Origin of the sequence: Catenovulum maritimum (assembly GCF_001050375.1) — a bacterium.
GTDB lineage: Bacteria > Pseudomonadota > Gammaproteobacteria > Enterobacterales > Alteromonadaceae > Catenovulum > Catenovulum maritimum.
Genome location: NZ_KQ130485.1, coordinates 57,672 through 115,342, shown reverse-complemented (window position 1 = coordinate 115,342; position 57,671 = coordinate 57,672). Strand labels below are relative to the sequence as shown.

Here is a 57,671-nt window from a genome sequence, read left to right as displayed (position 1 = left end):
AATAATCGTATTCAATGGCATAGCCAGGACGAATAATATGAGCATTTTCCAAACCAGCAATTGAATGGACTAAATTCATTTGCACATCAAAAGGTAAACTCGTTGAGATCCCGTTAGGATATACTTCATGAGTGGTTAAACCTTCTGGTTCAATAAATATTTGGTGTGAATCTTTATCTGCAAAACGCATGATTTTGTCTTCGATAGAAGGGCAGTATCTAGGACCTATACCTTCAATCACACCTGAATACATAGGCGATCTATCTAAACCACCACGAATAACATCATGTGTTTTGGTATTAGTGTGCGTTATATAACATGAAATTTGTTTTGGTTGATCTGAATGTTTACCCATAAACGAGAATAACGGAGTAGGGTTGTCACCTGGTTGTTCTTGCATTTTGCTAAAATCAATTGTTCTAGCATCAATACGAGGAGGTGTACCCGTTTTTAATCGATCAACTCTAAACGGTAATTCTCTTAAACGTTTTGCTAAAGCGATAGATGGTGGATCACCAGCTCGTCCGCCACTGTAATTTTCCAGACCTATATGAATTAATCCACCTAAGAAAGTACCTGTTGTTAATACGACAGACTTAGCATAAAACTTAAGTCCCATTTGAGTAACAACACCTGTAACTTTGTCATTTTCAACGATTAAATCATCACAAGCTTGCTGAAATATTTTTAAATTATCTTGGTTTTCAAGAACATAACGAACAGCTGCTTTATATAAAACTCTATCTGCTTGAACACGAGTAGCTCTAACAGCTGGTCCTTTGCTTGAATTTAAAGTTCTAAATTGAATACCGCCTTTATCTGCAGCATGTGCCATTACACCACCTAAAGCGTCAATTTCTTTAACTAGATGACCTTTACCTATACCGCCTATGGCTGGATTACATGACATTTGACCTAAGGTTTCTACATTATGAGTTAACAATAACGTATTCATACCCATACGAGCAGCTGCTAATGCTGCTTCTGTACCAGCATGACCACCACCTACGACAATAACATCAAAACTTTGTTCAAATGACTGCATAAAAATTGTCTCTATTTTTGGTATCTAGAAAAAGGGTCGGCTATTTTATAGCCTAATCCTTCTTATTGGAAATTAAATAACGTGATTTTAAATTAAAACGTTTTTTTGTTTTCTTCTTTTTTTGAGTTTTTAATTAGTAATTAATTATATATATATATAAAAGATCTTATTATTACTGTTATTAGTGATCGATATTTCTGTGTATAAGCCAAAAAAAACTAATAAATTCAAATTATTGGACAAAGAATAAGAAGTGATCAATAACTGATCAATCTTTGATCAACTTGGTTATAACTAGCCTAGTTATACACATTCAATTTAATCCCCAAAACTATCCAATGAAAAAAGCGGACTTATACGGCCATTATCCCAAAGATATCAACAAGGGTGATTTTTATATACAAACAATGTGGATAACTTGTGATGATCTAGTGATCAACCTTTGATCAAATAGTGATCAGCTAGATAAACACTGGCTTTACGTAATTCGTTCAATAAACAAACAATTGATAGTTTACGCTAAAATTGTACAAATAATAACCAGAATAAGAAAATGTATTTTCTTCGCTTTATTTGATCTATTTGCGATGTAAATATCTATTAATTAGGCATAATAAGCAGTTATAAATTGATTTAATCTCAGGTTTAAGCTCACTTTATCTAATTAATTGAGATAATGGTGGCAACTCAAGCTGACATTTTTATAGAGTTTTTGTATATGAAGTATCAAGGCACAGCTAATTTTGAGCACAACTCAAAAGCTAAAATTGGAGTTTTAATTACAAATTTAGGTACTCCAGAAGCACCTACTAAGTCAGGATTAAGAAAATACTTAAAACAATTTTTATCAGATCCCAGAGTGGTAGAAGTGCCTAGATTGCTTTGGTGGTTTATTTTAAATGGCGTTATTTTAAATATTAGACCATCTCGTTCAGCTAAAGCTTATCAAGGTGTTTGGACCGAGCAAGGTTCTCCCTTAATGGTCCATACTCAAAACCAGCATGCAGCTTTAAAAAAGCAGTTAACTAAAGAATTTGGTGAACAAATCTTAGTTGAATTTGCAATGCGTTATGGGCAGCCAGCTATTTCTGATGTGATTGAAAGCATGCAGCAACAAGGCGTGACTAAACTAGTTGTGTTACCTTTATATCCCCAATACTCAGCTGCGACAAGTGCTTCTACATTTGATGCTATCTCTGATGATTTTAAGCAAAGGCGCTGGTTACCTGATTTTAGGTTTATTAGCCATTACCATGATGATCTTAACTATATAAAGGCATTAGCTAATAAAATAAAACAGCATTGGCAAATTAATGGCCAAGCGGAGAAGTTAGTGTTTTCATATCATGGTGTCCCGCAAAAATATTTAGATAAGGGTGACCCTTATCATTGTGAATGTTATAAAACATCAAGATTGGTTGCAGAACAGCTGGGTTTAAATAAAGATCAATATATCACTGCTTTTCAAAGTCGATTTGGTCGAGAAGAATGGATTAAGCCATATACAGATGCTAGTTTAAAATCATTTGCCCAACAGGGAATTAAATTTGTTCAAGTTGTTTGTCCAGGCTTTAGTGCTGATTGTTTAGAAACAATAGAAGAAATAGGTGAGGAGAATAGGGATTACTTCTTAGAAGCTGGCGGGGAAAAATTTGAGTATATTCCAGCATTAAATAGTGATGCAGAACATATTGATGCATTAGCTGAAATAATAAAATCTAACATTCAAGGTTGGCAAGTAACCCAAGACTTAGCATTAACTTTAGAGCAAGCAAAATCATATGGTGCAACAGAATAAATGGATAATGATTTTCCAATAAAAATAAATATGCAGGCATTGCTTGCAGATAATAGTCAAAGAAATATGGCACTTGAGTTACTAGAGGCTTGGTTTAATTTTCAAGCTCTGAAGCAAGGTTGGTATGCCAGTGAGGACTTTGTTTTAAGCTTTGATATACATTTAGTAACCGAAGTCGATTTTTCTGAAAAATCACAACAACTAAATAAATCTAATTGGTTGTTTGATGATGAAAATATGAGTTTGGTTAATTTTAATCCAAGTGATTTATTAACCACTGGGTTTATTGGATTAACTCAAAATGATTTAGCTTTAGCTAAACAATCAGACAGTCAATTTGAAGCTTGTTTAAAACGTAAAATACTGACTGTCATCAATACAATTGCAGCGCAAAATGGCTTAGCAATTATTTAGCGATAGGCATATTTAGAAACTATAACTGGCACCTATTAAAATAGTTTGTTGACCATAGTCATAATTATTTATATTCGAGCTGTTATTTACTTTATTGATTTCTGCTAATAATGATAAATTTGGAGTAATTAAATACTCAACATCTGCTGAAAAATTGAGTCTATTATCATTACGTTTCAAACTAGTACCATCAATATATGTATTTGCATCTTTGTATTGGCTGGTTCTATAGTCAACTCCTAACGAAATATGCCATTGTTCGATTTGCCAATACCTGTCTAATAAAACATTAGAGCGGCTAGCAGAGTAACTGGTAAATGTATTTCCTTCATCAGACAATACCTGTCTATCATTTTTGTTATCTATATCGTATCTAAAACCGAGTTTCCAATTTCCATTGTTCACTTTGTAAGTGTAATTAGCGATAAATTTTTGTGAATTTCCGGCAAGATAATAATAAGCAGAATTGTCTTCAGATATGTTTTTTAATTGTAGTTCTATATCTAAATCGCTTTTATCTGAAATTTCAAATTCTGCACCTAAAGCTAATTTTTGGTTCGATAAATAAGGATTTCCGGATAACTTTAATTGGTCGTAACTAGCTGAAACATGGTAACGAACTGAATCTTGAGCCGCTAGAGTGAAATATTTTTTAGCGGTTAGGCTCAGCAAAGATACGTCGTAATCCTCAGCTTCTGAATACTGACTGCTAAAATAAGTTAAATCAATAAACCAAAGATTTTTTGAATTGGAGACTAAACTAATATTTGCCAACGTTTCAATATAGTTATCACTGGCATCTGTATAAGTTTCTTCTGTCGGAATCAGGACATTATTATCTGTTCCATAACCTATGTTTAGCGAGCCTTGCCAGCTCAAATTTGAACTAGGCATAGCTGTTTTTCTGTCAGGTTTGAGCAATTTAATTTGTTGATAAGCCAGTTGGCTTAATTTTTCTTGTTCGCTAGTTAAGTAAACATCTTCAAAATGAACAAGTGCTAAATCTATATTACCTAATTTTTTATAGCTAACAGCTATATTGTATTTTATTAAGTCCGTTTCGGTTAATTGATTAAAGAGCGCTAATGCTTGTTGCCAATTTTTTAATTTAAACTGGCAAACCGCCATATTGTACAAGGTACTTTCTAAAGGCTTCATTTGGTTTGATTGTTCATAAAGGGTATAGGCGGATTGATAATTTTTAGTATTAAATGCTTGATGGGCTTGAGAGAGTATTTCTTTATACCCTGATGTTTCTGCTTTTATTGAGCTAGTGACGATAAAACAAAATGCGATAACAACAGACTTAATCAGTAATTTCATAATTTTGCCTTGTCCTCTGTATGGAGGATTTATTATTTTTTTGAGGTGTTTAACTCAGGTTTATAGGAAATTATCTGAGTTATAAATTTGAGATTAAAAAAGCGTGGATAAAACAGCAAGCCATTCTACCCACGCTTACACCTCAAACTTTGTCATTTTACTATGACTAGTATTAATTTTATGAGCCAGTTGGCTATAGATTAATCTTGAATTTTTTCTCTATTTTGTTTTTTTCTATCTCTTATTTTGTCTTTGATTTGATCTTTTAACTTGTCTTTTGCTTCTTTTTTAATCTCGACTAATGAGTTTTTAAGATCTTCGTTTTCATCAACATAGCTTTTCATCGCTTCTCTATCTTCGCGTTTTTTAGCTCTTAATTCTTCTCGTTTTGCTTTTAAAGCTTCTGGATCACCAGCATCTCTTAATGCTTTAAGTTCTGTTCTTTCAGCTTCTCTTTCAACTTTTTGAGCATCAATTTCAGCTTGAGTAATATCACCTTTTTCTAGCATATAGTCTAAGATGGTATCGCGAAGTGGAAGTCCAAGCTTGTGGCCACGTTTTACTTCTTCTTTAGCTATTTCCATTGTTACATCATCTAGATCAACGGCTTGTACTTGGGTTGATAAGCTTGCAACAAAAGCTGAAATTAAGGTCATTTTTAAGATATTTGTTTTCATAATTAATACTCTTTTTAAAATTAATATTTGTGAAAGTAAATTAAGCTATTTTTACTCTATTTACGTTTGGTTATGAGGTGTGACCAAATTCACTTTAAGTTCAAAATCCTTTTGTTTATTGTTGTAATTAATATTTGCCATAAAGCTCAAAGCTTGATGTAAATTAGTTCCGGCTGCGACTTCAATCGGTAAAGAAAGATTGTTTGCTCCTTGTTTTAAATCTACAGGCCAACTAAAACTGGATAAGGTACTTAATCCTGCTAGTTGTACATTGTTAGGTAAGGTTATTTTTAAATCAGCGTTTGGCATATCTTCCGGTACATATATCACTAAGGTTACTTCTGTTGAGAACACCTCTGTTTTTACCAGCTCAGGTGTGATAGTTTCCGGCTTATTTACAAATTGCCAAGATGAAAAAATAGCGAGAAATAATACTGAGGCTGCAATAAAACCTTTATAAAAACTCGCATTTTGACTTGATTTACCTGGCTGATTTTTTGCTTGATGTAGCATTCTTGCGGCTAAACCAGGTTCTAGTTCAGGCGATTTAAACTTAACCATTGAGTTTAAATAGTCTTGATGCTGAGCTATTTTTTTACTACATGTATCGCAATTTGATATATGTTCGCTAACTTGGCTTTGCAGATTATCTGCTAGTAAGTTGTCGCAAAAATCGTTTATGTAATGTTCTACTTGGTCACAGTTCATTTGATTATCCAGCTTTTAATCGCTTCTATAAATACTGACGTAAATCTAAATCTGAAGGTTGCAGCTTTAAAAAATTTTTTAATTTAGCGCGTGCTCTATGTAAATCTGACTTTAATGTACCGAGGGGTTTATCTAATATTTCAGCTAATTCAGTTAATGAATGTCCTTGAATATCGTGCAAACTAACAACCGCTCTTTGGTTCGGTGATAGAGTTTGTAAACCCACTACAATTTGCTGATTCATTATGGTTTGAGCATAATCATTTTTGTGTGCTGCAAGGTTTTCTAAACAAGTATCATCTAGCTCGGTTACTTGATTGTGATTTTTGTTTCGACGGCAGTTGTCTATAAATTTGTGATAGAGACAACGCATTAACCAAGGCTTGAGCTTTTCTACTTTTTGAAGTTTTTGTTGATTCTCATAAAGGTAGATCAGTAAATCTTGAGTTAGGTCTTCTGCGTCTGATTTTGTCCCTGTGTATTGATAGGCTACTTTAAATAGCAAATCGATATATGGAGCTAACTTAGCTTCAAAGCTTTGCTCTTTATTTGCTTGTTTAAAAAAAGACAATACTTGGTTCATAAAGAGATCAAAATATTCCTGTTGTTATTAATAGTAACTATCATTTATTTATGACCTATTTGGGCCTTTTAAATGTACAATCTCGCTTTCCTGTTTACCAAGACGAAAGTTGTTTTAAATAGGTTGCATTTTATTTAATAAATTTAACTTTTTATTTTTTTGTAGCCAGTATAGGTTTCATATGAAAGCAAATCATAGTCAAAAACAATCCATTTTTTCATTAACCTGGCCCTTATTCATTGATTTTGCATTGCATTTTTTAACGGGTGCTATTAATACCTTTATGATTAGTCATGTGTCTTATCAAGGTGTAGCTGCATTAGCTGTAGGTAATCAAGTTTTCCATCTCGCTATTACTTTATTTAGCTTTGTCACTATAGGTGCGAGTGTTGTTATTACCCAATATTTAGGGGCAAAAAATAAAGAAGCTGCTCAATCTGTTGTTTATTCTTCAATTGGCTTTAATGTTTGCTTAGGCGCTGTTGCCGCTTTTGGCATTATTGCCGGTGCGGGGACTATTTTAACTTTAATGAATCTACCGTCGGAGCTATTAGCGGATGGCAAAATGTATCTGCAAATAATAGGGCTCTGTTTATTACCTGAAGCTGTCGCTATGTGTTTAGCTGCCGCTATGAGGGCACATGGTTTCACCTTGCAAGCTATGTGGGTTACCTTAGTGATGAATTTGATAACCTTTGTTGGTAACTTATTTTTACTATATGGCTGGTTTGGTATTCCGCAAATGGGTGTTGCTGGTGTCGCAATTAGCACTGCCGTAGGGCGAGTAATAGGTATGGCTATAATGGCTGCTTTATTCGTTAAATACACAGGCATTCACTTGTATTGGTCTGCAATTGTAAAGCCGCAAAAATATTATTTACAAAAAGTTTTTAAGATAGGTTTACCTGCTGCTGGTGAAAATGTGTCTTGGATGCTGCAATTTATGGTTGTAACTGCATTTGTAGGCTTGATGGGAGATAAAGCGCTAGCAGCCCAGTCGTTATATTTTCAGACTTGTATGTTTATTTTACTCTTTGGTTTATCTATTGGCATTGCTAATGAAATTATAGTGGGTCACTTAGTCGGTGCTAAAGACTATCAAGCGGCTGAGTCTCAGATGTATCGCTCGTTAAAAATTGGCTTTATTGTGACGAGTATAGTGGCTGCATTTGCGGCTATATTTGGTACAGATTTAGTTGTATTATTTACTCAAGATGCTGAAATTATAGTTATGGTTAGTCAGTTATTCATGATTACTTTGTTTATGGAACCTGGACGAACGTTTAACTTGGTTGTGATTAATGCTTTGCGTGCGAGTGGTGATGCCCATTATCCATTTTATGTTGGTTTGTGCTCTATGTGGTGTATTGCTGTACCTTGTGCTTATTTATTTGGCATAGTTTTAGACTATGGTTTAGTTGGTGTGTGGCTTGCGTTAGCTATAGATGAGTGGACAAGAGGACTGGCTATGCTTTGGCGCTGGCGGACTGGCAGATGGAAAACTAAGTCTTTAGTTGTGTAAAATTTAGATTAATAAATAGTTTTATTTTGGTATATTGCGCAACGGAAATAAAAATATTAAAAGGGTTAAAATGAAACTATTTAAGCAAGTCTTTTGTTTACTATTTATCACCTTGTTAGTTGCTAGCTGCGCTAATACTTCAAGAACAAAAGGTAAAGTTTATAAAATAAATAAGCAAGTTACGGTACCAAATGAAACTGTGGTTGCTATTTACTTACCTAAACAAATATCTGAAATGGAGTTTTGGGTCAATGCTGCAAACAGCTGGCACAAACCGGGCAGTGCAATTAAAGATGCAGTTAGCACAGCCTTTGGTCAATACTTTAAGCAGGTTGTTTTCTTTGATAAAAAATCAGATATTAAACCAGGTTTATTTATAGATTTAGATCCAGATTGGGATTTTAAATCAGGCAATATACTAATGGACATTGAATATAAAATATTTGATGGCTCAGGTAAGGAAATCACGAAAGGCAAGGTTGAAGGTAAGTCTGGTATGAATTTTACTAATTCAGATGCAGCTTATTACAACTCAGCATATCAGGGATTACAGCTTTTAGCGGTTAGGATTTTAAATAATAACCTGCCGTCGCCTGAAAAATTTCCAGCTAATTTAAGTATGAATCAATTCGACTTGAATCATTTAGTTAACATAGAAAAGCCTATTAGTAGCGGTACAGGGTTTTTCTTAAATCAATCAGGCGAAGTTATTACGGCGAATCACGTAGTAGATGATTGTTTTATCATTAAAGTTAAACAAGATGGCTTTTTAGAGCCAGCTACTATCTCTCATTCGAGTAATCTTCTTGATATAGCAACGCTTAAAACCAATGCTAAAACCGATAATTACCTTAAATTAAGAGATACAGACGAATTAGAACTAGGCGAAAAAATTACGACTGTTAGTTATCCATTAAAAGGTTTGTTAGAGTCTTCGCCAAATATGACTTTTGGTAATCTAACTTCTAAAAAAGCACTAACTGGCTCGCTTGGCCTTTATCAATTTAGTGCACCTATCCAACCAGGATCGAGTGGTGGCGCTATTGTCTCGGATAATTCAGAATTAATTGGTGTCGTGACCAGTACGCTTAATATTACTAATTTAGCTAAAAAGGGCATTATTCCGCAAAATGTTAACTTTGCACTGGATGTTAAATATCTAAGAAAATTTTTAGATAAAAATGAAGTAGGCTACCAAACTGCGACTGAGTTTGAGGCTGGAAAATCAAGCCAAACTGCATTATCGACAGCAGTACAAATTGCTTGCTACCAATAAAGGAATTTAATTATGAAGATGATTGTTAATTTACTTATCCTTTTAGGTTTATCCATTCCGGCATATGCTGAAGCAGATAAGCCTTTCCCTGAAATTCGTTATATTAGTAACTTGGATGATGAAGCGAGTTTCGATGTTTTAAAAGAGCACAAAGCCTTTGATAATTTATCTAAAGATTTACCCGGCTGTCCAATTAGCCTAGTGGTCTCGTTTGAAACTATGTCGACAGCTGGCGGTGCTGCAGCTTCATTTACATCTATCATGCTTTCTGCGGGTACTTTAGGTGTAGTGCCTGTAGTGAGTAATAATGATGTTGTGATCAAGTATAAATTAAGAGTTCATGGCAACTTAATTACTGAATATTCTTATGTAAATAATTTCACTGATGCTCAATTTTTGTATGCGATCGAACATGGATTAAGTAAAGAAGCTAAAGTATGGGCAGGTTCGACTGTTGAGAACTTTTTAGCAGATTTTTCTAAAGATGAAAAAGTTAAGACTTTACTTGAAGAGTATGATTATTACTTTGCCGAAGCGGCGGATAAATCTTAAATAACCTTAACCTAGGTAAGAAACAATTGTGGTAAGCAAGAGAATAATAGTCTTTTGCTCACCACGTATTTTCTGAAATAAGTTCGCTCAAATCTTTACGTTTGTCCCAACCTTCTTGTTCTAATAAAGCTTGTTCGTAAAACGCTTCAACTGGACCTAAACATAAAATAGCAATTGCTTCTGCTGTAGCAGGTAGATTGAGTAATTCAGCTAAGTCTTTAGGCTCGAAGATAGAGACCCAACCCATGCCTAAGTTTTCAGCTCTAGCGGCTAACCACATATTTTGAATTGCACAAGATGCGGAAGCTAAATCCATTTGGGGGAGAGTGCGTCTTCCAAAAATATACTCGTCTCTGTTTTCGGTTAAACACACAACTATAACTTCTGCACTGTCTTGAATGCCTTCAATTTTGTATTTCAAAAATTCAGTTTTTCGTTGGTCGAGTGCGTCTGCTGTTTTTTGTCTTTCTTGTTCGACAATGTTTTGTAACTTATTTCGAGTTTCAGTCGAGGTTATACGAATAAAGCGCCAAGGCTGCATAAAACCTACGCTTGGTGCAGCATGTGCAGCACTTAATATGCGATTTAAGCAATCTGTTTCAACACTCGATTTAGGTTTGAAATGGCGCATATCTCGGCGGTTATAAATTGCTTTATAAACCGCTTTGGTTTCAGCTGGGGTAAATTTGTTGTTTGATTTGGTTTGCACTTTAGCTTATTTACCGATACAAAAACTGCTAAAAATTCTGCCGAGCAAATCATCACTGCTGAACTCACCTGTAATTTCATTTAAGAAATTCTGCGCTAGTCTGAGTTCTTCTGCGAGTAACTCTCCGGCTCTCATTTCTTCCAGTTGGTACAAACCATTGTTTAGGTGTTCTAATGCTCTATTTATCGCATCTATGTGTCTTCTACGAGCTAAAAATTGACCTTCAGTTGAAGTTTGGTAACCCATGATTTGTTTTAGGTGTTCTGTAAGAATGCTAATTCCATCGCCTGATTTAGCGGATAAATGGATAGTCGGGTAAGCATGGCTCTCATCGAAACAAACTTTTTCTCCACTTTGATCCGCTTTATTGCGGATAACTGTAATTCCAACTTTATTTTCACCTAATTTTTCAAAAAACTCAGGCCAGTCTTGTTTTATTGGATGGGTGTTCTCTGTGCTATCCACCATTAGTAATATTCTGTCGGCTTGCTCAATTTCTTTCCAAGCTCTTTCTATACCTATTTGTTCAACTTCATCAGGACTATCTCTTAAGCCTGCAGTGTCAATAATATGAAGTGGCATACCATCAATATGTATGTGTTCACTTAAGACATCTCGGGTTGTGCCTGCAATATTGGTTACTATTGCTGTCTCTTTGCCAGATAAAGCATTTAGTAAGCTAGATTTACCAGCATTGGGTTTTCCCGCTATCACGACTCGCATACCGTCTTTTATTAATGCGCCTTGTTGTGCTTTGCTTAGAACACTATTTGTGTCTAATAAAATCTGTTGCAACCCGCCTAAAATTTTACCATCAGATAAAAAATCGACTTCTTCTTCAGGGAAGTCAATTGCTGCTTCTACATATATTCTTAGATGGATAATCGCTTCGGTTAGTGCATGTACTTGTTTAGAGAATTCACCTTGTAGTGTTTGTAATGCACAACGAGCCGCTTGTTCTGATGAAGATTCGATTAAATCAGCAATTGCTTCTGCTTGCGCTAAATCTAGCTTGTCATTAAGAAACGCTCGCTCAGAAAATTCACCAGGATTTGCCATGCGCACATTGTCTTTTAGTAATACTTGCTGCAATAAAATATCTAAAATAACAGGACCACCATGGCCTTGTAATTCTAAAATATCTTCGCCAGTAAAAGAGTTAGGTCCTTTAAAAAATAATGCGATCCCTTGATCTATCACTTGATCGTTTTGATCGTAAAATTTTAAATATTCTGCTTTTCGGGGAGATAATTGTTTTTTCAAAACCTGTTCTGCAACCTGGGTTGCGAGTGAGCCTGAAACTCGAATTATACCAACACCACCTCGACCTGGTGCGGTCGCGATTGCTGCAATTGTGTCTTGATTTAACATAGAAAAACCTAAAGCGAATAAATGAGGTTAATTATAACAGAAGGCGAATAACAGAAACAAAAAAGGCGACACTGGTTATAGCGTCGCCTTTTAATATCTATTAACTAGACTTTATTTTAAGCCTTGTTTCTCAATCGACTTATTGATGTACAGCATTTGTATAATTGAAATTATATTACTGACTAACCAATATAATACTAGACCTGCTGGGAACCATAAGAAGAAGAAAGTAAACATGACAGGCATGTACTGGAATATCTTCTGTTGTACCGGATCTTGCATAGGTGTTGGTTGTAATTTCTGCATTACAAACATACTGACACCCATTAAGATAGGTAAAACATAGTAGGGATCTAATTGAGATAAATCGTGGATCCATAATGCAAATTCAGCATGACGTAATTCAACACTTTCTACAAACACCCAATATAGCGCAAGGAAAATAGGCATCTGAATTAACAATGGTAAACAGCCACCCATAGGGTTTACTTTTTCTTTGCGGTATAGCTCCATCATAGCCTGAGAAAACTTTTGTTTGTCATCGCCACAACGGTTTTTAAGTTCAGTTAACTTAGGCTGTAATTTACGTAATTTAGCCATTGAAGTGTATTGCTTCTTAGTTAACGGATACATAGCACCTTTCACAATAATAGTGATCAAGATAATAGCGACACCCCAGTTTGTTACTATGCCTTGCAAAAAGATTAGTAGAGCAAATAAAGGCTGAGAGATAAACCATAAGAAACCGTAATCAACTGTTAAGTCTAAATGCTCTGCTAATTTAGCAAGTGCATCTTGATCTTTAGGGCCAGCGTATAGTCTAGTCGTTAAAACTTGTGAACTATTAGGCGCAATATTTACCGCTTCATTTTTATATGTAATTAAAGCTTGTCTGCCTGATAAAGCTCGAGTTGAAATTTCGATTTGATCTGTCGCAGCTGGAATGAAAGCAGCAACAAAATAATGTTCAATCATGGCTATCCAGCCACCATTACTATTTTCTTTTAAGTTGCCATCAAAAATGTCGTCAAAATCAATTTTTTCGTAAGTTTCGTTATGAGTTGAGTACGCTGCACCATGGTAGGTTGGCATCATCATACTACCTTGGGTCTCAAAGACAGTTTGCTTAAACTGAGAGAATAACTGAACATTTTTTACAGAGTCAGATTGGTTTTGAACGTTAAAATCAATCTTTACATCATATTGACCTTGGCTAAAAGTAAAGGTTTTAGTAATAACCAAGCCGTCTTCGGTTACAAAAGATAAAGGAACGACTAAAGAGTCGCCTGCTAAAATATAGCTGTCGGCTTTTGCGGTATATAAAGGACGACCTTTAGGATTTGCATCTGGGCCATTTACACCAACTAAACCTGATTGAGCATGAAATAAATCTTTACCTGATTCAGATAAAACTTCAAATGCTTCTTCGCCATCTTTCTCTTTAGGGTAATTTAAAAGCTTAACTGTTGTTACATCTCCACCAAGTAAATTAATTTGTGCTTCAATAACGTCTGTTTTTACCCAAATACTTGAAGTACTGACAACTTCTTCTGTTGTAGCAATAGCATTTGACGAAACTGGCATTTCACCTGAACTAACAGCATTGGCAGAAGCGACTGCTTTCACTTTAGCTGCCTGTTGAACTTGTTCAGTTACTGGTGCTGGAGGTGGCATTTGATCTAGTTGCCATTGTTCCCACAAAAGGTAACTTACAAAGGCGAGTCCAATTAATAGAAAACTTTTTTGCGATTCCATAAATCTTTATTTCTCTTTGGTTTTTGAATCTGGGACTGGATCGTAGCCGCCAGCTGATAATGGGTGACATTTTATAACGCGTTTGATAGTTAACCAACCACCAATTCGCAATCCATGTCGATTAATTGCAATTAATGCATAATTTGAGCATGTTGGTTGAAAGCGACAACGTGGTCCAAGCAATGGACTAATTAGATATTGATATAATTTAATCAATATAATGAATGGCAAACTAATTATTTTGCCAAAAATCGCTTTAATTTTTTCCACGTGTAACTTAATTCATGTCGTAACATTTGATTGTCTGCATTGGTTATACCCATTTTTGGAATAAAAACCATATCAAAATTAGGTAGTTCATGCTGTTGTAATCTAAATTCTTCTCTAACGACACGCTTAAGAGCATTTCTATCTACAGCTCTTTTTGCTTTCTTTTTAGAAACAGTAAAGCCTAAACGCGGTTGTTCAAAGTTATTTTTACAAGCAAGAATGGTATATAAACGACAGGAAAATTTTTTCGGATTGGAATTGAAAACGTTTTGGAAGTCGGCGGGAGTTAGTAATCTAAGCTCCCGCTTATAAGTGTAGCTACTCACTTACTTATTGCGATTAAGCACTTAATTCTTTACGTCCTTTAGCACGACGACGTGCTAAAATTTGACGACCAGATTTAGTTGCCATGCGCGCACGGAAACCGTGATTACGCTTACGCTTTAAGTTGCTAGGTTGAAAAGTACGTTTCATTGCAATATTTCCAATTAAGTTTGTGCCACTGGCACTAACACCTTTAAAGGGGCGCGCAATATACCAAATACATTATTAAACTACAAGTTTTATTGTTAAATATGTATAACTAATATTTTTTATCTTGTTTATCCACATCTGATTTTCAATTCATAATTTTTATGGATCTTTTTACTGCTTATTAGACGAAAAAGATATTAAAAATATAGCTTTTAAATTTCAATGGTTTACCCCTTTGTTTTGGTTTATTTATGTTTTAGATAAAAGTCTAACTTGCACTTGTGGATAAAGTTTGAAAAAATCCTTCTCCGCTTTATAAAATGGAGAGCTCAAGTTGTCTGAGAGCTTATGGCAAAATTGTCTGGAAACACTGCAGAGCGAGTTGCCATCACAACAATATAATATGTGGGTGAGACCACTTCAGGTTCAAGCCATTAATAATGATTTAGTATTATTTGCGCCTAATAAATTTGTTTTAGATTGGGTTCGCGATAAATATGCCGATCGTATAAATGAATTACTGACTGAGCTTGCCGGTACTAATAAACCAAACTTAAAAATGGAAGTTGGGTCACGCGCCGCTGCTCCTGTAGCAAACCCAACTCTACAAGTTGGCAATAATTTTGCGCCTTCTAATGGTCAAAACTCGAGTCCAAGTGGAACAAATTTTAATAACACTAATAATGTTACTCAAATAGGGCAAACGCCACCGCAAACTTTAACTTCTAACCTTAAAGAAAGTTATGTGTTTGATAATTTTGTTGAAGGTAAATCTAATCAACTAGCACGAGCTGCTGCAAGCCAGGTCGCAGATAATCCGGGCACTGCTTTTAATCCACTATTTTTATATGGTTCGACAGGCTTAGGTAAAACCCATTTGATGCATGCTGTCGGAAATGAAATTAGACAAAGAAATCCAGATGCAAAAGTAGTTTACATGCATTCTGAACGTTTTGTTCAAGATATGGTTAAAGCGATTCAAACTAATTCTATCGAAGAATGGAAGCGACATTATCGTTCTGTTGATGCTTTATTAATAGATGATATTCAATTTTTTGCTGGTAAAGAAAGGTCACAAGAAGAATTTTTTCACACTTTTAATGCGTTATTAGAAAGTAATCATCAAATCATATTAACCAGTGATAGATACCCGAAAGAAATCGATGGGGTTGAAGAAAGATTAAAATCTCGCTTTGGCTGGGGTTTAACCATTATTATTGAGCCGCCAGAGCTAGAAACCCGTGTTGCCATATTAATGAAAAAAGCACACGAAAGTAATTTTGATTTACCACATGAGGTGGCTTTTTTCATCGCGAAAAGATTACGCTCAAATGTCAGAGATTTGGAAGGGGCTTTAAATCGAGTTATTGCCAATGCTAATTTCACTGGAAAAGCGGTAACTATTGATTTTACTAAAGAAGCTTTGCGAGACATGCTCGCATTACAAGAAAAACTCGTTACAATAGACAACATCCAAAAAACGGTAGCTGAATACTATAAAATCAAGGTTGCTGATATGTCATCGAAAAGTCGAAGCCGAAGTGTTGCTAGGCCGAGACAAATTGCAATGGCATTATCTAAAGAGCTGACTAATCATAGCTTGCCTGAAATAGGTGCTGCATTTGGTGGACGAGACCATACAACCGTATTGCATGCTTGTCGTAAAGTAACAGAATTACGCGAAACAACTCATGATATAAAAGAAGATTTTTCTAATTTAGTTAGAACGCTTTCTTCTTAAAGCAAATGGATAATAATAATATGAAATTTTCAGTTAGCCGAGAAGACATACTAAAACCTTTGCAACTTGCTACAGGCACAGTTGAACGTAGACATACATTACCTATCTTATCTAATGTTTTATTAGAAATTTCGGATGGGGTTTTATCTATTACAGGTACAGACTTAGAAGTAGAGTTAATCGCTTCTGTTGAATTAGTCCAAGCATCTGATGATGGTAAAATTACAGTACCCGCTAAAAAATTGTTTGATATATGTCGTGGTTTAAGTGATTCATCTTTAATTGAATTTACCTTCGAAGATGAAAAATTAAAAATTCGTTCTGGCCGAAGTAAATACTCACTATCAACGTTATCAGCTTCAGAGTTCCCTAACTTAGAAGAATGGCAAAGTGAGATTAATTTTGCAATCAAGCAAAGTGAATTAAAGCATATGATAGAGAAGACTGCTTTCTCTATGGCTAATCAAGACGTACGTTATTATTTAAATGGTCTTTCTCTTGAAACTTCTGGTTCAGAACTAAGATGTGTTACTACAGACGGACACAGATTAGCTTTAACTAGAACTGTGCTTGAAAATGAAACATTAGAAGAAAGCCAAGTTATTATCCCACGTAAAGGTGTTACTGAGATTAGCCGTTTAATCGAAGACACAGATGATAATGTTTATATCTCAGTTGGATCTAACCACATAAGACTAAATAGCACTAACTTTACTTTTACTAGTAAATTAGTCGATGGTCGTTTCCCTGATTATCGCCGCGTTTTGCCTAAAGGTGGTGATAAAGAGATTGTTGCTGATAAGTCTTATATCAAGCAAGCTTTTACTCGTGCTGCCATTTTATCAAATGAAAAATTCCGAGGTGTTAGATTAAATTTAGCAGACTCTGAATTAACTATTACAGCAACTAACCCGGAGCAGGAAGTTGCGGAAGAGATTGTAGAAGTTAATTATCAAGGTGCTGAATTAGAGATTGGTTTTAACGTCGCATACATAATTGATGTGTTAAATGCATTAGAGTCTGACGAAGTTAAGATTACTTTAGGCGACGCAAACAGTAGTGCATTAATTGAAGACAACTTAGACGATAGTTCTGTTTATGTTGTTATGCCAATGAGATTATAAAATTTTATAAATGTTCATTGAAAAATTGATGATTGAGCGGGTTAGAAATATTTCTAAATTAGAAATTCGCCCGCATCAAAGATGTAATATTATTGTCGGTGATAATGGTAGTGGTAAATCATCAATTTTAGAAGCTATACATTTTTTAGGTTTTGGTCGTACTTTTAGAAAATCTAAAATTAGTGAAGTAATTCAATTTGAACAAAAAGACCTAGTTGTTTTTTCTTCTTCTCAAAATGCTGGTGCAGATAAAGTTCAGAAGAATTTTGGCATTAAAAAATCTAAGTCGGGTGACAATGAAATTAGAATTGGTGGAGTTAAAGCCAAACGTCTTAGCCAACTCTCAAGTCAATTTCCTATTATTAGTTTCACGCCTGATTCTATCGATTTAATTGAAGCTGGTCCGAGTATCAGAAGAAAGTTTATAGATTGGCTAGTGTTTCACGTGAAACAATCTGAGTTAGTCGCTCAAACATATAGAGATTTTGATAAAGTTTTAGAGCAAAGAAACCATGCTTTAAGGCTAGGTGATAGAAAGCAGATACATGCATGGACATCGCAATTTATAGAGTTAAATTTACAGATTCAGTCTTACCGTGCTGAAATTATTGGTTTATTAAATCATGAATTTCAGAATAGTTATATCCAGGTTGAATCTAGTAAATTTAATTTTAATCCTGAGCTAATTTACAAGTTAGGTTGGAATTCAGAACTAGAATTAAAAGATATATTAGCTAGAAATCTTGAAACAGAAATAAAACGAAAAACAACTTGTTTCGGTGTACACCGAGATGATTTGATATTAGAACTCAATTCTGTTTCTGTGAAAAATATATTGTCTCGCGGCGAATGCAAACGCTATGTTCTAGCTATGCTACTTGCTGCAGAAAATGTTATTTCTAAAAATACGGATAAGAACTGTATTTGGTTACTGGATGATATTGCTGCTGAATTAGATTTTGAGTCAATCAAAAATGCTTTTTCAATTTGTAATAATGTCGGTAATCAAATGTTTTTCACCTGTATTGAAAAAGATTTAGAGCTAATTAAACAAGTTACTAACTTTGGGTATTCAGTGTTTCACGTGAAACATGGTGAACTACTAAATTGAGAAAGGCTTAATAAATGACAGAGAATACATACGACTCGTCGTCGATAAAAGTATTAAAAGGACTAGATGCTGTTCGTAAGCGTCCAGGCATGTACATTGGTGATACTGATGATGGTTCTGGTCTACACCATATGGTATTTGAGGTAGTCGATAACAGTATAGATGAAGCGTTAGCGGGTCACTGTAAAGATATTATAGTGACAATTCATACTGATGGTTCTGTATCTGTCCGTGATGATGGCCGTGGTATTCCAGTTGATATCCATGAAGAAGAAGGTGTTTCAGCTGCTGAAGTTATTATGACAGTACTTCATGCCGGTGGTAAATTCGATGATAACTCTTATAAAGTATCGGGCGGTTTACACGGTGTTGGTGTATCAGTTGTTAATGCATTATCTGATTTACTACAGTTAACGATTAGACGTTCAGGTCATATTCACCAACAAAAATATAATTTAGGTGTGCCTGAAACGAAAATGCAAGTCATTGGTGATTCAGAAACGACAGGAACTGAAATACGTTTTTGGCCTTCGCCAACAATCTTTAGTGATACTAAATTCCATTATGATATTTTAGCAAAGCGTTTAAGAGAGCTTAGTTTCTTGAACTCAGGCGTATCGATTAAATTAATTGATAAGCGTGAAGAAGGTAAAGAAGATCACTTTATGTATGAAGGTGGTATTAAAGCTTTTGTTGAATATCTAAATCAAAATAAAACGCCTGTACATAAATCTGTATTCCACTTTGAACATGAAAGAGAAGATGGAATGACAGTTGAAGTAGCTATGCAATGGAATGATAATTTCCAAGAAAACATTTTCTGTTTTACAAATAACATTCCTCAAAGGGATGGTGGTACGCATTTAGCAGGCTTTAGAGCAGCACTAACCCGTAATCTAAATAGCTTTATAGAGAAAGAAGGTTACGGTAAAAAAGCGAAAGTTGCAGCGACAGGTGATGATGCTAGAGAAGGGTTAACCGCTGTTATCTCGGTTAAAGTACCAGATCCTAAGTTCTCTTCTCAAACTAAAGACAAGCTTGTATCTTCAGAAGTAAAAGGTGCTGTAGAAAACTCTATGGCAGAAAAATTAAATGACTTTTTGCTTGAGAATCCAACTGAAGTTAAACTTATTATTGGCAAGATAATGGACGCTGCCAGAGCGCGTGAAGCAGCTCGTAAAGCACGTGAAATGACACGTCGTAAAGGTGCGTTAGATATAGCTGGTTTACCAGGTAAACTGGCAGATTGCCAAGAGAAAGATCCTGCACTGTCTGAACTATACATAGTGGAAGGGGACTCTGCTGGCGGTTCAGCTAAGCAGGGTCGTGATCGTGTAAATCAAGCTATCTTGCCTTTAAAAGGTAAAATCCTAAATGTAGAAAAAGCGCGCTTCGATAAGATGCTTTCTTCACAAGAGGTAGGTACTCTAATTACAGCTCTTGGTTGTGGTATAGGCCGAGAAGAATATAACCCGGATAAGCTTAGATATCATTCAATCATTTTAATGACTGATGCTGATGTCGATGGCTCTCACATTCGTACTTTATTACTGACTTTCTTCTATCGTCAAATGCCAGAAATTGTAGAAAGAGGTCACATCTTTATTGCTCAGCCTCCTTTATATAAAGTGAAGAAAGGTAAGCAAGAACAGTACTTAAAAGATGATGAAGCTTATACAGAATATTTGACTAATATTGCTTTAGAAAATGCTGAGTTACATATAAATGAATCTGCTCCTGCAATTAGCGGCGCTGGTTTAGAAAAGTTAGTAACCAACTTCTATCAATCTGAAAAGATAATTGAAAGGTTATCTAAAGTATTTAATGAGCAATTACTAAATAAAATAAAGTATGCAGAACAATTAACAGAAGATAAGTTAAAAGATAAAGCTTTTGTTGATGAATGGGCTCGTGCTATATGTGACTCATTAACAGATACAGATGATGGTAGCTCAATCTTTAATTTAGAAGTCATTGAAGATAATGAATTTAAATTATTCATTCCTAGATTCCACGTTAGAACGCATGGTGTAGATCACTACTTCGATTTAAATCACGAATTTGTAGAATCTAGCGATTACAAAATAATTGCTAAAACTGGTTCTGAAATCGGTGGGATAATTGAAGAGGGTGGTTACATTAAGCGTGGTGAAAAAACCTTTAACGTTAAATCTTTTGAAGAAGCGCTAGCGTGGCTAATACGTGAATCTAAAAAAGGTTTAAGTGTGCAGCGATATAAAGGTCTAGGTGAGATGAATCCAGATCAGCTTTGGGAAACAACTATGGACCCGAACACTCGCCGTATGCTACAAGTAACGATTGAAGATGCTATCGGTGCTGATATGTTATTCTCTACTTTAATGGGTGATCAAGTTGAGCCAAGAAGAGACTTTATCGAGAAGAATGCGCTGAAAGTAACAAACTTAGATGTGTAGTTAATTGAAGTCTGAATAACAATAATAGATATAAGGCGACTAACTAGTCGCCTTTTTTATGCAATAAAACCTGCTGTATATCAAATTTATAATTGTGTATTGGAACACTGATTCTAGGTAAATGTGCATAGCCATAAGTTTACCAATATTTGTATAACTCAGCTTGGTAAATGGCATCTATGTTATCAGGCGTTGCTAAGCTAAGGTCTATGGTTAGAATCTCATTTCAAGTGTGAGGGAAAAATCTAAACAATTATGAAAATTTACATCCTTAATAAGCCCCTTAAACCATCCATATAATGCCCACCAAAACTTAGTAATACCTTTCCTTCCTTGATCCGTTTTAACTCATCTAAGCTCTAATCAAAGCTATTTAAATGCAATTTTGCTGAGTATCTATAGATGGATAATGGCTGAACATATAGTCAGAAAAAGGTATCTGATGCGGTTAAACAAGATTAAAATTCTGATTAGTATTAGGGGGTTAATTAGATTATTAGCAGCATTTGGCTTACTCAACCAACAAAGTGTTTAGCTAATAAATTCAAAACAGCTTATAACTTTCTATAATTGTTTACTCGTATTATGGTATTTAGTCATCAAATGGAGCTGAAATAGAAGTATAAATAAAGATTAGAAAATAAATGATACATAAATTAGTTAGGATTAAGGGGTATTTAATGATCGATATCAATGAGTGACTTATAGCAATAAGTATACTAATGAAATCAATATGTGGGGTTATATTAGATGCTAAATTTACAAAATTTATATCCGCTTATCAAAAAGCATAATTTGAATGGTCCAAGATATACGTCTTATCCAACTGCACTAGAACTAAAATTAGATGTAAATAAACCTGCAATTCTAGAAAACATTAAAACAGGGCAGGGCGAACTGTCTATTTATATGCATATTCCGTTTTGTAAAAAGCTGTGCTATTACTGCGGCTGCCATAAACAAATTGCGAGAAATACAGATAAAAGCGATCCATATGTTGAACAGCTTAAACAAGAAATAAAAATATGGGCTGAAGAATTTAAAGCATATAGTGTAAAACAAATCCATTTTGGTGGCGGCACTCCAACATTTTTGGCAAACCATCAGCTAATAGCTTTAGTTAATGAAGTTAAAAATAACTTTGAAATGGTTGGTGATATAGAGTTAAACATAGAAGTTGATCCAAGAACTGTTAACGGCGAGAGATTAGAAGATCTAATTAAATTGGGATTTAATAGATTTAGTTTTGGCATTCAAGATTTTAGTCAGGAAACTCAGATCGCAATTAACAGAGTACAGTCTCTAGAACAAATAGAAGAGATAGTGGCTGTGATGAATAAATATCAAGAGGTAACATATAACCTTGATCTAATTTATGGCTTACCATACCAAACGGAATTTAGTTTTAAACAGACGTTGGATAAAGTCATTACGTTAGCCCCAGATAGAATTTCACTATTTAATTACGCTCATTTGCCAGCACGATTTCCAGAACAAAATAAAATTAAAAATGTAACCTTACCTAACAGCGAAGTTAAACTCGCTATTCAACTAATGGCAATTGAAACATTGAGTGATGCGGGTTATGTATATATTGGGATAGATCATTTTGCTAAACCAGAAGATAAACTTGCTAAGGCTTTAGCTGAAGGTAAGTTACATCGTAATTTTCAAGGTTATACGACTCATGGTAATCAAGCATTGTTAGGCTTAGGTGTTTCATCAATATCTCAAATTGGCGATGTTATGTTCCAAAATACAAAATCTTTGACAGAGTATGCCAGCCAAATTGATGAGGGAAAAGCACCGATAATTTCGAACATGTTTAAAAACCAAGATGATAAAATTAGAGCAGAAGTGATCAAAGATTTATTGTGTAACCTTGAAGTTAATCTTAAAGAAATTGAACGAAAATATAACATTGAAGATAGAAAATATTTTGAAAGTGAAATTGAAGCATTAGCAAAGTTTACACAGGATAATTTAGTAGAAGTAAATGAAGATAAGCTGGTTAGGATAAAACGAGAAGGACGCTTTTTTGCAAGAAGCATAGCGAGTGTGTTTGATATTTATTTGAATAAATCTAATCAAGCCAAATTCTCAAAAGTTATATAAACTAATTTTTATAGATTAAAAGAGAATAAGCCAGCGAGAACAGCTGGCTTAAGTATTGATTAATTGTAGAGTAGATTAATACTAAATTGATTCAGGTTTAGACAAGGCAATGACCTGTGCATCGCAAGAATCTGTCCCCTGATCTATATAATAAGAAAGTGGCGTACCTATGTCTGAGAAACTAGGTGATTCATATGGCTCAGCTGAATTTAATCCAGCTTTTATTGGAGATAATCTTAGCTTTAAATTAAGACTAGCAATTATTTCATCTATAGTTTGATAAGCTGAGAGGTCAGATAATTGTGTTTGAGTATCGAGATCATAAACCTGGCTAACACTACCTTGGCTTACACTTATCTCAACTCTAGGTAAAGGTGCAAAACTAGGGCAGTCAGCAAAACTATGATGGTATGTAAACTTGTAATCTTGCAGGCTCTCTGTTTGCCATTTTTGTGTTTGACTAGCTAGCTGTTCTAATAGAGCATATTTTCTATAGTCAGAAATAACATTGTACTCGCAGAGTGTATCATACTGAGGTGAATCGAGCTCAGAAAGGGCTGTAAAGCCAAGCGTTTCGGCCTCTGCTAAATCCCCTTGATGGATAGTGTAAATATTAATAGAACCTGTCTCAGAGCCGCAACTCTCGGTATAAGCAAGACCGTCATGACCCTTTTGACTACAATGTACTTCAATATTATTCTCTACTAGCAACTTGCCATGGGTATTTAAATCGATTCCAACTTGGTCTCCGCATGCAGTTGCCTGATCATCTTGATAAACTAATCTGTGCCGTAAATCTGGGTCGATATAAATATCATTGTCTGAATCACAGGCCGAAACAAAACTAATAATTAAACTAGATAAAATACAAGTTTTAATGCGTGCTTGCATAGTTAGAACTCCTCTGTTGGATACTGATAAGCGGATAAATTAAGTATAGGCAATCCGAAAATGCTATCTGTTATCATTTGTTATCAATTGTTGCAGAGTAAAATATTGCTGAGCAAAAAGAGGCTTGCGAAGGCAAAGCTAAAAGAATTGAGATTTTAGTTTTATAATAACTAAGACAAAAGCCTAGTGTTTGGACTAAGCTTAGATGTGCAATTGATTTTTAAATTTGGTTAATCGAAACGGGTTAAATAACTCTGAATTTCTTTGATGAATTGAGCTCCATACTTGTCATATTTACGAGCACCGACACCACTGACTTTGAGCATTTCCATTTTATTGGAAGGCTGTTTAATACACATATCAACTAGACTGGCATCGTTAAATATAATATATGGTGGTACATCATATTCATCCGCAATTCGTTTTCTTTCTTGGCGTAAACGATCAAAAAGGCGTTTATCATATTGTTTAGAAGTAGTAGATTTAGATTTATCTTTAATGATGCTTGCTTGACTGTCTATTCGTGGTAAGGCTAATTCTAAACTGACTTCACCACGTAACACCGGCCTGGCTGCTTCGGTTAATTTTAAATGAGCATTATCTGTAATATCTATTCTTAATAATCCTAGGTGTACAAGCTGGCGTAAAATACTGAGCCAATATTCATTTGGTTTAGCTTTACCAATACCGTATACAGATAAATTTTGGTGTTCTTGTTCTCTAACCCTTTGGGTATTAGCACCTCTTAGAACTTCAATTAAATAGTTGAAACCTGAGTTTTGACCGGTTCTATAAATTGTTGATAGCACTTTTTGCGCATCGATAATGCCATCAAATCGCTTGGGTGGATCTAAACAAATATCACAATTACCACAGGCTTTATCTGTTGGTTCACCAAAATAGTTAAGTAATACCTGACGACGACAGGTTTCACTTTCTGCAAGTGCTGTCATTGAAGCAAATTTATGATGCTCAATTTCAGCTCTTTGAGGATTTTCGTTTTGATCTATCATCCATCTAACACGGTCTCCATCAGCAAACTCGTATAACATAAGTGCTTCACTTTCTAGTCCATCTCGTCCGGCTCGGCCTGTCTCTTGGTAATAGTTCTCAATAGATCTCGGAATATCATAATGTACGACGAACCTGACATCGGGTTTGTTAATCCCCATTCCAAAAGCAACAGTTGCAACCATAATTTGCACATCGTCTCTTAGCCAGGCTGTTTGTGCATTATTGCGCTGCTCTAACTCAAAGCCAGCATGATAAGCGGCAACTTTGAAATTATGACGACTTAAAAAATCAGTTACTTCTTCAACTCTTTTGCGTGAGGTGCAATAAATAATACCGCTTTGGCCTTTTTTCTGATCTAGATAAGTTTCTAATTGTTGTAGAGGTTTAAATTTTTCTTGATGCAGATATCTAATATTAGGTCGATCAAAGCTACCAACATATTCAAACGCCTGATTAAGTCTTAGCATTTGGCTTATGTCATACCGAGTTGCTAAATCAGCTGTTGCAGTTAAAGCGACGACTGGGGTTCTTGGAAAGAAATCCCTTAGCTGACCGAGTTGTGCATAATCAGGTCTAAAGTCATGGCCCCATTGTGAGACACAATGGGCTTCATCAATAGCAATTAAATTGGGTTGTATTTGTTGTAGTCTATTGATAAAGCTGGGCTGAAATATTTTTTCAGGGGCGACATATAATACCTTTAGTTCATTATGATTCAGCTGAGTAAATACGTCGTCTTGTTGCTCAAAACTGAGCGATGAATTAATAAAAGCGGCTTGTACATCGAATGCTTCTAATTGCGATACTTGGTCTTGCATTAAGGCGATTAAAGGTGAAATAACAAGTGCATATCCATCCATGACTAAGGCGGGTACTTGATAGCAAAGTGATTTACCGCTACCTGTTGGCATTACGGCTAAGCAATCTTTACCTGAAATCAATTCTTGGATGACTTCATGTTGACCAGATCTGAACTCAGGGTAACCAAAAACAGAATTCAGTATAGATAATGCAGTTTTTTCAGACACAATAACTCCTTAAATGAACTGTCTATTTTAACAGAGTTATTGTGCTAGTCTTTTTAAATTTAGTATTTATATTTTGGTTTTTAGTAATTGCTGTATTTGTTTTTCAAGCTCACCACCTAATGGTTCTTCTCTTGAAGAGTAGACATTAGTAACTTTTCCTTGTGGATCGACTAAGTACTTATAAAAGTTCCATTTTGGTGAAGTATCGCTTTGTTCTATTAGTTGTTTATAAAAGGGGTTTACATCACTACCTCTTACTGCACTTGAACTGAGCATAGCAAAGCTAACACCATAATTAACATAACAGACTTCTGCCGTTTCTGATTCACTATCATGCTCTTGGAAAAAATCATCAGAAGGGAAACCTACAATTTCTAACCCTTGAGTTTTATATTTTTTATATAGAGCTTCTAGTTGTTTAAACTGAGGTGTAAATCCACATTGGCTCGCTGTGTTTACGACTAATAAAACTTTGTTGTTAAATTGGCTACAAAAATCTATCACCTTTTTACTATGTAGCTTTTTTGCACTGAAGTTTAGCAGTTCTGGGCAATTATCTTTTGTGCTAGCAGACGCTGTTGTGCTTAAGCAAATCAACAAAGTCGAGGTAAATAGCCAACTGAACTTATTAAATTTATATTTCATATTGAATCTCTATTAGTTGTTATGCCTAATATAGGCAATATTTGGTATAGCATTTTATTATCATGGTAGATCACTTATTGCTGTGCTTTTTGCATTTTTAATAAATCTAGCATGGTAAACTGATATTTATTAGCTGGGTTGTTCGCTGAGGTAAAATTAACAAAGTTAATCTTTAGCCATTTTTTTTCATTGATAAAGTTTAGATAGTCTCGAATATTGGTTTTATCTATACGAACAAATGGTGTGATTAGCTCAGCACTTCCATGTTGTAAAATATCTATGCCTTTATCATAATCACTAATTAAGATTAAAGCTCTAACACCATCTAAGTATTGGCCTCCATAATTAATAATTTGTTGGCCGCTCGTTACCGCTTCTAATCCATTATTGGACCAGTCTATCCCACCTAGAATATAATCTTTACCAGCAATTAAATTGTATTGAGAGAATATACTAATAGCAGCGTCTGCAATAGAATCACCCGGCACCCAAAGGATATCAAATTTTGGTAATTCTTTTGCCAACTTATGCAACTTAGGGCGTGATAGTTTTTTACTCCAACCTACATGGTGCCAGCCAACTAATTCAGTTGTATTACTGTATTCTTGCAAGGCTTGTTTTAGACCTAACCCTCTTTCATCGGAAGCAGTATTATTCTTCCTGCCTAGTAAAGCTAATACCCTAACTTTTTCATTCTCTTTTAATTTTGTTTTTGCTGCTTGTATTAAGTCATTTGCGAGTTGGTAGCCAACTTGAACATCAGGGCTAGAGATTGATGCTATCCAATTTGGGTAAATAAGTCTGGGACCTATTAGCTTGGCTTGCTCCTGTTCGGGCGGTTTGCTGTTTATTGTGATGACTTGAGTCTTATGCTTTTGTGCCAATTTTAATGCTGGCTCTAATACATTATGCATAGGTGGTAGAATTAAGTATTTTGGCTGCTGGCTACTAGTGAATTCTTCATGAATTTTTTGTAGGACATAATGCCTATTATTATGACTATAAACGACAGATAATTTAATGTTTAGTTGCGAAGCGGCAACCAGCATTAAGTTGTGCATAGATTTAAAATAAGCGTAATCAGGCTTATTTGGGAATACAACTGTTACCGGTATGGGGGCTGTTTTAGCAAAAGACAGTGGGCTAAAAAATAGAAAAATTAGGAGTGAAAATCTGAGATAAGACATATCGAATTATAATGATTTCAGCCTAGTTTAATATTTTGGTTACATTAATTTAACACGAACAAGGCAGTATTACCTAATTAAGTGTTAATAAAAAAACTTGGGTCAACTTTAAAGTATTGTGCAAACTCTTTTATATGCCTTATTGTTAATTGTCTCTTACCATTGACTAGTTCTGAAATAATACTTTGTGGAACTATGTGCGAAAGTTCTTTTTGTTTTGTTTTTGTTTGCTTCATCAAAATAACAAGTTTTTGATTTGGCGTTAAATTTTTAGTGCTTTCATACTTTTCTATTTTATCTATCAATTTATCTAAACAATATGCCATGCAAGCATTATCCTGAACATCTAATTCGCTCAGATCTTCCAGTAGCGATAGATCTCGATTGAGATCTTTATCATCATGGATGAATTGGTTTGTTAAAGTTATTAACTCAACTAAGCTATTTAATTGTTTAGGGGTAATATCTAACGTGTTAGTTATTAACTTTTTTATATCTTTTTGATATTTATCGTTTGGCATTACTTCTTCCATTTATATCTTATTGATATTATTTCCTAGCGCTTTATTTAATACTTGGTGTAGTTTTACCACATCAAACGGCTTGCCAATGTGCGCTTGCATTCCAGCTTCAAAACAGGCTTGTTTATCTTGTACCGAGACATTGGCTGTCATTGCAATGATAGGAGTCGAATGACCGTTTTCAAGCTCCAATATTTGTCGTGTTGCACTAATTCCATCTAATACAGGCATTTGAATATCCATCAAAATTAAATCAAATTTATTGGATTGAACTAAATTGACAGCTTCTTGCCCATTATTGGCTAAAGATAATTTGGCGCCTAAAGCTTCCATTTGATATGCAATTATTTGCTGATTGATATCATTATCTTCGGCAATTAAAACTTGTTTGTTTTCTAGGTTTTTGACTGCTTGTGCTTTTTCTTTAACAGGATCGATTTCTGAAGTTGAAACAATATCTGCATGAGGCAATATTAGTTCAAAGCAGAATCGACTACCTATCCCTTTTTTACTATCACAAGTTAATTCTGAACCCATTAAAGTGACTAGCTTTCTGCAAATACTTAAGCCTAACCCACTGCCGCCATACTGACGTGTAATACTGGAATCTTCCTGTACGAAAGAATCAAAAATGGCTTTGAGTCGGTTTTGCTCTATGCCTATTCCAGTATCGACAACTCTAAACTGAATTAAACTCTTGCCTGCATCGTATTTGCTTTGTTCAACAATAATACTAATCCCACCTTGTTCGGTGAATTTAATCGCGTTGCCGCATAGGTTCATTAATATTTGCTCAATTCTATGGCTATCTCCAACGAACCAATGATTGTTTTGCTCAGTGTAGGTGATTTTGAATGATAATCCTTTCTTTTCCATTTGCTCTTGAAATAGCGCATTTATTTTATTTAGGCTGCTGGTTAAAGAAAATGGACTCAGCTCTAATTCTATCTTTCCTGACTCAATCTTGGTCACATCAAGAATGTCACTTATCAAGCTCAATAAGGTATGAGATGCTTGCGATATTTTATTTATCTTTTCGTTTTGTTGCTCTGTAAGCTGACTGCTTTTTAATATATCAGCTAAGCCCATAATTGCATTGAGTGGCGTTCTTAGTTCATGGCTCATATTGGCTAAAAAGTAGCTTTTCTGTAATGTGGCTTGCTCTGCTTTAGATTTGGCTTGGCTTAGACTACGAGTTTTAACTTTGACTTGTTTCGCTATGTGATTGTTATTGCTAGTAAGCCATAAAATAAATATTTGTAACATTATGGTGATAAGCGCGCCAAATACTAAAATAGACCAACTCTGCCAATCTTTTCTGTTATATAAGTAGATAGTTTTACTCGTCACGTCAATCGACCATTGTTGACCCACTTTGTTAATTGAATAGCTTGATTTTATATTAGCCGCAGGGATATCTCCCAATTGATATACTTTGGTACCAGAAGCTGCAGTAATTGTGAAAGAGTAGTGATTAATTTGGCTTGGGTTAAATGTTGTTTTGATTAGGTTATCAAATAATCTTTGGTAATTGATTTCTAATACAAGAAAGCCAATTAAGTTATCATTTTGCCTTTCTTGATTAAGGGAATTTAAAAATAAGGGAGTAAAGAGGTAACCTGAGTAAAAATGACTCTGGTTGAGTTTATCATTTGATAAAACGGCTTTACTTAAACTCACTTGATTTAGGCGCCAAGCTCTGGTGAGTGTTTCTAATCTATTTTTCTCTGAAGAAACATTTATACCCAAGTATTGCTCGGAGCCATCGCGTGGTGAAAAGCAATAAGCTATCGGGAATAAATCTTGGGTGGTTGTTATATTGGTTAGCTGGCTAATTTTAATGGCTCTGTTGTGCTGAGCTGAAATTTGACTAATAAACTCTTCTTGTTTCCCTCTCGGCACTCTTGGTACCCAACTGATAGTTTGTATTGCGTCAGATGACTTAATCAAGTTTGAAGCGTAGGTATTAAATTCGACAGAATCAACAAAATTACTACCGAGATAAAACCCCTTAAAAGCCCTTAAATAAATTAAATATCTCTCTAACTCTTTTTCGAATTGAAGGGCTAGCTTTTGGTTATCTGCAACGAGTTCTTGGTTGGCTTTTTCTATACTATCGTTTTTATTAAAGCTAAAAACGATAATGACTAAGCTGAAAATGAGTACACTTGGTGCGACTACTTGGCTTATTTTAAATTTACTTTGGTGTTTTTCTTTATGGAAAAAAATTAACAGTAGTGGCGTAATGAATAAGCAACCTAACATGTCTCCTATCCACCAGGTTAACCAAGTAAAACTAAAAGCGGTTATTTCAATTTGCTGACTGGCGAGTAAGGTTAAGCTGCCTATCGAAGCTGAAACCAAACAACTAATCGGTCCAGCTTTTATAATGAAGCTACGAATTCTGATTGGCGATAATATCCATTTATTATTTATGGTGAGTTTGTTTAATAATTGGTAACCAACAAAAGCTTGTAAGCAGCAGCCTACACCTATTCCCAAGGCGATTAATATACTCTCAATTTGAATCGTTTCTACAACAAATAAGTTAGAGGCAACAGAGCCGACAAAGACACCCGCTAGTATTCTCGGATGCCAAACTAAGCATAGCGCTAGGGCTAAACCTGCAGCTGGCCAGATAGCGCTAGCGAAGCCTGGTGGAATAGCAAGTTGCAACCCTAGCTGTGCGAGGAAAAAGTAAAGTAGAGCACTAATTAAGGTACGGCTTAATAATAGGGTCATTAAATAAGTTAGGTCGCAGGTTAGATTCGTTTTTATCTTTAATTTATAGGATATTCTAGAGATCTTATCCAGTAAATGATTTGTACCATAATACTTGATATAGTGCATATTTTAAGGTTTTCTGCATATGTTAAGGGTGCATATTTGATGCAATATAAAGATTTACGTGAATTCATTGAAATTTTAGAAGAAAAAGGTTTGTTAAAACGGATCTCAAAACCCATTTCAACTCATTTGGAAATGACAGAGATTAGCGATCGTGTTTTAAGAGCTGAAGGCCCTGCATTATTATTTGAAAACCCAATTGGTTATGATGTGCCCGTGTTATGTAATTTATTTGGCACGCCTGAACGAGTGGCTTTAGGCATGGGGCAAGAATCTGTCAGTGCGCTCAGAGAAGTGGGCAAGTTATTAGCTATGTTAAAAGAGCCAGAACCACCAAAAGGTTTTAAAGATGCTTTTGCTAAGCTGCCTTTGTACAAGCAAGTATTAAACATGGCACCAAAAAAAGTTAAAAAACCGAATTGCCAACAAGTCGTCATTTCTGGTGAAGCGGTTGATTTAACTAAATTGCCTATTCAGCACTGCTGGCCTGGTGATGTTGCACCTTTGATTACTTGGGGTCTAACTATTACTAAAGGCCCGAATAAAGAAAGACAAAATTTAGGTATTTATCGCCAACAATTATTAGGTAAAAATAAGCTAATAATGCGCTGGTTATCTCATCGAGGTGGGGCGTTAGATTTTCAAGAGTGGAAAAAAGCACACCCAGGTAAACCTTACCCTGTATCTGTCGCCTTAGGGGCTGATCCTGCTACTATTTTGGGGGCGGTAACACCTGTACCTGATACTTTATCCGAATATGCCTTTGCTGGTTTGTTAAGAGGTTCTTCAACCGAAGTAAGTACTTGCTTAAGTAATGATTTGCAAGTACCAGCGAGTGCGGAATTTGTATTAGAAGGGTATATAGACCCTGATGAAGTTGCTCCGGAAGGTCCATACGGCGATCACACTGGATATTATAACGAAGTTGATGATTTTCCTGTCTTTACAGTGACACATATCACTCATCGAAAAGATCCTATTTATCACAGTACCTATACTGGACGTCCGCCTGATGAGCCTGCGATTTTAGGCGTTGCTTTAAATGAAGTATTTGTACCAATTTTACAGAAGCAATTTCCTGAAATAGTCGATTTTTATTTACCACCAGAGGGCTGCTCCTATCGACTAGCCGTGGTTACAATGAAGAAGCAATACCCAGGACATGCCAAGCGAGTCATGATGGGCGTTTGGTCTTTCTTACGTCAATTTATGTACACCAAATTTGTGATTGTTTGTGATGATGATGTTAATGCCAGAGATTGGAAAGATGTTATTTGGGCGATTACAACCAGAATGGATCCAGCTAGGGACACAACTTTAATTGAAAATACGCCAATTGATTATTTAGATTTTGCTTCGCCTGTTTCCGGATTAGGCTCTAAAATGGGAATGGATGCGACCAATAAATGGCCTGGTGAAACCGATAGGGAGTGGGGGGAAGCCATTGAGATGGATGAAGATATTAAGCAGAAAGTTGATGATATTTGGGATGAACTTGAAATTTTTAAGTAATCTAACTGCTTTGTCGTTAAAATACTTAACCTTAAATATGAAATATAATTTTAATCAAATGAGATAATTAAATGCCCGTAATTAATTGTGAAGTTATCGAAATTGCTCAGCTCACCGAGTTTGTGGCCAAAGTAATTTTAAAGCCGAGTGAGCCGTTCGAATTTATAGCCGGACAATATATTGAAGTTATCTTAAACGAAAATGATGCGAGACCTTTCTCTATTGCTAATTCACCAATAGAGAAAGGCATTATTGAGCTGCATATAGGCTCTGCGGTCGGTGATGATTACACATCTGCAGCATTGGACTTTTTGAAAAATAACCAGCAAGTTCAATTGAAAGGACCTTCTGGTAATGCTGGCTTACAAGCAAATTTTGATAAGCCAACTATTTTACTTGCCGGTGGAACAGGTTTTAGCTATATCAAATCTATCGCAGACACTATGTTAGCGACCAATTTAACTTCTCCTGTTTATTTTTATTGGGGATTAAGAAATGAGGACGCTGCTTATCAATTAGAAGAGTGGCAAGCGAAGCAAACCGAACAATTTCATTTTATCCCAGTGATTGAAAACCCAACAGCTGACTGGAAAGGACGAAATGGTAACGTGATAGATGCCGTGTTAGCTGATTTTCCTAATTTAGCTGAATACAATGTTTATAGTGCAGGACGTTTTGAAATGGTTGGAAAGGCAAGAGACGAATTTACTCGGGTAGGGCTTGATAAAGCCAATATGTTTGCCGACGCATTTGCCTTTATTTAATTAAAGGTAAAGTGTACTTACCTATTTAGCTTGCGTAAATTGTTACTGAGTTTGATAAATTCTTCATATTGATCAAACTCAGTAAATTCCTGCCATAGTGCCATTAAACTTGGTGGAAACTGAGTTCGATATGAAGCAAAAGCCAATACTCTATTGATTTGTTGATCGGCTACATTCACCCGAGTATTTATTTTATTAGAGTTTGTTGCATGCTTGATTCTAAAAGGATGTTCTCTTTTCTTCGCTAAGTTATTAGCAGATGACGCCCTAGTATCAGAAATGACGACTTGATAAAAATCTATCGCTTTATATTTGAACTTTTCGCTTTGCCAAACTTGTTTTGCTTGCTGGCCTATGAAAATATGATCTTTGTGCTGGGTAATGCCATAAGGATCAAAGCTAATTATATTTTCTATTTGATATTCTTCTATTATGGCTGATAGTTTTATTTTAAAATCTTTGGCAAACAGCTCTAAATTTTTATCGTCTAATTTTAAATAGATAGGTGCTTGGTGTACCCCTAACTGTTTTAGGGCTTTTATGGTTTCTTGTTCTCTAGCAAAAGCCAGATATTCTTTATGTCGGCCTAAACCGCTTCTGTCTTTTCCGGCACCGCCTGAGGTAGCATATAAAACATATATATTGCTATTTTCTCGGGATAGAAAAGAAAGCGTACCCGATAGCCAAGTTTCATCATCTGGATGAGCTAACGCGACTAGGATTGGTTTATCTAATTTCATTATGTTTGCACTGCTTTCAACATGGCTAAGCGAAAAAAATAAAGCAATGAATATCAGTAGATTGAGTTTCAATTGAACCTCATTTTCAGCTAATTGTAATATTTAGTTTAGAACAAAATGACAGTTTGTAATGTTTGGCTATACTAATTAAGCGTTTATCGAAATTAACTTTAAGCAAAAGGAAATACTTAGTTGCAGTCTCAAAGTGTTGAGAATAATCAAGATTATTCTGTATTAACTAACCAATTATTGGCCAGTTTTTTTGAACATAATATAAAGCCTGAAAATTGTGCTTTCTGGTGGCGCGATTTATCTTCTGAATTTTTATTTTGGACAGATGAAGTATTTACGCTTTTTGGTTACTCCGCTAAAGATCACAATCCGAGTTTAACTTTAGAGTTATCTAAAATTGATGTTACTGATAAATCAAGAGTGATTAATGCGTATCGAGCCGGGATTCAGGGAGAAGGCTTCGAAATTAGCTATTACATCAATGCCACAGAACAGCCAGTTGAAATTGTTAATCAAGCTAAAGTAATCGTCTTAAATGGCAATAAATATCTAGCCGGCTATCTCAGTCGAAAAGATAAGTTAGATTTAACTCCAGCCAAAGCAGGCGTTAAATCGACTTTACAAGATAATAAGCTATTAGTGAATGTTATTGAGAATATTAGAGAGCCTATTATTGGCTCTAACATACACGGCAAAATCCTGTTTGTTAATAAAGCCGCAGAAGTCTGTTTTCAGTATTCTAAAGAAGAGTTATTAGGTAAACCTATAGACGTTTTAATGCCGTCTGAGTTAGCCCATAAACATGCGGATTATATCCAAAAATATTTAATGACAGGCCAGTCTAATTTAATTAACCAAGAAAGAGAATTGAGTGCAGTTAAAAAAAATGGCGATAAATTTACTATGCGCCTTTCTATCAGCGCTGTTGAAGACTCAATACAGGCGGCTGATGATGAAATTGCATTTATTGCTTTAATTCATGATATGACCCAAGCCGAATTAGCTGAATCTTTGTTAAAACGAACCTCAAAACTAGATGCTTTAGGACATATGGCGGGCGGAATCGCACATGACTTTAATAATATATTAAATATTGTGTCTGGGCATCTAGAGATATTACAAATTCAGCAAGCCGAAAACCCTAGTATATTAAAACGAGTTAATGCTGGGCTAAAAGGAATTGAGCGAGGAAAACAACTGACAACAAGGTTATCTAGGTTATCTCGTTTAGATAAACAGGATGCAGAGCCTTGTAATTTGACTTTGATCGTCCAAGATATCCAAGATTTATTATCAGAATCTGTACATAAATCGGTTAATTTAAGCTTTAATCTAGAGCCCAAATTACACTGGGTTAACATAGACCCAAGTCATTTTGTCGATACCTTAATTAATCTATGTATCAATGCTAGCGACGCTATGCCTGATGGGGGCGAGCTAGACGTATCTTGTTTTAATGTTACCCATCAAGATTCAAACAATACAGAAATCCCTAAAGGCAGTTATGCTTGTTTGAAAGTGACAGACAATGGCGCGGGCATGGCAGAAGAAGTAAAACAACGAGTTTTTGAACCTTTCTTTACTACTAAAGATAAATCAAAAGGTACAGGACTTGGGTTGAGTATGGCTTATAACTTTGTCAGAAATAATCAAGGATTCATGCAGGTAGAGTCTGAAGTTGGAAAAGGTACTAGCTTTTCCATTTTATTTCCGATTATAGAAAACAACCTAGCATCGCCAGCTGAAACTAAGCTAGTTAAACCTAAAGCGCCAGCTTCATATCAGGCCCTGAAAGGGAAGAAAGTTTTGGTGGTTGATGATGAGTTACCTATTCTTCATTTGTTAAAAGAGTTTTTGACCATGTATGGTTTGGATGTTTCCACAGCAGCGTCTGGTAAAGAAGGGCTAGATATCGCTTTAGTGTCAGAGTTTGATCTGATTTTGTCTGATCTTGTTATCCCCGGAGAGATTGACGGTGCAGACTTTATCGAGGCCTTATTAACCGAAAAATCAAATTCAGCCGTTATTTTTATGAGCGGCTTTACTGATAGTCGACTAGATAATCGACCTTTGTTAAAGAATATTCCAGTTATAACTAAGCCATTTAAAAAGAAAGAGTTATTGACACAAATGCAAAATGTTTTGCTCTAGTACTTTTCAATAAGCCAGTTTTAGCTGTATGGTTTACTAAGACAATCAGAATTAGCGCTATTGAGCGTTTAATTGTGCATAGCATAAGGATTAAATGTAATGCGGCAGGTATTATTAATTGATGATGATGAGTTGTTTTGTGAATTTGTCACAGACGCAGCTGAGCTCGTCGGTGTTTCAGTGGTTGCCCTAGATAATGGGAATAAGATCCAAGAATATGATGCTCATCAGTTCGAGCATATTTTGCTTGATTTAACTGTACCTGGAGCGGATGGAATTCAGCTTTTAAGGTATTTGAAAAACAAAGAGTATCAAGGCAAGGTGAGCATTGCTTCTGGTTGCGAACAGGCTGTTTTAACTTCAGCACATCAGCTAGGTGAAAACTATGGATTAAGCATGACCCAGCCTTTAAGTAAGCCATTTCCACTGGAGTCGTTACTTAACTTATTACGTGACAGTGGACAAGCGACTAGTTTAAGTAAAAATGTATCACAGTTGGATGTTGAAGACGATAGTGATAGCGATTTGTTACCTGCATTAACTGCCGCAATTGAAAATGATGAAATCAAAGTTTATTTTCAGCCTAGGTTTGATCTTAACTCTAAACGCTTGCTTGGTGTTGAAGCTTTAGCAAGATGGATTTTAGATGATGGTCAATTTATACCACCTTCGATATTTATACCGCTTGCTGAAGAAAATGATTTAATTGAAGCTTTAACTAAGAGTGTTGTCGAGCAAGTTTTGCCCCAAATGGCAGAATGGAATCGTAAAGGTATACGGATTCAGGCCTCTTTTAATTTTTCAGCTAAATCCTTGCACGAGTTAGACTTTCCCGATTATTTAAGCACTTTGGCTGAACAATATGGTTTGTTACCGCAACAGATAGTTGTAGAGCTTACTGAAAGTGCGTTAGTCGATGATATCGCTTCCTCTATGGAAATTTTAACCAGAATAAGGATGAAAGGTTTTGGTTTATCTATCGATGATTTTGGTACCGGCTATTCTTCCGTCCAACAATTGCAAAATATACCTTTCAATGAGCTCAAGATAGATAGATCTTTTGTCTCTAACTTTGAGACTAAATTACAAGCTAGAACGATTATAGAATCTACGATTGAAATGGCGCATAAGCTAGGGATTCTGGTCATCGCTGAAGGGATTGAAAACCAAGCCGCAATTGATTATTTAAAAAGTGTCGGTTGTGATCAAGGGCAGGGGTTTTACTATGCAAAGCCTATGTCAGCAGAAGAGTTTGCAAAATGGATTAAAGTAAACCCAAGCTATTTTGGGGAAGAACAAGTTTTAGATAATGAATTTGTCATTGCTGCTGTAGACGATGATATCGACTTTATTGAATTGCTATCTGATTTATTGAGTGAAGAGTTTAACTTTAAACCTTACACCAATGCCCAACAGTTTTTAGAGCAATTTCCACAGATTAAACCAGACATAGTATTGCTTGACGTTAATATGCCAAGCATAAATGGTTATAAAGTGTGTCAGCAAATAAGAGAAACAGACGTTAAAGATTTATCTGTGATTTTTATTTCAGGGGCTGATAATAAAGAGCAAAGGTTGAAAGCATTTTCTGCTGGTGGGGATGATTTTATTGCTAAACCTATCTCTGTTGGTGAGTTGTTAGCTAAGTTAAGAAATTTAAGAAAGTTTCAAGAAAGCAAAGAGAACCTGTTTGAGCAAGAAGCTATGGCGCGGGATATGGCTTTTCAGTCTATGACTGAAGCGTCTCAATATGGCTCTATACTTAGGTTTTTTAAAGATTCATTTCAATGTCGAAACCAAAGTCAATTAGTGACATTGTTTTATCAGTTGATGGCTGATTTACAATTATCTGCTTGCATCCAATTAAGGACAGCTACAAAAAAATATAGCTTCCGCTCGCCTAATCAGCAATGTAGCCCAATGGAAGAAAATTTATTCGAAATGTTAAGTGATAGTGGACGTTTATATCACTTTAAGAGTCGTACCATGGTAAATGATAAGCATGTTTCTATGCTTATCAAAAATATGCCTGTGGAAGATGAGGTTACATACGGAAGGTATAATGATTTAATTGCCGCTTTGATAGAAGGTTTGGAAAGTAAGTGGTCTGAATTGCTGAAAGATGACTCGACAAGCGAGCTTGTTATTAATATAGATCAAGTTCTTATGTCGCTGCGTGGTAAATTTGATCAATTTGAAAAAGAAACCCATGATGTAATTGATATGCTCATTTTAGATGTGAGATCTTCTTTACACGTTTTAGACTTATCAGAAGAGCAAGAGAACTATTTAATTGATATGATAGAAAAAGGCGTTGAAAGGGTTATGAAACTCGGTGATGCTGGGCGTGAAATTGAGGATGATTTTTCACATATTATTGAGCAATTTAAAACGACTTATGATTAATGGCTTCTTACCTTTTAAAATGCACTAAAAAATTCAGGTGATGAATTTGTGACAACAAAGCTTTTAAATATTAACTTTAGGGAATTAGTTAAGCTTACCTTATTCTGTTTATATTGTTTTCCTATTATTGCTCAGGCTATCAAGCTGGATGCTCAATTTACAGAGCACTTAGTTGGTAGCCATACCCACTATATTCAAGACTTTGAAGGCGGATATTTGCCTGAAGAAGCTGCGGCAAGCATACTCACATACCCAGTTAATCAATCCGACTATGTCAACCCTGGTTTAAAGCCTAGTATCATTTGGTATGGATTGGAATTAGAAAATACGACGTTTAATTCAAAGCAAATTATTTTAGAGTTACAAAGAGCTAAACCTGAACAGCTAGATTTATATCTATTTGAAAAAGATAACCTAAAAAACTATAGCTTAATACCAGCTATTCCTGAACTGCATAATAGCCCGCTATTTGAAATTGAGATTAGACCAAAGACTCGTTACATCCTAATGTTCCGAATGGTCAATGCCTCGATAAGCTTTTTGCCTATCATTGCCGAGCCAAATTATTTTTACTCAGAAAAAAATATCGAGTTTATTAAGCTAGGGCTTTTCTTTGGCGTGTTAGTCGCTTTAGCTTTATACAATTTGATTATTTTCTTTGCAGTGCGCCGCTTAGCCTATGTTTGGTATGCATTTTATATTTTCTGTTTGATCATTTGGCGCTCCGTTCTGTATGGATTTTCGATTTATTTCGATGTACCTAATCACTTAGCGGTTAGCTTAATTATGCTGCCTTTCTTATTACTGGATATACTCTTCTCTTTACTCTTCTGTATTCATTTTTTAGATACATCAAAAAATACTTATAAGCTGGATAAATTTTTGAACTTGCTGTGTTGGCTAGTTGGGCTATTTGCTCTGTTATCTGTTACTTTGCCACTTCATATTTCAACTGCGTTATTGATGAGTTCCATTATTATTTGTGGTGCAGCTTGTATTATTACTGCCTGCTACTCATGGTATAACGGAGTTAAAACCGCGAGGTTTTATGTTATCTCTTGGGTACCTTTGATATTCAGCGCTTTGCTTGTTCAGCTGGCTGCATGGCAGGTGATTCAAACGACTAGTTTTACGCAAAATATTATTGAAATAACTATTCTAGTTGAAGCTTTTCTAATGTCGCTGGCGCTTGCGGATAAGCTACGTGAATCTGAATTGCAAAAAGTACACCTTGCTACGCATGACCCTATGACTCACTTGCCTAACCGTAATTTAGTTCAAATAGGGCTAGAAAACTTTAAATCACGAGTTGGCTTTACCTTAGTTCAAATTAAGCTGGATGGCTTAGATAAAATTAGAATGTCACTTGGGCTCAAGATATCCAACGAAGTTTTGTGTATTCTTGTTGAACGGTTAAATGAATGGGCAAAGCAAAGACGGAGAGCAGTTACTTTTGAGATGCAAACACTTGAACCTCAAAAGTTGGGGCAGTTAGATCATGGCATTATGGTAATGGCTTTTAGAGGTGGCCATGAAAATTTAGCTCAGATAGCAAACGACATAAGTGAGATTGTGTTACAGCCCATCGAATATAAAAGTGTGGTCATGAGTGTTAGAGCTTATATTGGTGCGAGTATTTATCCTCATCATAGTCAAGATATAGTCCAATTAATTGAGAACACTCATTTTGCTGTTGCTGAAGCGCAACGAAAAAATTTAACTATGGTGTTATTTGCAGAAGACAAGGTACATGCTGCTCGACATCGACTAGAGTTAATGAGTGATTTAAAAAATGGTATTAAAAATGGAAGTGAGTTGTCGTTGTTTCTATTACCTAAAGTTTCTATTTCAAGTCAATCCATAGTTGGTGCGGAAGTTTTATTAAGGTGGTTTCATCCTAAGTATGGGGTGATTTCACCATTAGAGTTTGTGCCACTTGCAAAAGAATGTGGCATTATGAATGAGTTAACTTTATGGGTAATAAGAGAAGCACTTGAACTAAACTCACTTGTGTTGGATAAAATTCAAGACCATCACATTTCAGTGAACATTTTAAGTGCGGATGCTGTGTCTGAAAACTTTGTTGAAAATGTAGCTGAAATATTAAAACAAGCAGACATGAAGCCGAACCAATTAATGTTAGAACTTCAAGAAAGTGAGCTAAACCAATCCAGAGGATATATTCACTTGGCATTTGAAAAATTGAGTAAGCTAGGGGTCAAGCTAGGTATTGATGATTTTGGCTCTGGCTTATCTTCTATTTCTTATTTGAGTGTATTACCGATAGATGAAATTAAAATTGATGGTGAGTTCACTAGAGATATTGCCAATAATGAGTTCAATCATAAAGTAATTAGCAATATACTGTCATTAAGCAAGAGCTTAGGTGCAACGGTTTTAGCTGAAGGCATAGAAGATAAAGAAAGCCTAGAATTTTTTAAACAGTCAAATTGTGATTTAGCCCAAGGTTTTTATTTAGCTAAGCCCATGTCCATTAGCGACTATATGCATTGGATTGATAAACATGAACAAATGTTAAACTAAGTAAGGGAATTAATTTAGCTCGTGAGGTCTATAGCCAAATTTTTTAAAATTTATCATTTTGATGATGAAGTCGAGGTGAAATATTTAGCCCACATAGAGCAGCGAGCTAGGCCTATCGTCGCTTATGTGTATGCTATAGGCGGCATAATTCCTCTTTTGTTTTTGTTCCTTGCGTATTTAAAATCTTACGAATATTTTGTCAATGTAGCAGCCCCTAGATTAACTTACCTATCAATATGGGCTTTGATTACTTGGGCTACTTTTTCTTCTCGGCCTATTCTGAGTATACGAAATTCGCTCGTTATTTATACCTTAGTTGGCAGTGTTTTTGTCACCTATATGAATTCTATTCTAACTCAAAACCAGCTTTTTACTGTGCCTAGTGTATTGATGTTTTTAATTGGTATAGTTATCGCTCAGGTTGGCGCTAGAGTTCAACTTTATGCGGGTATTATCGCCTTTGCTTGTCCATTGATTTTACTTCAGTTCAAACAGCAAGTTTTACCTGATGATATTAGTGTCGTGGTGTTAATTGGCATTTGGGCCGTTATTTCATATTTAGCAAGCATAGTATTAGAAAAGGTTAATCGTAAGCTTTTTCAGTATGAACAGGAGTTAGCTCACACGAGTAGGCAAAAACAGATTCTGCTCGAAAAGGAAGCTAAATCAAACCAATTTAAAAGTCAGTTTTTAGCGAATATGAGCCATGAAATTAGAACACCGCTTACATCCATACTTGGCTATGCAGACACTTATTTTGATTACGACAGTGAAGCGGAAAAAGAAAAAGCGGTTTCAACTATTAAAGCTAATAGCCAGCATTTACTTCATATAGTTAGCGATATTTTAGATTTATCTAAAATAGAAGCGGGAAAAATTGAAATTGAGAATATTAAAACGCCAATTTTTGATTTCATGTCAGTTTTGGAAAGTAATCAAGTAAACTTAGCTCGCAGCAAAGGTTTAGATTTTTTTATTTGCTATCAATTTCCCATGCCTAGGTTTGTTGACGTTGATGCGACTAAGTTAAATCAAGTTTTGTTAAATTTAACCAATAACGCGATCAAATTTACTCATTCCGGTTATGTTGAAGTTAAGCTTGGATACGACAAACAAAGTGAATCTTTAAGGTTTGAAATTCGAGATACAGGAATTGGTATCAGTGAATCTGCATTATGTAATTTATTTAACGCTTTTACTCAGGCTGACAATTCGCATTCTAGAAAATATGGCGGAACTGGACTAGGTTTATATATTTCCAAGCAAATTATTAATAGCTTAGGCGGCGATATTCAAGTTTCTAGTGAAGTTGGAAAAGGTGCATGTTTTTACTTTTCAGTGAAAGCATCAACCGCTAAATTTAATGATGAATGGGTCAACGAATTACCAAAAATAGAGACAAAATCTGTGATTAATACTAATAATAATTCTAAACTTTCTGGCAATGTTTTGGTTGCAGATGATCATGATGATAATCGAAAGTTAATTGCGCATAAGCTAGAGTTGCTTGGGCTGACCGCCAGCCTTGTTTGTAATGGTGAGCAAGCAGTGGAAAAAGCTTTGCTGTACGACTTCGATCTGATTTTAATGGACATTCAAATGCCTGTAATGGATGGGCTACAAGCAGTTGAAATGATACGATTAAATGATGCTGATACACCTATTATCGCGCTAACCGCGAATGCAATGAAACAAGATATCACGAATTATTTAGACAATGGCTTTAATGATCATTTAACTAAACCAATAGATGCAGAAGAATTCAGTCGAGTGTTATCTAAATTTTTACCGAACGTTGAAAACGATGATGAGCCTTTATTTTCAATTGATAGTGATGAATTCAAAACATTAGTGGCAGATTATAGGTCTGGCTTGCCATGCCAGTTAGAAATGCTAAAACATGCTTATCAGTCAAATAATTGGGCGTTAATCACAAAAATTTCGCATAGTATTAAAGGTTCTGCTGGAAACTTTGGTTTTACTAAACTGACTAATGAAGCCGCTGAACTAGAAACGCATTTAAGAGCGCAGGGTATAGAACAACGAGAGCCACTCTATAATAATCTAATAAATGAACTGCAAAGTGTCATCTCAAGCTAATTAAACTGTCGTTAAAGCAGCTTTTTATCTCTCTATTGGTCAATTACTTTATTTAACCATAGTTTATTTGAACTGGTCTTTGTTAAGCTTTAACTTAAATAATTGCCAAGGTTTAGTAAGAGATAGAGTATGTGTCTAGTTTTATGCCTGAAATATTAAACTCTAATGCCTCGGTTTGAAATTTCTCTCTATTTTTTACGGTATCCATTGCGCTCGCTGTAACTAGAATTTCACCACCGCGGGCTATATCTTCACCTAGTTTACTGGCTTTATTGACTACATCGCCAAAGTAATCATTAGAATTGGTTAATAAAAATTTACCAAAATCTATACCTGCAGAAACTTGGATATCCCATAAGTCGGGTGTTTTTGCGTTTTCTAAATTGAGCAAGTGGTTAATTTCGATTGCCGATTCAATTGCTTCAGCAGTTGTTGGAAATCTAGCGAAGACATTATCAGCAACAAACTTAACAACCTGACCATTATATTTTTCAATTGTCGGCTTGGTTATTTGCTGCATTCTATGGATCATAGATAAATAGTAAACTATGCCGTATCTTTGAGTTACTAGGGAAAAGCCTGACATATCCATTATCATTACAGCGCCTTGGGTTCCATATTCGGCCCAAAGTTGGTCCTCTATTGCAAGCTGCTTCGTTTTATTTTCTGCAGCGAAATAGTCTGATAAGAAGTTGGTAAAATTAGGCATGTAAATTCCGTATCTATTACAAAGATGAATTTTATTCTCGTTATGTAAAATGTAGCATATTGAGCTCTGTACTGTGAATAAGATTGGGATATAAATATAGTCTTTGCTGGTAATAGCGTTAAAAATGGTTAGACTTAGCTGCAAATTTGTAGGAGCGAACTGTGATTGATTATAAACAAGCTGTATTTACTACTAGCGCCCCGAATATATCTAAAATGCCAGCCGACACCGGATATGAAGTCGCTTTTGCTGGGCGCTCAAATGCGGGGAAATCGAGTGCATTAAACCGGCTAACTCAGCAGAAGAGTTTAGCTCGAACCAGTAAAACGCCAGGGCGTACTCAGCTAATTAATGTGTTTGAGTTTGCTCAAGATCGACGATTGATTGATTTACCCGGCTATGGTTTTGCTAAAGTTCCAATGGATATGAAGCTGAAGTGGCAAAAAGCTTTAGGTGAATATTTACAAAAACGTGAATGTTTACGTGGCTTGGTTGTATTAATGGATATTCGACATCCAATGAAAGATTTAGACCAAGATTTAATTTATTGGGCGGTCGATAGTGATTTGCCTGTTATGGTATTACTCACTAAGGCTGATAAATTAAAGCAAGGTGCGCGAAAATCGACTGTACTTAAAATCAGAGAAGCAAGTAAAGCTTTTGGTGGCGATGTCCAGGTTGAAGCATTTTCATCTACTTCAGGTGTTGGAGTCGATCTATTAAGAAATAAATTAGATCAATGGTATGACAAAGCTGCACTAGAAAGCTAAGTCGAATTTTTTAGTTCTGAAAGCGCATATTTATTAAGTTAGCTGCGCCAGAGATAGATTAAAAATAAAGCCGCAGATGCGGCTTTATTCGTTTTAGGGGGGAAGTTAACTACTTAAAATTATTGTGTTTGGTTTTTTTCTCGTGTTGGAGGTATCCAAGCTTCAGATGAGCCCGGGATACGACTAAAGCGATACAAGCCTGCTCCGTGCGGTGGTAATTCACGAGTGAATTTAATCGTCGCTTCACCTATATCTTTGCCTTGCCATAAATCACGAACCTTGTATGAACCGCGTATGTCTTCCATGTCAAACTCAAAAGTAACAGCCTTAGCTTTATCAGACAGGTTGAATAGCGCCACGAAGTAATCGCCGTTAGCTGGATCTTCAGCTATCCATACCGCATGGTAATCATCTACTTTATCTGAAAATTCTTTATCAATACGGATAACTTGACGATTATTGGTACTGTTCTGATTTACATATAAAACTTCATCATTTTTGAAGAAAGTATCAATTGTTTCCATAGGGGTAGATAATAAGTCGGCACCTATCATTAATGGTGAGCGGCCCATGCTGAATAAAGTCATTAATGTGTAATGTTCCGGTATAGTGAACTTAGACATGCGATCTGGACCGTGTGGACGACCATCCAGAGATATGTGTCCAAATGGGATCATGTCTGCATCAGGCCAAGTATTTTCACCTATAAAAGGAGACCATTTATCTAGCAATTGGAAGCTACGGCTTAAGTCTTTCCACTTATCCCAGAAATCAGCTGAAATACGCCACATATTTACATTTTTCGCTAAATGATTTGCATGTGCTATGGGCGCTTCTCCGCAAGACATACTTAACACCATAGGTCGACCTGAATTGTCGATTGCTTTGCGCATCATTTCGATTTCTCCTGCAGAATAGCCAAAGAAAGGTGTACCACAGTTGCCCATCATGTCATCAGCTTTGATGTAATCTACACCCCATTCAGCGTAAAGCTTAAAGATTGAATCGTAATATTCTTGTGAGCCTTCGTTGCGTATATCAACACCGAACATATTGTTCATCCAAGCCGCGTTATCTTCGTATTTTACGATATCTTTAGCGGTTAAATTGGTGCCTAAAACGGGTTTGTTTTCGTAGTAAGCATGGCGGTGAATACCGCGCATAATGTGAATACCAAATTTTAAACCTTTTGAATGAACATAATCAGCTAAAGGTTTGAAGCCTTTACCGCCCGCAGACGATGGAAAACGTTCTGGAGCTGGGAGTAAACGGCCATATTCATCCATAGTTACAAACTCAGGATATTTCATTGAACCATCTTGATTTAAACGAATATTAGGATGACCGTAGCGACGTACATGTTTTTCTTTGGTGTTCCAACCGCCTGGATCTTTATTCCACCAAACATAATCGATTACAGCATATTCCCAACCATGTTCTTTAAGGTTTTCTGCCATAAAGTCGACGGTTTTTCTGTATTCTTCTTCGGTTATTGCGCTGTCATAAGCATCAAAGCTATTCCAACCCATAGGAGGCTTCTCTGCTACCTTATTAAGAAGCGAAGAATCTTTAGATTCAGTCATGCTAGTTGCTGAGCATGCTGCAAGTGCAATTGCACTAGTCACAATTGCACTGCGTGCGATTAAACTTAGTTTCATAATAAACCTTGCCATTAATTTCTAGTGTGTATTTATCAATGCGTCATTTATAAATACAGGAATGTCAGGGTTTATATTACGTTAACTTAGTCGCTTCACATTCTTAACTTTTGCTAGTTTTTGTAAAGTTATTACAACTTAGAATATTTCCTCTTGCTCTACTTCTACGACCTCTCCAGCATGCTCTGCGGTTAAAATATCCACTTTAGGTGCAGACTCTATATACTGAGTTGGCTCTGTTCCTTTAATAAAATATTCAAAGTCAGCCGTATAATTAGTTTTGTGGGTTAGTTTGCCTGTTTCTTGATCTATTCTAGCTGTGATTATATTTTCAGGTATCGGCGTGTAGTTTTTAGGTGAATTGGCAAGGGCGGTTTGCATGTAAGTTATCCATGCTGGCAATGCAGCGGTCGCGCCAGATTCTTTACCGAGTGAACGGTTATTATCATCAAAACCAACCCAACTAGTTGCAATAACATTAGGACCATAGCCAGTAAACCAAGTGTCTTTGGCTTCATTAGTTGTACCTGTTTTACCGCCTAAGTCTCTACGTTTAAGTGATTGTGCTCGCCACCCTGTACCGTTCCAACCTGTATTATTAGCCCAGCTGCCACCACCCCAAATCGTACTCTTCATAGCGTCGGCAATTAAAAATGCATTTTGTTCTGAAACCGCTCTATTATCTTCATCAACTTGACTATTCGCTAGTTCACAATCAGGCTCACAAGTTAAAGTCGGTGCTGTTTCAAATAGTATATGATCGTCAGAATCTAAGATTTTTGAGATTAAATAAGGCTGGGTTGTAATACCTTTATTAGCGAAAGCGGTAAATGCAGAAGCGAGTTGTAAAGGTGTAAATGACGCTGATCCTAATGCCAAAGATTCATTTGGTTTTAATTGATCCCGTTCGAAACCAAATTGGCTTAAATGGTCGATTACATTATTGACACCTATCGCTCTTAATAATCTGACCGACACAACGTTTTTAGATTTTGCCAACGCAACTTTCATTCTGATTGGTCCGTCATATATAGCTGGCGAATTCTTAGGACGCCAAGCTGTACCCTGACTTCTATCCCATTGGTTGATTGGAGCGTCATTAATGATACTTGCTAGGGTAAAGCCATGTTCTAAAGCCGCAGAGTAGAGGAAAGGTTTTATATTTGAACCTACTTGCCTTACAGCTTGAGTAACTCTATTAAATTCACTTTGCCTAAAGTCATAACCGCCTACAAGAGCTTGAATTTCACCTGTGGTTGGGTTTATGGCTATAAAAGCTGCACTGGCCGCTGGAAATTGAGCAAGACGCCAACCTGAATCGGTTGCTCTTATGCTAACGACTTGACCTAAATTGACTACTTCGCTAACTGTGGTTGGAGCTGGGCCTGTTTTATCGTCATCTATAAAAGGCTTAGCCCATTCCATATTTTCCCATTTGACTATGCCTAAGTCGCCACTTTTGCGCAGGAAAATGAAATGTTTATTTTCTTCATCTATTTGGGTGACGACTACATTTTCTAGCAAACCAAAGTCTTTGTATGATTGTAATTTTTCGATTAGCGCTTGTTGCGTTGGTACTTCTTCCTCTTCCTGCCATAAAAAGTTTGTGTTTTCTCTTAAGCCGTGGCGTTCATCATAGTTATGTAGATTTTGTCTCACAGCTTTAATTGCAGCATTCTGATTGTCTGCCGTAATGCTGGTATAAACTTGTAAGCCTTGGGTATAAGCTTTGTCGCCGTATAAATCGATCATTTCTTGGCGAACCATTTCAGCTATATAAGGTGCATCAAATTCGATTTGAGCACCATGAAACTTGGCTGTTAGAGGTTGCTGAATTGCTGTTTGGTAGATTTCTTCTGTAATGTAATTTGTTTCTTTAAGACGCCATAGCACAGTGTTACGTCTAAACATGGCTCGCTCTTTGTTTCTTAATGGATTATAGGCTGTAGGCGCTTTTAATAATCCAGTGAGCATGGCTATTTGGGTTATATCTAGTTCTTCAATTGATTTGCCATAATAAACTTTTGCGGCTGCGCCAAAGCCAAATGCACGGTTACCAAGTTCCATTTTATTGATATAAAGAGTTAAAATTTCATTTTTGGTCAACTCTCTCTCAATATGCAGTGCAATAAATACTTCTTTTATTTTTCTTATGTAGGTTTTGTCACGAGTTAAGAAGAAACCTCGAGCTACTTGCATAGTTAATGTACTTGCACCTTGCTTTTTTTGCCCTGTGGTCAATACTGTAAAGGCTGCTCGCAATATGCCGATAAAATCAACGCCATTATGTTGGTAAAAACGGGAATCTTCAGTTGCGAGTAGAGCGTTGATTAGATCTTGTGGTATTTCTTCATATGACAGCGGAATTCTTCTTTTTTCGCCGAATTGAGAGATAAGTTTGCCGTCAGCAGAATAGACCTTCATTGGTGTTTGAAATTCAACATCTTTAAGAACTTCTACCGATGGTAAATCATCTTTTACATATATATATAAAGAATAAATACCTATACAAGCAGCTAAAAAGCCAGCGATTACAAGGTAAAAGAGGTACTTGGCAGTTTTTTTCACGGATTCACCTAAAGCTTAGTTTTTGGCTTGTGTTTAGTCTAAAAACACAAAGTAAGTGTTACGAGTCACAATATAACGCATAATGATGAAGACATTTTGTCATTTTGCATTAATATTGTATGTGGAAAAAATAATAACAATTATACGGTTTTTTTATGTTAGCGGAATTGTTAGGAAGAAAAAATGCATTATTGATAGGAGTAGACATAGGCTCTCACTCTATAAAATCAGTATTGCTCGAAAATACGGACGCCGGCTATAAACTGCTCCAATGTGCAATTGATACATTGCCTAAGGATGCGGTAAATGAGCGTGATCTTCAAGATATCGAAGCTATCGGTAAAGTTTTATCGCGTTTGCGAAAAAAATTCCCGAAGCAATACAAACAGGTATCAGTTGCTGTTTCTGGCTCTACAGTCATAACCAAAACTATCTTTATGGATGCCAGTTTCTCCGATGATGAATTAGCTTCCCAGATCGAAATCGAAGCCGATAGTTTAATCCCATACCCTATTGAAGAAGTGAGTTTAGACTTCGAGCGGATGGGAGAAAATGCTGCAGATCCGAGTAAAGTTAATATTTTATTGAGCGCAGCTCGAACTGAGAGTGTCGAATCTAGAGTTGCAGCTTTAGAAATTGCGGGCTGGTCAGCTAAAGTGGTTGATGTTGAATCTTACGCTTTATCGAGAGCTTACGATTTATGCCAGCAGCAAGTTCCAGAAGAGTATCAGGATGGATTAATTGGTGTTGTCGATATTGGCGCCAATATGACCTTGATGAGTGTTATGAAATCAGGGGAAATTCTATATACTCGAGATCAATCATTTGGCGGTGATGTTTATACTAAAAATATCATAAACTATTATGGAAAAACGCCAGAAGAAGCCGAATTAGCCAAACAACACTCAGAATTACCCGAAGGTTATCAATTTGAAGTTTTAGCACCTTTCCAAACCGCAGTTGTACAACAAATTAGACGTGCGATTCAAATGTTTTTAACAGCCCACACTGAAGAGAAATTGGACTTTATCATTTTATCTGGTGGAACTGCTTTAGTTGAAGGCATACAGCAAATAATAGAAGACGAATTAGGCATTGCATGTGCGATTGCGGAACCTATTTCTAATTTAGAAATAGATTCAGGTATAGACCTTGAATTAGTTAAGAAACACGAACCTAAATACATGGTTGCTGCTGGCTTGGCTATGAGGAGCTTTAGCGAATGCCACATATAAACCTCCTGCCATGGCGTGAGCAACTTAAAAAACGCCGACAAAATGAATATTTGGCTATACTCGCTTTTTCTGCGCTAATTGCTTTTATTATCATGAGTTTAGTTAATTCTTACTATAACCTTTTAATCGATAACCAAGAATATAGAAATCAATACTTATTAACCGAAATCGCAGTGTTGGATTCTAAAATAAAAGAGATAAAAGACTTAAAAGCAAAAAGAAACGACTTAGAGCAACGAATGGAGTTAATTGCAGACTTGCAAAGAAACCGAAATTTAGGTGCTCAAATCATGGATGAGTTAGTTAAAGTTGTGCCTGCTGGAATTTACTTAGTTGATTTGAAAAAAAATGCTGAGAATGTGGCGATAACGGGTAAAACCGAATCCAATAATCGCGTTTCATCTTTAATGCGCCAAGTTGAGTCATCGTACTTATTAGAGACCCCTGTCTTAAATTCAATCATTACGGCGAATGAGAAAACAGCTCGTTTGTTGAGTGAGTTTTCTATGTCTATGCAAATTCAAGATGTTCAGTTGAATACACAAAAAGACAAATCGGGAGCTAAATAATGGACTGGAAAAATATTGATTTAGCTGACCTTAAAGAACTTGAACTCGATTTTAATAATATGGGGGCTTGGCCCAATATTGTTAAAATATTTTTTGCTGTTGTTGTTGCTGTCATCACTGCAATTTTAGCCTACAACTTAATGGTCAGTGACAATATAAAAAAATATCAAGATGTAACAGATCAAGAAGCCCAGCTTAAATTTCAATTCCAAACAAAGTATCAAATCGCATTAAATGCCGACGCGTATAAATCTCAAATGGAAGAAATGGAGAAAAACTTTGCCGAGCTCCTGAAACGGTTACCAACGGCTAGTGAAACCCCTGGTTTACTTGACGATATAACTTATGTGGGCACAACAAGTGGTTTATCTTTTAACAAGATAAACTGGGAAGCGGAAATTGAAAGAGAGTTCTATACTGAACTACCACTTAGGCTTGAAGTTGTAGGCGGTTATCATGAATTTGGCGAGTTTTTAAGTCGAGTAGCTGCGCTACCTAGAATTGTTACCCTACATGACTTTACCATCGACAACACCGGAAATGACGTACTCATTTTAAAATTATTGGCAAAAACATATAGGTATAAAGAGGTGGTCGCAAAATGAAGACCTTAATCTATATATTAATGCTATGCTTGTTTATTACGGGTTGTGGTAAGGATATTTCTGATTTACAAGTATTTACCGATCAGGTGAAAGCAACGACTCAACCTAATATTGAAGATATGCCGACGATTGAAGAGTTTGCCAGCTTTGAGTATTCGGTTAGTGGGTTACGTAGCCCATTTATTGAACCTGAACCAGAATTGTTGCAAGAGCAAGCGGTTGAAAACTTAAATTGCTTACAACCTGATTATGCTCGTACCAAACACCCTTTAGAGCAATATCCTCTGGATAGCATTAAGATGCAGGGAACTTTGGGTAACGAATCCAACTTATATGCTTTAGCTGTTGCCAATGATGGTCGTTTGTTTAGAGTTAAAGCTGGAGATTTCCTTGGTTTATTTCATGGAAAAATTGAGCGCATCACAACAGATGCGATATATATAAAAGAGATGGTACCCGATGGCACTGGTTGTTGGGCTTATAGGAAAGCTGAGTTGACGATCTTGGCAACAGATCCTCGTTCGGGAAATAATTAATATGAAAAGATGTACAGTGAATTTAATAACAGTATGGAAATACTTATTAGCTCTGGTTTTTCTGTGGGGTATTGGCTCTAAATTAGCATTTGCCAATACCATGTTGTACGAGATCCGATATAACCCAATTATGGCTGGAGAAACCGAAATTGAGTTTGTATTTGACCAAACTTTACGAAATGAGCCAGTTGTCCAGGTATTAAATAAGCCTGCGCGTATCCAAATTGATATCCCAAATATTAGCTTCGAGCAGTATTTAAAATCGATTCCGGTCGAGTTAGCGGGTGTCGAATCAATTGAAACTAAGCAAATTGGTAATAATGTTCAAATTGATATTTTATTAGATTCATTAAAAATTTATCAAACCCGTTTTACTGGAAATAAATTTTATATTCACATATCTGACAATGCTGGATTTACTGAGGTTGTTAAAAATAATAAAAACCAAGCTGCTTACCTCAATAAGATTCAAGCAATTGACTTTCGCCAAGGTGTAGATAAATCTGGTCGAGTTTTAGTCTTCTTAAAAACCAAAACCGCTGCAGTTAATGTCATTGAAAAGCAGAAAAAATTAATAATATCCTTCCATGATACAGATATATTAGATGATCTTTTATATCACATGGATGTCACTGACTTCGGTACCCTTGTACAAAGTGTTGAAACTTTTAAAGACACCAACCAAACCAGAGTTGAAATTAACATTCAGAAGGATTTCAGCTATCAGTACCAACAAATTGATAATATTTTCTCAATTGAAATCAATAAAGCCAAAGCAAAATCGAATCCATTAGAGTCTGAAAAATATGTTGGCTCTCCAATATCGCTTAACTTTCAAGACATTTCGGTTCGCACTGTATTGCAGATTATTGCGGATTATAACGGCTTCAACTTAGTGACGAGTGATTCAGTTAGCGGTAATGTAACCCTTAGACTAGATGGTGTGCCTTGGGATCAAGCATTAGATATTATATTGAAGATTAAAGGCTTAGATAAACGAATGGATGGTAGCATCTTATTAGTTGCGCCAAGTGATGAGATAGCTGCTCGAGAAGCAAGAGAGCTTGAATCCAAAAAACAAGTTTCTGAGCTATCACCTCTATATTCTGAATTTATTCAAATTAACTATGCCAAAGCGACTCAAATTGCTGACATGCTTAAAAGCCAAGATACGAACATGGTTTCTTCAAGAGGCGCTATCTCTGTTGATGAAAGAACCAATACCTTATTAATAAAAGATACCCAAGAGAGTATTGCGAACGTTAGAAAATTAATCGATATTTTAGATATTCCGGTTAAACAGGTCACGATTGAATCTAGAATCGTAACTGTGAATGATAATTTATCAGAAGAGCTAGGTATTCGATGGGGCTTTAGTGACCAGCAAAACAACAATGGCGTATCCGGCTCTTTATCTGGAGCTAATACTATTGCGGGTGGTACAGTTCCTTCCTTAGGTGATCGACTGAATGTAAACCTACCAATAGCATCCCCTGCCGGCAGCATTGGCTTTAGTGTCGCTAAATTAAATGACGGTACTATTCTTGACTTAGAATTAACCGCTTTGGAAACTGAAAACCAAGGTGAAATCATAGCAAGCCCAAGAATTACTACAGCCAATCAAAAAACAGCATATATAGAACAAGGTACAGAAATTCCTTTCGTCCAAGCATCTTCTAGTGGTGCAACCGCGGTAACCTTTAAAAAAGCCGTATTAAGTTTACAAGTGACACCTCAAATCACACCGGATAATAAAATTATTTTAGATTTAGTGATTACGCAAGATACTCGAGGTGATAATGTATCAACCCCGACTGGATCTGCTGTTGCTATTAATACGCAGGAGATAGGCACCCAAGTTTTAGTCGATAACGGTGAAACGATTGTTTTAGGTGGCATATACCAACAACAAACAGTTAGTAGTGAGAAAAAAGTGCCAATATTAGGCGATGTTCCTTATCTAGGTTGGCTATTTAGAAGTTCAACAGAGTTCAATGAAAAGAAAGAGTTATTGATTTTTGTTACTCCAAGAATCGTTACTGAAAAACTTTAAATTCAGTGTAGAATAATATTAGATAAATAAATGAGTAGATTATGTGCGTACTAGCTATTAAAATGGCTAGTTAGTGCATATTCTTGTCCTAAGCTTGCCTTTTCTATAGAAAAGCTGGGATAATCACCGCTCTTTTCAGGAGTAACTGAATACTTTCGGAGCAAGTTAACCTTAACGTGTAAGAAATAAAATGACCGAGAAACGCAATATATTCCTCGTTGGCCCAATGGGGGCTGGTAAAAGTACAATTGGTAGACAACTAGCACAAGAGCTTCATTTGGAGTTTTTTGATTCGGATTCTGAAATCGAACGTCGTACAGGCGCAGATATCGCATGGGTATTTGATGTGGAAGGCGAAGCTGGTTTCCGTGTTCGAGAAGAAAAAGTAATTTTTGACCTAACCGAAAAGCAAGGCATTGTACTTGCTACTGGTGGTGGTTCTATTATCAGCAAGGAAACTCGTAACCGTCTTTCGGCTCGTGGTTTTGTTGTTTATTTAGAAACGACCATAGACAAGCAAGTTGCTCGTACGGCTAAAGATAAACGTCGACCATTGTTACAAACCGGTGAAGAACCAAGAGACATCTTAGAAAACTTAGCTGATTCACGTAATCCTTTGTATGAAGAGATTGCTGATCTTGTCGTAAAAACAGATAACCAAAGTGCAAAAGTAGTTGCACGAGAGATAATTGAACGCTTAGGTTTCTAAAAAAGAGTTGGCTATGAGTATTTCAGAAATAAATGTCGATCTGGGAGCTCGTAGCTACCCAATTACAATAGGTAATGGTCTAATAAAACAGGCAGACCTTTTTAAATCATGCATTAAAACGAAACAAGTTGTTATTGTCACTAATGAGACTGTAGCGCCTTTATATCTTGCTCAGTTAGAAGTATCTTTAGCTGAGTTTGATGTTTTAACCTTCCAATTGCCTGATGGCGAACAATACAAAACCCTAGAATCGTTTGATAAAGTAAATAGCTTTTTGCTTCAGCATAATTGCGGTCGTAGTACAACTTTAGTTGCATTAGGCGGTGGTGTTATTGGGGACTTAGTTGGATTCGTTGCTGCTTGCTATCAGCGCGGTGTTCCTTTTGTGCAAGTACCTACTACTTTATTGTCTCAGGTTGATTCTTCAGTTGGTGGAAAAACCGCGGTAAATCATCCCTTGGGTAAAAACATGATAGGTGCGTTTAAGCAACCTGAAGCTGTTGTCATTGATATCGACACTTTAAAAACTTTGCCGCAACGAGAGTTTGCAGCAGGTATTGCTGAAGTGCTGAAATACGGCATCATTTTCGATAAAGTGTTTTGGGATGGTTTAATTTCAGATCATCAAAAAATTTCGAACTTAGACGATCAATCGCTAATTGAAATTGTGAGACGCTGCTGCGAAATTAAAGCAGAGATAGTGGCAAAAGATGAGACAGAGCAGGGGATGAGAGCCTTGCTTAATTTAGGTCATACTTTTGGCCATGCGATTGAAGCTGAAATGGGTTATGGCGTTTGGCTACATGGCGAAGCTGTTGCTGCTGGTATGGTTTTAGCTGCTAAATTAGCTGAGATTAGAGGTTATATCTCAAGTGCGGACTATCAAGAGATTCGAGATACAATAGCGCTTTATGATTTACCAATAGCTAAACCAGATACTATGACCACGGCTGATTTTGTTAAGCATATGAAACGTGATAAGAAAGTGCTCGAAAATGTAATGCGCTTTATTATCCCAACTAAGATAGGCGCTTGTGAAATTATGTCAGATGTCACAGAAGCCGAACTTGAAAAAGTTTTATCCTAAATGAATATATGATTCAGTCGTCAGTTTGGGAGCGTCTGGCTCATAATTTAACATACTCTGGCAATATCATAGTATATTGCCAGCCTGACCAACCTCTAGGTCGTTTTCTTCCCGAATTACAAGAAAGCTTTTCAATTAGCTACCAAGTAACCACTCAAGATTTTTCCGAAACCGAGTTTAAGCGAAAACTCGCCCAGCACATCACCGGCGCTTTGCCTGAATTTGGTAATTTTAGTTTAACTAAACTGCTTCAGTTGGAATCTAAAACTAAGCCTATTGTCATCGCAATTAAAGGTTGGCTACCAGAAAAAATATTAGTTGAGTTATTAGAAGCGAATCAAGCGACGCCTGACAATGTAAAACTGGTTTTTGAACCAGAAGCAAATCAATGCGATAAGTTTATTGCTAAGTTAGAAAGTTTGGCCTGTTCTGTCAGCTTAATCATTCAAAACATTAAACCAACGAGTTATTCTGAATCCTCAGTTAAACTAGGCCGTGCTAAATTGACTAAACCTCTCCGGAAATTCAGTCCGACAGTTTTTTTGGTACTCGTTTCAAGTTTACTAGCAGCCGCTATTAGTGGATTTTTTATTTACAGATCTATTGGGGAAACAGAAACTAAAGTCGTTTTACCTGAAAAATCTATAGTTGAAACAAAAGTTAATCGTCGTGATGAAGGCTTATCAGCCGCTCTAGAAATAGATAAAACTAAAGAGTTAGCGTCAGACTCAAAGATTGAATATAACCCAAATATGACAGCGGCAGAGTACTTTAAGTCTAAAGCTAAGGCTAATCCCAGCTCCTCAGCACTCGAAACGGTAAAAGTGACAGAAACGCTTGTAGATCAAGAGAGTCAGTTGGTTAAACTAAACGAGCCAGTTGCTCGTAAACTCGACACTCAAGCTAAAGGCAATACAGAACCAAAAGCAGAGCCCACAGCCCAGATACAAGAAAAAATAAATGAACAATCAAGCACTGAGCCTAAGTTAGAGAAAGCTGAATCATCTAATATCTCGGATAACGCTTGGTTTCTGGCTCAAGAAAAAAATAGTTTTGTAATCCAGCTCAGTTTAATTTCAGATAAAAAGTTATTAAATGAATACATTCTAGACAATAACTTAACTGGCAAAATAAAAATCTATCAGTTAGGCGTAAGATTTGGTGTTACTACGGGTCTTTATGCTAGTATTGCCGACGCGCAAAAAGGGCTTAAAAGCTTGCCTGAAAAATTATCTAATTCAGGTGCTTTTGCTAAAAAGATATCCATAATCCAAAAACAAATTTCTGAAAAATAATTTTGAAAAAACAAAGAGCATTTTTAAAGTGGGCGGGAGGCAAATATAGTCTAGTAGAGCCTATCTTATCTTTATTACCTAAAAGAGCTGATGTGTTAGTTGAGCCCTTTGTTGGTGCTGGATCTGTTTTCCTTAATAGCCATTATAAAAAATTCATTTTAAACGATATAAATCCAGATTTAATTGCTTTGTACCAGCATCTTCAACAGCAGCCTGAAAATTTAATTGCAGAAACGCAGAAGCTTTTTACAGAGAAATATAATCAGGAAGATGCGTACTACGAAATCAGAAAGAGTTTCAATCAAGAAAAAAACAGCTTTAACCGCTCTATTTTGTTTATTTATTTGAATCGTCATGGTTACAACGGACTATGTCGATATAATTTATCAGGCGGTTTTAATGTGCCATTCGGGCGTTATGTTAAAGCTTACTTCCCTGAAGAGGAAATGCGTTTCTTTTCTCAAAAATCTCAAAATGCTGAGTTTACCTGCGTTGATTTTGAAACTTGTATG

The 57,671-nt window shown here is 35.9% G+C and carries 47 protein-coding genes (2 of these 47 cut by a window edge); 26 read left to right on the top strand and 21 right to left on the bottom strand.

The genetic code is table 11. The features are described from left to right. Nucleotides 1–1,045 carry the 5' portion of a tRNA uridine-5-carboxymethylaminomethyl(34) synthesis enzyme MnmG gene (mnmG, locus tag XM47_RS05885; RefSeq protein ID WP_048690699.1) on the bottom strand. The gene continues 848 nt to the left of window position 1, outside the view, so the window shows 1,045 of its 1,893 coding nt (coding positions 1–1,045); its start codon is at nt 1,043–1,045; its stop codon lies beyond the left edge, outside the window. 718 nt (nt 1,046–1,763) lie between these two features. On the opposite strand from mnmG, the gene hemH reads away from it, so the two are divergent. After that, entirely contained in the window at nt 1,764–2,843 is a 1,080-nt protein-coding gene (gene hemH / locus XM47_RS05880) for a ferrochelatase (RefSeq protein ID WP_048690941.1), read from the top strand. Beyond that, the gene (locus XM47_RS05875; protein WP_048690697.1) at nt 2,844–3,257 is read left to right on the top strand and encodes a hypothetical protein; all 414 of its coding nucleotides are present in this window, start codon (nt 2,844–2,846) and stop codon (nt 3,255–3,257) included. It abuts the gene before it with no gap. A gap of 12 nt (nt 3,258–3,269) precedes the next feature. Here XM47_RS05875 and XM47_RS05870 read toward each other — a convergent pair whose 3' ends face one another. The 4 genes from XM47_RS05870 to XM47_RS05855 form a co-directional block, all read right to left on the bottom strand. Next, on the bottom strand, nt 3,270–4,580 hold the full coding sequence (locus XM47_RS05870) for a CDC27 family protein (protein ID WP_048690696.1): 1,311 nt from the start codon (nt 4,578–4,580) through the stop codon (nt 3,270–3,272). A 200-nt stretch (nt 4,581–4,780) separates the two neighbouring features. Beyond that, nucleotides 4,781–5,257 carry a hypothetical protein gene (locus tag XM47_RS05865; RefSeq protein WP_048690695.1) on the bottom strand — a complete coding sequence of 159 codons (477 nt, stop codon included), beginning with the start codon at nt 5,255–5,257 and terminating at the stop codon, nt 4,781–4,783. Nucleotides 5,258–5,317: 60 nt separating this feature from the next. Beyond that, complete coding sequence (locus XM47_RS05860) at nt 5,318–5,965, bottom strand: anti-sigma factor family protein (RefSeq protein ID WP_048690694.1); 648 nt, start codon at nt 5,963–5,965, stop codon at nt 5,318–5,320. Nucleotides 5,966–5,990: 25 nt separating this feature from the next. Further along, nucleotides 5,991–6,548 carry an RNA polymerase sigma factor gene (locus XM47_RS05855; RefSeq protein WP_048690693.1) on the bottom strand — a complete coding sequence of 186 codons (558 nt, stop codon included), beginning with the start codon at nt 6,546–6,548 and terminating at the stop codon, nt 5,991–5,993. A 181-nt stretch (nt 6,549–6,729) separates the two neighbouring features. On the opposite strand from XM47_RS05855, the gene XM47_RS05850 reads away from it, so the two are divergent. The 3 genes from XM47_RS05850 to XM47_RS05840 all read left to right on the top strand — a co-directional run bounded on the left by XM47_RS05850 (nt 6,730) and on the right by XM47_RS05840 (nt 9,898). Beyond that, complete coding sequence (locus XM47_RS05850) at nt 6,730–8,070, top strand: MATE family efflux transporter (protein ID WP_048690692.1); 1,341 nt, start codon at nt 6,730–6,732, stop codon at nt 8,068–8,070. Nucleotides 8,071–8,140: 70 nt separating this feature from the next. After that, nucleotides 8,141–9,346, top strand: a complete 1,206-nt coding sequence (locus tag XM47_RS05845; RefSeq protein WP_048690690.1) for a S1 family peptidase — start codon at nt 8,141–8,143, stop codon at nt 9,344–9,346. Nucleotides 9,347–9,358: 12 nt separating this feature from the next. Further along, nucleotides 9,359–9,898, top strand: coding sequence for a hypothetical protein (locus XM47_RS05840; RefSeq protein ID WP_048690689.1), 540 nt, complete (start codon nt 9,359–9,361; stop codon nt 9,896–9,898). A gap of 58 nt (nt 9,899–9,956) precedes the next feature. On the opposite strand, the gene bluB is transcribed toward XM47_RS05840, so the two are convergent. The 6 genes from bluB to rpmH all read right to left on the bottom strand — a co-directional run bounded on the left by bluB (nt 9,957) and on the right by rpmH (nt 14,477). After that, nucleotides 9,957–10,607, bottom strand: coding sequence for a 5,6-dimethylbenzimidazole synthase (gene bluB, locus XM47_RS05835; RefSeq protein WP_048690688.1), 651 nt, complete (start codon nt 10,605–10,607; stop codon nt 9,957–9,959). Between the two features lie 6 nt (nt 10,608–10,613). Beyond that, a complete protein-coding gene (gene mnmE / locus XM47_RS05830; RefSeq protein WP_048690687.1) occupies nt 10,614–11,978 on the bottom strand; it encodes a tRNA uridine-5-carboxymethylaminomethyl(34) synthesis GTPase MnmE in 1,365 nt (454 codons plus the stop codon). 111 nt (nt 11,979–12,089) lie between these two features. Continuing rightward, nucleotides 12,090–13,733 carry a membrane protein insertase YidC gene (gene yidC / locus XM47_RS05825; protein WP_048690685.1) on the bottom strand — a complete coding sequence of 548 codons (1,644 nt, stop codon included), beginning with the start codon at nt 13,731–13,733 and terminating at the stop codon, nt 12,090–12,092. Between the two features lie 6 nt (nt 13,734–13,739). After that, nucleotides 13,740–14,003, bottom strand: coding sequence for a membrane protein insertion efficiency factor YidD (gene yidD / locus XM47_RS05820; protein WP_048690683.1), 264 nt, complete (start codon nt 14,001–14,003; stop codon nt 13,740–13,742). Further along, nucleotides 13,970–14,329: a ribonuclease P protein component gene (gene rnpA / locus XM47_RS05815; protein ID WP_048690682.1), complete on the bottom strand. Its 360-nt coding sequence runs from the start codon at nt 14,327–14,329 to the stop codon at nt 13,970–13,972. The genes yidD and rnpA overlap by 34 nt, the downstream gene beginning before the upstream one ends. Nucleotides 14,330–14,342: 13 nt before the next feature. After that, nucleotides 14,343–14,477: a 50S ribosomal protein L34 gene (gene rpmH, locus XM47_RS05810; protein WP_048690680.1), complete on the bottom strand. Its 135-nt coding sequence runs from the start codon at nt 14,475–14,477 to the stop codon at nt 14,343–14,345. Nucleotides 14,478–14,811: 334 nt separating this feature from the next. Between rpmH and dnaA the strand changes: the two genes are divergently transcribed. The 5 genes from dnaA (at nt 14,812) to hemN (ending at nt 23,003) form a co-directional block, all read left to right on the top strand. Next, complete coding sequence (dnaA, locus tag XM47_RS05805; RefSeq protein ID WP_048690678.1) at nt 14,812–16,218, top strand: chromosomal replication initiator protein DnaA; 1,407 nt, start codon at nt 14,812–14,814, stop codon at nt 16,216–16,218. Nucleotides 16,219–16,238: 20 nt separating this feature from the next. Further along, complete coding sequence (gene dnaN, locus XM47_RS05800; protein WP_048690677.1) at nt 16,239–17,342, top strand: DNA polymerase III subunit beta; 1,104 nt, start codon at nt 16,239–16,241, stop codon at nt 17,340–17,342. Nucleotides 17,343–17,352: 10 nt separating this feature from the next. After that, complete coding sequence (gene recF, locus XM47_RS05795) at nt 17,353–18,453, top strand: DNA replication/repair protein RecF (RefSeq protein WP_048690675.1); 1,101 nt, start codon at nt 17,353–17,355, stop codon at nt 18,451–18,453. 14 nt (nt 18,454–18,467) lie between these two features. After that, complete coding sequence (gyrB, locus tag XM47_RS05790; protein WP_048690674.1) at nt 18,468–20,888, top strand: DNA topoisomerase (ATP-hydrolyzing) subunit B; 2,421 nt, start codon at nt 18,468–18,470, stop codon at nt 20,886–20,888. 750 nt (nt 20,889–21,638) lie between these two features. Next, nucleotides 21,639–23,003 (top strand): oxygen-independent coproporphyrinogen III oxidase, encoded by a 1,365-nt coding sequence (gene hemN / locus XM47_RS05785; protein WP_048690672.1) that lies wholly within the window; start codon nt 21,639–21,641, stop codon nt 23,001–23,003. A gap of 81 nt (nt 23,004–23,084) precedes the next feature. Here hemN and XM47_RS05780 read toward each other — a convergent pair whose 3' ends face one another. From XM47_RS05780 to XM47_RS05755, 6 genes are all read right to left on the bottom strand, one after another. Beyond that, a complete protein-coding gene (locus XM47_RS05780) occupies nt 23,085–23,894 on the bottom strand; it encodes a DUF6174 domain-containing protein (protein ID WP_048690671.1) in 810 nt (269 codons plus the stop codon). 230 nt (nt 23,895–24,124) lie between these two features. Beyond that, nucleotides 24,125–25,936, bottom strand: coding sequence for a DNA helicase RecQ (gene recQ, locus XM47_RS05775; protein ID WP_245623423.1), 1,812 nt, complete (start codon nt 25,934–25,936; stop codon nt 24,125–24,127). 66 nt (nt 25,937–26,002) lie between these two features. Next, a complete protein-coding gene (locus XM47_RS05770; protein ID WP_048690668.1) occupies nt 26,003–26,581 on the bottom strand; it encodes a glutathione peroxidase in 579 nt (192 codons plus the stop codon). A 74-nt stretch (nt 26,582–26,655) separates the two neighbouring features. After that, entirely contained in the window at nt 26,656–27,768 is a 1,113-nt protein-coding gene (locus XM47_RS05765; RefSeq protein WP_048690667.1) for an ABC transporter substrate-binding protein, read from the bottom strand. Between the two features lie 77 nt (nt 27,769–27,845). Beyond that, nucleotides 27,846–28,301: a helix-turn-helix domain-containing protein gene (locus tag XM47_RS05760; RefSeq protein ID WP_245623422.1), complete on the bottom strand. Its 456-nt coding sequence runs from the start codon at nt 28,299–28,301 to the stop codon at nt 27,846–27,848. Further along, nucleotides 28,302–31,031 (bottom strand): response regulator, encoded by a 2,730-nt coding sequence (locus XM47_RS05755; RefSeq protein ID WP_048690665.1) that lies wholly within the window; start codon nt 31,029–31,031, stop codon nt 28,302–28,304. 147 nt (nt 31,032–31,178) lie between these two features. Here XM47_RS05755 and ubiD point away from each other — a divergent pair, with 147 nt between their 5' ends. Then, entirely contained in the window at nt 31,179–32,648 is a 1,470-nt protein-coding gene (gene ubiD, locus XM47_RS05750) for a 4-hydroxy-3-polyprenylbenzoate decarboxylase (RefSeq protein ID WP_048690664.1), read from the top strand. A 71-nt stretch (nt 32,649–32,719) separates the two neighbouring features. Continuing rightward, nucleotides 32,720–33,412, top strand: a complete 693-nt coding sequence (gene fre, locus XM47_RS05745; protein WP_048690662.1) for an NAD(P)H-flavin reductase — start codon at nt 32,720–32,722, stop codon at nt 33,410–33,412. Nucleotides 33,413–33,429: 17 nt separating this feature from the next. Here the strand turns inward: fre and XM47_RS05740 are convergent, their stop codons facing one another. After that, nucleotides 33,430–34,152, bottom strand: a complete 723-nt coding sequence (locus XM47_RS05740) for a PIG-L deacetylase family protein (RefSeq protein WP_048690660.1) — start codon at nt 34,150–34,152, stop codon at nt 33,430–33,432. A gap of 192 nt (nt 34,153–34,344) precedes the next feature. On the opposite strand from XM47_RS05740, the gene XM47_RS05735 reads away from it, so the two are divergent. The 4 genes from XM47_RS05735 (at nt 34,345) to XM47_RS05720 (ending at nt 43,365) form a co-directional block, all read left to right on the top strand. Then, the gene (locus XM47_RS05735) at nt 34,345–36,315 is read left to right on the top strand and encodes a hybrid sensor histidine kinase/response regulator (protein ID WP_048690659.1); all 1,971 of its coding nucleotides are present in this window, start codon (nt 34,345–34,347) and stop codon (nt 36,313–36,315) included. A 99-nt stretch (nt 36,316–36,414) separates the two neighbouring features. Next, on the top strand, nt 36,415–38,721 hold the full coding sequence (locus XM47_RS05730; RefSeq protein WP_048690657.1) for an EAL domain-containing protein: 2,307 nt from the start codon (nt 36,415–36,417) through the stop codon (nt 38,719–38,721). A 48-nt stretch (nt 38,722–38,769) separates the two neighbouring features. Beyond that, a complete protein-coding gene (locus tag XM47_RS05725; protein ID WP_048690655.1) occupies nt 38,770–41,265 on the top strand; it encodes an EAL domain-containing protein in 2,496 nt (831 codons plus the stop codon). Nucleotides 41,266–41,340: 75 nt separating this feature from the next. Then, the gene (locus tag XM47_RS05720) at nt 41,341–43,365 is read left to right on the top strand and encodes an ATP-binding protein (protein WP_149865464.1); all 2,025 of its coding nucleotides are present in this window, start codon (nt 41,341–41,343) and stop codon (nt 43,363–43,365) included. Between the two features lie 112 nt (nt 43,366–43,477). Here XM47_RS05720 and XM47_RS05715 read toward each other — a convergent pair whose 3' ends face one another. Continuing rightward, complete coding sequence (locus XM47_RS05715; RefSeq protein ID WP_048690651.1) at nt 43,478–44,074, bottom strand: adenylate/guanylate cyclase domain-containing protein; 597 nt, start codon at nt 44,072–44,074, stop codon at nt 43,478–43,480. Nucleotides 44,075–44,235: 161 nt separating this feature from the next. On the opposite strand from XM47_RS05715, the gene yihA reads away from it, so the two are divergent. Beyond that, entirely contained in the window at nt 44,236–44,844 is a 609-nt protein-coding gene (gene yihA / locus XM47_RS05710) for a ribosome biogenesis GTP-binding protein YihA/YsxC (RefSeq protein WP_048690649.1), read from the top strand. Nucleotides 44,845–44,963: 119 nt separating this feature from the next. Here the strand turns inward: yihA and XM47_RS05705 are convergent, their stop codons facing one another. Together XM47_RS05705 and XM47_RS05700 are read right to left on the bottom strand one after the other, a co-directional pair. Continuing rightward, nucleotides 44,964–46,502 carry an alpha-galactosidase gene (locus XM47_RS05705; RefSeq protein ID WP_053084518.1) on the bottom strand — a complete coding sequence of 513 codons (1,539 nt, stop codon included), beginning with the start codon at nt 46,500–46,502 and terminating at the stop codon, nt 44,964–44,966. A 138-nt stretch (nt 46,503–46,640) separates the two neighbouring features. After that, entirely contained in the window at nt 46,641–49,070 is a 2,430-nt protein-coding gene (locus tag XM47_RS05700) for a penicillin-binding protein 1A (RefSeq protein ID WP_048690648.1), read from the bottom strand. A gap of 155 nt (nt 49,071–49,225) precedes the next feature. Between XM47_RS05700 and XM47_RS05695 the strand changes: the two genes are divergently transcribed. From XM47_RS05695 to XM47_RS05655, 9 genes are all read left to right on the top strand, one after another. Next, nucleotides 49,226–50,305, top strand: a complete 1,080-nt coding sequence (locus XM47_RS05695) for a pilus assembly protein PilM (protein WP_048690646.1) — start codon at nt 49,226–49,228, stop codon at nt 50,303–50,305. Continuing rightward, complete coding sequence (locus tag XM47_RS05690) at nt 50,293–50,874, top strand: PilN domain-containing protein (protein ID WP_048690644.1); 582 nt, start codon at nt 50,293–50,295, stop codon at nt 50,872–50,874. Before XM47_RS05695 ends, XM47_RS05690 begins: the two co-directional genes overlap by 13 nt. Further along, on the top strand, nt 50,874–51,479 hold the full coding sequence (locus XM47_RS05685) for a type IV pilus inner membrane component PilO (RefSeq protein ID WP_048690642.1): 606 nt from the start codon (nt 50,874–50,876) through the stop codon (nt 51,477–51,479). Before XM47_RS05690 ends, XM47_RS05685 begins: the two co-directional genes overlap by 1 nt. After that, nucleotides 51,476–52,015 carry a pilus assembly protein PilP gene (locus XM47_RS05680; protein WP_077066490.1) on the top strand — a complete coding sequence of 180 codons (540 nt, stop codon included), beginning with the start codon at nt 51,476–51,478 and terminating at the stop codon, nt 52,013–52,015. The genes XM47_RS05685 and XM47_RS05680 overlap by 4 nt, the downstream gene beginning before the upstream one ends. 1 nt (nt 52,016) lies before the next feature. Next, on the top strand, nt 52,017–54,068 hold the full coding sequence (gene pilQ / locus XM47_RS05675) for a type IV pilus secretin PilQ (protein WP_048690640.1): 2,052 nt from the start codon (nt 52,017–52,019) through the stop codon (nt 54,066–54,068). A 190-nt stretch (nt 54,069–54,258) separates the two neighbouring features. Next, a complete protein-coding gene (aroK, locus tag XM47_RS05670; protein WP_048690639.1) occupies nt 54,259–54,777 on the top strand; it encodes a shikimate kinase AroK in 519 nt (172 codons plus the stop codon). A gap of 19 nt (nt 54,778–54,796) precedes the next feature. Next, nucleotides 54,797–55,864, top strand: a complete 1,068-nt coding sequence (aroB, locus tag XM47_RS05665) for a 3-dehydroquinate synthase (protein ID WP_149865470.1) — start codon at nt 54,797–54,799, stop codon at nt 55,862–55,864. A gap of 8 nt (nt 55,865–55,872) precedes the next feature. After that, the gene (locus tag XM47_RS05660) at nt 55,873–57,159 is read left to right on the top strand and encodes an SPOR domain-containing protein (protein ID WP_048690635.1); all 1,287 of its coding nucleotides are present in this window, start codon (nt 55,873–55,875) and stop codon (nt 57,157–57,159) included. Beyond that, a protein-coding gene (locus XM47_RS05655; protein WP_048690633.1) for a Dam family site-specific DNA-(adenine-N6)-methyltransferase crosses the window boundary here: on the top strand, nt 57,159–57,671 show its 5' portion. The gene runs 315 nt beyond the window's last position; only the first 513 of its 828 coding nucleotides appear in the window; it begins with the start codon at nt 57,159–57,161; its stop codon lies beyond the right edge, outside the window. Before XM47_RS05660 ends, XM47_RS05655 begins: the two co-directional genes overlap by 1 nt.

Bases quoted from the DNA above. Each gene is read 5' to 3' on its own strand.
- hemH (WP_048690941.1), top strand. From the start codon at position 1,764: ATGAAGTATCAAGGCACAGCTAATTTTGAGCACAACTCAAAAGCTAAA.
- XM47_RS05875 (WP_048690697.1), top strand. From the start codon at position 2,844: ATGGATAATGATTTTCCAATAAAAATAAATATGCAGGCATTGCTTGCA.
- XM47_RS05870 (WP_048690696.1), bottom strand. From the start codon at position 4,580: ATGAAATTACTGATTAAGTCTGTTGTTATCGCATTTTGTTTTATCGTC.
- XM47_RS05865 (WP_048690695.1), bottom strand. From the start codon at position 5,257: ATGAAAACAAATATCTTAAAAATGACCTTAATTTCAGCTTTTGTTGCA.
- XM47_RS05860 (WP_048690694.1), bottom strand. From the start codon at position 5,965: ATGAACTGTGACCAAGTAGAACATTACATAAACGATTTTTGCGACAAC.
- XM47_RS05855 (WP_048690693.1), bottom strand. From the start codon at position 6,548: ATGAACCAAGTATTGTCTTTTTTTAAACAAGCAAATAAAGAGCAAAGC.
- XM47_RS05850 (WP_048690692.1), top strand. From the start codon at position 6,730: ATGAAAGCAAATCATAGTCAAAAACAATCCATTTTTTCATTAACCTGG.
- XM47_RS05845 (WP_048690690.1), top strand. From the start codon at position 8,141: ATGAAACTATTTAAGCAAGTCTTTTGTTTACTATTTATCACCTTGTTA.
- XM47_RS05840 (WP_048690689.1), top strand. From the start codon at position 9,359: ATGAAGATGATTGTTAATTTACTTATCCTTTTAGGTTTATCCATTCCG.
- mnmE (WP_048690687.1), bottom strand. From the start codon at position 11,978: ATGTTAAATCAAGACACAATTGCAGCAATCGCGACCGCACCAGGTCGA.
- yidC (WP_048690685.1), bottom strand. From the start codon at position 13,733: ATGGAATCGCAAAAAAGTTTTCTATTAATTGGACTCGCCTTTGTAAGT.
- rpmH (WP_048690680.1), bottom strand. From the start codon at position 14,477: ATGAAACGTACTTTTCAACCTAGCAACTTAAAGCGTAAGCGTAATCAC.
- dnaN (WP_048690677.1), top strand. From the start codon at position 16,239: ATGAAATTTTCAGTTAGCCGAGAAGACATACTAAAACCTTTGCAACTT.
- recF (WP_048690675.1), top strand. From the start codon at position 17,353: ATGTTCATTGAAAAATTGATGATTGAGCGGGTTAGAAATATTTCTAAA.
- gyrB (WP_048690674.1), top strand. From the start codon at position 18,468: ATGACAGAGAATACATACGACTCGTCGTCGATAAAAGTATTAAAAGGA.
- hemN (WP_048690672.1), top strand. From the start codon at position 21,639: ATGCTAAATTTACAAAATTTATATCCGCTTATCAAAAAGCATAATTTG.
- XM47_RS05780 (WP_048690671.1), bottom strand. From the start codon at position 23,894: ATGCAAGCACGCATTAAAACTTGTATTTTATCTAGTTTAATTATTAGT.
- XM47_RS05770 (WP_048690668.1), bottom strand. From the start codon at position 26,581: ATGAAATATAAATTTAATAAGTTCAGTTGGCTATTTACCTCGACTTTG.
- XM47_RS05765 (WP_048690667.1), bottom strand. From the start codon at position 27,768: ATGTCTTATCTCAGATTTTCACTCCTAATTTTTCTATTTTTTAGCCCA.
- XM47_RS05760 (WP_245623422.1), bottom strand. From the start codon at position 28,301: ATGGAAGAAGTAATGCCAAACGATAAATATCAAAAAGATATAAAAAAG.
- XM47_RS05755 (WP_048690665.1), bottom strand. From the start codon at position 31,031: ATGACCCTATTATTAAGCCGTACCTTAATTAGTGCTCTACTTTACTTT.
- ubiD (WP_048690664.1), top strand. From the start codon at position 31,179: ATGCAATATAAAGATTTACGTGAATTCATTGAAATTTTAGAAGAAAAA.
- fre (WP_048690662.1), top strand. From the start codon at position 32,720: ATGCCCGTAATTAATTGTGAAGTTATCGAAATTGCTCAGCTCACCGAG.
- XM47_RS05740 (WP_048690660.1), bottom strand. From the start codon at position 34,152: ATGAAATTAGATAAACCAATCCTAGTCGCGTTAGCTCATCCAGATGAT.
- XM47_RS05730 (WP_048690657.1), top strand. From the start codon at position 36,415: ATGCGGCAGGTATTATTAATTGATGATGATGAGTTGTTTTGTGAATTT.
- XM47_RS05715 (WP_048690651.1), bottom strand. From the start codon at position 44,074: ATGCCTAATTTTACCAACTTCTTATCAGACTATTTCGCTGCAGAAAAT.
- XM47_RS05705 (WP_053084518.1), bottom strand. From the start codon at position 46,502: ATGAAACTAAGTTTAATCGCACGCAGTGCAATTGTGACTAGTGCAATT.
- XM47_RS05695 (WP_048690646.1), top strand. From the start codon at position 49,226: ATGTTAGCGGAATTGTTAGGAAGAAAAAATGCATTATTGATAGGAGTA.
- XM47_RS05690 (WP_048690644.1), top strand. From the start codon at position 50,293: ATGCCACATATAAACCTCCTGCCATGGCGTGAGCAACTTAAAAAACGC.
- XM47_RS05685 (WP_048690642.1), top strand. From the start codon at position 50,874: ATGGACTGGAAAAATATTGATTTAGCTGACCTTAAAGAACTTGAACTC.
- XM47_RS05680 (WP_077066490.1), top strand. From the start codon at position 51,476: ATGAAGACCTTAATCTATATATTAATGCTATGCTTGTTTATTACGGGT.
- pilQ (WP_048690640.1), top strand. From the start codon at position 52,017: ATGAAAAGATGTACAGTGAATTTAATAACAGTATGGAAATACTTATTA.
- aroK (WP_048690639.1), top strand. From the start codon at position 54,259: ATGACCGAGAAACGCAATATATTCCTCGTTGGCCCAATGGGGGCTGGT.
- XM47_RS05660 (WP_048690635.1), top strand. From the start codon at position 55,873: ATGATTCAGTCGTCAGTTTGGGAGCGTCTGGCTCATAATTTAACATAC.